Raw genomic sequence first — 53470 nt, 5'->3', positions numbered from 1 at the left:
TAATTGAAAACTTTAAAATTTTATTATTTTTACTTTGTGTTCTCATAAAAATCTGCTCCTAAATACATATTATTACAATTTTATTCTATCAAAAAAATATAGCTATTACAATTTAGCCTTCACCTCAATACACAACTGTAATTAATAATTTTTTTATTTACAGATAATTAAAATAATCCCATATTATTTTCTTTTAATACATAAAAGGAACGTTTTCTTTTTTAAAAAAATAAAGATATACTTTTCCTAAAGAATTAATTAATATCAAAAAATTAAAAAAAGGAACGTTCCACCAATATTATGATTAAAAAAATCATTACTGGTAAATCGCTCCTTATAATATTTATTAGATATCAAATGAATTTTTATAAATTATACTCTGAGACTAATTTAAATTATTTTTTTATGTTAATCTAAGCTTTTTTATCTTCTTAACAGTTTAAATTAACTCTTTTTATCTTACCTCTAGAAATTTCTTAATTACAATAAGTAAAATAATATTTCAACATTTAGACCTCTACTAAATTATATTATTTTACAATATCGATTCCTGAACTTGTTCCTAATCTTTCTGCTCCAAGATTAATATATTTTTGCGCAGTTTCTTTATCTCTAACTCCACCACTTGCTTTAACTTTTGCATTGTCACCTACTACAGACTTCATTAACTTTACATCTTCATATGTTGCTCCATCAGTCCCAAAACCAGTTGAAGTTTTTACAAAATCTGCCTTAGCAGCAAGTGATAACTCACAAGCTTTAACTTTTTCTTCATCAGTTAAATAACAAGTTTCGATAATAACTTTCAAAACATTATCTCCAATGGCCTCTTTTATTTGACGGATTTCATTTTCAACATATTCAAACTCTCCATCTTTCAATTTAGCAACATTGATAACCATATCTATTTCGCTCGCACCATTTTCTACCGCCTCTTTAGCTTCAAAAACTTTCGCAGCAGTAGTCATTGCACCTAATGGAAAACCTACAACAGCGGCAATTTTAACATCTGTTCCTTGTAAAAGATGTTTTGCATCTGCAACATAACAACCATTAACACAAACACTATAAAATTCATGTTCAATTGCTTCCTCGCAAAGTTTTTGAACATCAGTACCACTTGCTGTCGCCTTTAAAATTGTATGATCGATATATTTATTTAATCCCATTTTTTTACCTCTATTCTATTACTTCTAATATATTTTTAATATTTTCTATTTTTTCTTTTCCTATTACATAAGCATCTAAAACCATCGCTTTACTTGATTGAACATTTTTTTCATCATTATAATAAATTTCAGCGATGACATCACCTTTTTCTACCTTATCTCCGACTTTTTTCTTAAGTTCGATTCCTACTGCATGATCAACCTCATCTTCTTTTGTAGCTCGACCAGCACCAATAACCATCGCTGCTTTACCAATTTCTTCAGCTTTAATTTTTGTTACAAAACCTTCTTCTTCTGAGAATACCTCTAGAACTGATTTTGGCGTTGGTAACAGTTCATAATTATTTACTACTTCGCCATCTCCACCACTTAATTCAATAAACTGTCTTAATAACTCTAAAGCACGCCCATTAGCAATAACTTCATCTATTTTTTTAGCAGCTTCTTCGTATGTCTTAACTTCACCTTTGTATTTTAACGCTAGATAAACAATTTCATAAACTACTTCTTTAAGATCATCAGACCAGTTTCCTTTTAAGGCTTCTATTCCTTCGATAATTTCATTAGCATTTCCAATATTATATCCTAGTGGTTCTTCCATATTAGTCAGTACTGCTATGGTTTTTCTACCTACACTATTTCCAATTTCAACCATTCTACGAGATAATTCTCTCGCATCTTCAATAGTTTTCATGAAAGCACCATCACCGACTTTTACATCTAAAATAATTAAATCAGATTGAATTGCCAATTTCTTACTCATAATACTACTTGCTATTAAAGGAATACTGTCTACTGTTGCAGTCACATCACGTAATGCATATATTTTTTTATCTAACGGAACAATATTGTCACTGTAACCCATTAGCCCCACTCCAGTTTTACTAGCTACTTCTACTAATTCTTCTTTTGTAGTACTAAATTTAAAGTTTCTTATTGCTTCAAATTTATCAATCGTTCCTCCAGTGTGCCCTAAACCTTTACCCGATAACTTTGTTGTAGCCATTCCTACGGCTGATAAAATCGGCCCTAGAACTACTGTAACCTTGTCACCTACTCCACCTGTTGAATGTTTATCAACAAGATAATGATCTAGATTATCAAAGTAGATTGTATCACCTGAATCTTTCATAGTTAAAGTGAAGTTTGTAAGCTCATCTTTTGTCATATTATTAAAATATACCGACATTAAAAATGAACTCATCTGATAATCAGGTACCGTTCCTTTAAGGTATCCTTCTAGTAAAAATTCAATTTCAGCTTTTGTAAGTTCTTTATTTTTTTTCTTTTTATCTATGATATCAACAACTCTCATAGGTTATTCTCCTTAAATATTCTTCATTGAAAGATAAACTAATATATCTTTTTAAAAATCTTTACAATAAAAATTAGTCATTCTATATTTTTCATTTTCAATATAAATATTATTAGATACTTCTATTATCTGCAAATTCTTCTTATCTTTTAATATTTTATATATCTCTTCTTGACTTTTCTTACTATATACTATTTTATCACGAATTATATATATTTTGTAGCCTAATAATATTAACATATAGTTTTTATATTTAAGTAAAATCATATATAACATATAGAATAGGACTAATATTATAACTATTTTCCATAAAAATTGAAGTTTTTGATTTATAATCAAACATGTAATAATTACCATCAAAATTAAGTAATAATAATCAATACCGCTTTTCCTAGTAATTTCTTTTTTACTACAAACAAATATATTTGTAGGCTTACTACCATTTTGAATTATTAAAGAAAAAATAGATATTATCGTTAGTATTGTAGTTAATAAAAGCGCATCTAAATCTTGTTTTACAAAAGTATAAATAAGTAAAACAAAATAAAGAGGCATAAATGAATAAATACAATAACTAATATAGTTAAATGATTTTTTCATCTCATACCTCCTATTTATTATCTTTTACTTTTTGGTTTAGACAAAATCTCCGAAAAAATTATATCATTCACAATTCTTTCTTTGTCAAAAGTTAAAGAATTTGAAAATATTTCTTTTTCCTTATCTACTATAACACGTGGTTTCCTTTCAAAAAATTGTTGCTGTGAAGACTCATGTTTTGGAATATGATTATCCCTTTGATTATATCCTTTATAAACTTGTTTAGGGATTTTCTTCTTCTGTTTAACTTTCTTAACAGTTTCTTTATTATTTTTTTTATTATCCTTCGCTTTATCAATAATAAGTGAAACTATTAGAAAAATTATAGGAATCGCTAAACTACTCATCTTCCCCTCCTAGAGTCTCTGTTTAGATACTCATTTGCAATCAATCCACGAACAAAATTTTCTTGAGAAAATTCTAATTTTTTTGTATTATTTTTAGCATTACTAGGTTGGTCAAAATTTCTTTGTATCGAAAACTTATTACGACCTTTGTTGTAATTCTGACTATAATACTGTTGATATTTGTTCATAGTAGAGTTATCAACTTGTTGTTCATATATATCTTCTTTATAAACTTGTTGATCAGATAAAGAACTTTGTCTATTTCTAAATTCATTAGAATCCTTATTGGCAGCTTCTTTGATTCTTTTCATCTCTTCAACTGCCTTCAGTGCTTGAGCTCGAGCATTATCTAGCTCCATTTGTTTGGAATTATCTAAATTTTTTCTGTATCTTTTACTGTCAGAAGCAAAAACCATTACGAAAATAGCAAAAATTATGATAAATATTATTGGTGCTGCGAAAATTAAAAATGACATTTCACATCCTCCTTTTTATCTAATTATTTACCTGCTCCTGTTTCAGGTTGTGACATACGTTTAATTGAATCTCTCATACCTGTATCAGCTTCTAAATTCTTATAATTCATATAATCCATAATACCAAGATTACCTTGTTGGAAAGCTTTTGCCATAGCTAATGGTAATTCTGCTTCAGCTTCTACAACTTTCGCACGCATCTCTTGAATTCTAGCTTTCATCTCTTGTTCAGCCGCAACCGCCATTGCACGACGTTGTTCAGCTTTCGCTTGAGCGATATTTTTATCTGCGATAGCTTGCTCTGTTTGTAAATTCGCACCAATGTTTTGACCGATGTCGACATCTAGAATGTCAATCGATAAGATTTCAAATGCAGTACCTGCATCTAATCCCTTATCTAAAATTGTTTTAGAAATTCTATCTGGATTTTCTAGAACAACTGTGTGTGATTCAGAAGAACCGATTGTTGAAACGATACCTTCACCTACACGGGCGATAACTGTTTCTTCTCCAGCTCCCCCTACAAGTCGTTCAATGTTTGCACGAACTGTAATTCTTGCTTTTGCTTTTACTTCAATACCGTTAATTGCAACCCCTGCAATATACGGTGTTTCAATAACTTTAGGGTTAACACTCATTTGAACTGCTTGAAGTACATCACGTCCCGCTAAGTCAATTGCAGCACAACGTTCAAATGTTAAACTTACTATATTAGCTCTGTGAGCTGCAATAAGAGCATTGATTACTCTATCAACATTACCTCCTGCTAAATAGTGACTTTCCAATTGATTAATAGTAACAGCTAAACCAGCTTTATGTGCTTTAATCATCGGATTAATTACTCTACTTGGAATAACACGTCTTAGTCGCATACCAACAAGTGTAAAGATACTTACCTTAACTCCTGCAGCAATGGCACTAATCCAAAGACCAAGAGGGAAGAAAGTAAAGAATATCGATAGCACAATCAATACAACTACTACGATAATACCTGAAAATATTAATTCTGGCATAATACTACCTCCTTAAAATTTTTATATTTTTTTAACTACTATACGCATTCCTTCTACACGTATAATCTCTATCTCATTACCCTTTTCTATAAAATCTCCATCAGTTACTACATCCAACTTTTCATTTCCTAAAACAGCCACTCCTGCTGGACGTAAATCTGTATATGCTTGAAGTTTTTTTCCTATTAATTCTAATCTACTTTCACTCGCCACATATCCATCCTCTGTTGAAATAGAATCGTTAAGAACAAGTCTATTTAATAACATTAACCTTTTATGAAAAACATTTCTATTAACATAAAATTGTATCGTTGCAAGTATTAAAGAAATAACTAAAATAAATGCAATATGATATGTTGACTTATTAATGTAGATTATTGCATAAATCACGGTAATGATCCCTACTGATCCAACTATTCCACCAGGAATAAACATCTCTAGTCCTATTAGAGACATACCTCCAATAAATAATAATAGAACAAAAATACTAAGTCCTGTAGAATAAGAATGTAGAGCTATATATGTCGCTAAACTAAGTACTGACAAAATCCCCAAAAAATTAAGTTTTTTTGAAAACAATTGCTGACAGAAAGTTAATGACATAGTAATTAAAAGAATCCAATCGAGAGACATCATTAAATTCATATATAATCACCTCATTTTTGCATATTCTTTTTCTAGATAGTCTAATAATTCCTCCCTCGTGAAAATATTCCCATGACCGGGAACAGCATGTTCAAAGTCAAGAATCGATATTCTATCTATATAATCACGAAGCTTTTGTTTATTATATGCCATCGGTTTTGTATAATAATTTTTAGCGTGACTATCACCTAAAAACAATACTTTTTCTTCTGGTATATAAATTAAAAATGCATCATTAGAATGTGAGTTATCATTGTAAATACAATTAATTTTAACTCCTCCAAGATTCAAATTAAAATCAGCCATTTTAGGCATATCTGGAATTCTAATTTTTATCTCATGATTTTCATATACTCTCTTTATAACATCCGCACTGTATTTTATCTCCGTTCCATCCTTGACTCTTTGATACAGACTCTCATCATCCCATTCTAGTTGAGATAATTCTATTAAAGAGTCTCTAGCTCTATCAGTAGCAATTACTGGAATATCTAAATACGTTGCTCCAAAACTATGGTCCCAGTGATGGTGTGTTAATATCACATAACTTGGCATTGGTAAGTCATTTTCTTTTAATTCTTTTAGAAATGTTTCGACTTGTGCAGGTCCATTTCCTGAATCTAACATTACAGAGAAGTATTCTCCTTTTACATACCCCAGCGTTGGCTCTAAATACATATATCGTTGTTTTGTATAATAAAATCTATCTGAAAATTTAATTAGCATCCTTTTTACTTCCTTTTGATTATAGGTATATTATATCATATATCCTCTAAATTTGAAATATAACGAATTATAACGAAAGTATAAAAGGTCTATCTATCAATATATTAGAATATGTTTGGTGTATTTTAAAACATAACAGAAGTATTCGGAAATATAATAAATTTTAACAAGTATTTAGATACTTTTCCCCTAAATCCCCTCCACAATAAAGCCCCTTATTTTGGTGCTTAATCTTTCATTTCTTAAACAGTCAAGAGTGAACCTATCTCCATCTAACACTGCTTTGTATTCACTAATGTAAAATTGATATAATCTTTCTCCATCGTTTTCAAAATCTGCTTGAAATACTAATTTTTCGTATTCATCTTCTTCCATATATCCTAGATACGCTTTTTATTCATCAACTAAATGACAACAAGTACAGTCGTTTTAATTTTCTTCTATCCAGTATCTTACTGTTGAACTTTCTTATAATACTAATCCATTAATAACAACCATCATTTGTCATTTTTTAATTCCTCCGAATATCTAATTAATTTCTTTGCTACTTTAAAACTCATATTTTCTAACTCATACTTACCACTGCGGTAATTTTGAATAACGCTCAGTGTCAATCCAGTATCTTTTGAAATTCTATAATCAGTTAAATTACTATTAAATAATTCTTCTATTTGTTTAATCGCTTGTTCTATCATTGTAAAACCTCCTAAATAAGTTTTAATATAATTGAAATTATCACGGCGAATATACCTAATACTATAATCATAGTTTGTATTTTTTCTTTTTTCATGATATAATGTGGGGAAGTATTTAGGTACTAGGAGCTTTTTTAAGCTCCGTTCCCTAATAGGTTATTTGCAGACTTTTTCAAAGATTTCAAGAATTGTGTTTACTATTTCTAAGATAGCTAACACAGATGCTAGTACCAACATCTTGTCTTTGTGAGAGTCTGTTTTTTTATTTCTTCTGTTACTCACTACATCCGCTACATTACATCATCAATTGTGCCTTCTAAAAGGTGCAGAGTCAAGTGATATTTAAAAACTTTTTAAGTAAATGAATGAAAAATTAGCCCCTATTTATTAAGTAAGGGCCAAAATATTATATCATACAAAAATTGTAAAGTATATTATTATATTTGAACATTTATATACTTAGATTTTCCTAATAAAAAAAGAAAGAAAGCAATACCAAAAAGGTTTACTTTCTTTAAATTCTATATGGAGATGGCGGGATTTGAACCCGCGTCCAAAAATGCCTCCCCTTAGCTTCTACATGTTTAGTTTACCTATTAAATTTAATTCTCCACTTAAGCCGATAAACAGGCAATGAAAAACGAGTTTGATTTATCTCTTATTTTTTTCTACAAACGGAAGAAAAAAATCGTAGACTGCTAAGAATGAACCGATTAGCTTTGTCACAGTCAAACAAAGTAATCAGCCTTTAGCTTATTAAGCTGCTAAAGCGTAATTTGTTTTTTCGCCAGTTATATTTAACTGATGTGTTGTTAAAGGAGACAACCCTCCTACATGCCACCAAGAAGACTAGCATCCCTGTCGAATCCTAAACATCCCCTAATTGTGATTATTATATTTTATCATAAAATTCAAATTATGTAAAATTTTATTATCTCTACAATATTCTATGATTTAAATTCAACTCTTACCTACATTAATCATTCTTATGATATAATAAATTGTATATAATAAAACTAAAGGAGGAACCATGGAAACACTTATTAATAAATTACGTCCAAGTAGAATCGATGATATTATCAGTCAACATCATTTAATTGGTGATGGAAAAGTTCTTACTAAAATAGTAGAAAGCAAAAAAATGTTCTCATTTATTCTATATGGTCCCCCTGGAACTGGAAAAACTTCAATCGCTAATGCATTAGCTAATGAACTAGACTATAAATTTAAAATACTGAATGCTGTAAATTGTACAAAAAAAGATTTAACTGCTGTAATAGAGGAGTCAAAAAGATTTAAAAAAGTTATTCTACTACTCGATGAGTTTCACAGACTAACTAAACCTATGCAAGATATTCTACTTCCTGAAATCGAGTTTGACAATATATACGTTATTGGTTGCACAACGAACAATCCTTATCATACTGTTAATCCTGCAATTAGATCACGTTTAATAATTTTTGAATTACAACAAGTTTCAAACGATGACATTTATGAATATCTTAAAAAAATATCAAATAATAAAGAAATATTCCCTAAGGATTTAAAAATAGAAGATGATGTTTTTAAAACAATTGCCCTAAACTCTTCTGGTGATTTGAGATTCTCATTAAATACTTTTGAAATTTTATATAATTTATCAAACGAAGGTGAAATCGTTACAAAAGATAAACTATTAAATTTATCTCTAGGAAAATTTAAAGCTTATGACAAAGATGGAGATGCTTTTTATGATATTATTAGTGCTTTCCAAAAATCTATTCGTGGCAGCGATGTAGATGCATCGCTATACTACTTAGCATTATTAATTGATAGTGGCGATTTAGACACTATATATAGAAGAATGAGTGTTATAGCTTACGAAGATATCGGTCTAGCAAATCCAAATATCGGGCCTTTTGTCCATGCTGCTATTGAAAGTGCGAAGATGCTTGGATTACCCGAAGCAAGAATACCATTAGCCAACGCTGTTATTCAACTAGCACTTTCCTTAAAATCTAATAGTGCTTATATGGCGATTGACAATGCACTGCACGAAACTAAAACAAATCCAAAATTCATAATTCCTGATCACTTGAGAGATGCACATTATTACGGCGCTGATAAACTGAATCGAGGAGTTGGATATCAATATCCACACAGCCATCCAACAGGGTATATTAAGCAGCAATATCTTCCTGATAACTTAGTAGGAAGAACATTCTACACACCAAAAACAAATAATAAAAATGAACAAAATCTAGCGCAATATAAAAAATTTATAGATAATGTGAAATAGAAAAAGGGCTAATCCAGCCCTGAAATTTAACAAAGTTCTATGTAAACTCATAGACGCAGTGGTTTATTGATATCTAAATGCGCTTTAGAAAAGCTTTTTAGATATCTAATAAACTGTGCGAGGGTGACTCGACAAAATCGATTTCTCCGAAATCACGATTTTTGAGTCACTCCTTTTTATTCTCCTAAAATTTTAACTTCACACTCAAGTTCAACCCCTGAGTCTTCTAGTACTTTTTTCTGCACTTCTTTTATTAAATTTTTATAATCTTCACAAGTTGCAGAATTTATATTAACCATAAATCCTGCATGTTTTTTAGACACTTGAGCGCCACCTACAGTCAAGCCTTGTAGTCCGGCATCTTGGATTAATTTTCCTGCGAAGTATCCTTCTGGTCGTTTAAATACAGAACCACATGAAGGGTATTCTAAAGGTTGCTTATCAGAGCGCATTTTATTCAATTCTTCTACTTTAGAGACAATTTCTTCTTTGTTTCCTTTTTTCATTTGGAAATAAACTTTAGAAATAATTTCCTTAGTTTCCTGAATTACTGAATGTCTATATGAAAATTCCATTTGTTCATTAGTATATATTTTCTTTTCACCGTTTTTAGTGAAAACTTCAACCTTTTGAACTACTTCTTTCATTTCACCACCGTATGCTCCAGCATTCATGAAGATTGCTCCACCAACACTACCTGGAATCCCACATGAGAATTCAAGATTAGTTAGGCTATTTTCAATACAAAAATCAGTAAGCTCTTTTAATGTTAACCCGGCATAACAAGAAATAACATCACCTTCTAGTAACTCTATATCATTCATATCACTAGTTAAAGCTACTATTCCTTGAATTCCACTATCAGAAATTAATACATTTGAACCATTACCTAGTATAGTCAATTCAATATTATTTTTATTGCTATATGCTATTACATTTTGTAAATCTTTTTCATTATTTATTTTCACTAAAATCTCAGCATTACCACCTGTTTTTGTAAAACTATAATTTCTTAAAGGTTCGTTATATAATACTTCACTACTTTGAAGAATATCTTCAATATTTTTTATTTTAATCATTAGTTTCAATCCTTTTTAAAATTTCATTTATAAATATTAATTTTTGTGCTAAATAATCTTTAAATGAAAGTTCTTTGTTCATATTTTTGAATGAATTATAGTCATCTTTTAGCTTATCATTACTAAAAACAGCTCTAGCTTTTATAAAATCTTTGTGTACTGCTGTATCACGTTGAACAACATTTAGGACTACATCGTAACTCACTGTTAGATAATCAGTTATTCTTGCGTACTTAATTACCCCTTTTATTCCATTATGAGCAATTCTGTGATATCCTATATTGTTTAATCTTTTTTCATCAAATGTAGTTATTTCATGTAAATTCTCAACAACAACAAGAATATCTACAATTTTTTCTCCCAACACCTGTGTAGTACTAGTGGCTCCAATATGTAAAAACTCACATTTCGGCATTTTTGGGATTTCTTGTATTTTTTTTATTTCTTCTAAAAATATGCTTACAAAGACCTCATTGTCTTTTATTTCTTCAATTTTAACAATTCTCTTATCCATTTATAAAATCCAATCTTGTAATTAAATATCCTAATCTATTATAGACGTTATTTTATTTAAAGTAAAGCTATATCTGGATTTCATCTATGAGCTAAGTAAATAAACTTATGATATTAACTACATTATTTATTTACTAACAGCATTCTTCATAACAAAAACATCCCTTTTCATGATCATTTATCATTCCAATCGCTTGTAAATAGCTATAGATAATAGTACCACCTACAAAATTAAATCCTCTTTTTTTCAAATCTTTACTAATTTTTATAGAAAGCTCAGATTCACTTAGTGCATCTTTATAGCTTGTTAATTTATTATTAATTTTTTTATAGTTTATAAAACTCCAGATATATTTATCAAAACTTCCAAACTCTTTTTGTACTTTGATAAATGCAATAGCATTTTTTCTAACAGAATAGATTTTCAATTTATTTCTTATTATACTTTCATCTTCTCTTAATGATTCTAAATATTCATCTGTATAATTTGCACAAATATTATAATCAAAATTATTAAAAACTCGTTTAAAATTCTCGCGTTTTTTTAATACTAGTGACCAACTTAACCCAGCTTGCATACCTTCTAATACTAAGTACTCGAATAACGTTTGATCGTCATGAGTTTCTCTTCCCCACTCATTATCATGATATTCAATTTCTAAGGGATCTTTTGCCCACGGACATCTATGTTTATTCATACGTAGCCTCCAAATTACTATTTACTAAAGTAAGCATTTCTCTAATACGTCTAATAGTATATCTTTCTTTTTTATCAATTTCTAAGAAAAATCCATCCTTTGCAATAATACGTGTATCTTTATGAGGAGTTAATGCAGTAAATAATTCTTTTCCTTTTAGGTTATTCATAATTTCTTTATCGAATGTTATAACAACTTTATTGGCTAATTCTTTTATACTAGTAACCATAGTATTTTTCGCTATAACTTTTAAATAACAAATATCTATTAGATTATTTACTTCTTCTCCAAAATCAGAGAATCTATCTATTAAATCTTCCACGATACTTTCTATTTCTTCATCACTAACAACATTATTCAATCTCTTATAGAAGTCTATTTTATCTGCATCATTAGAGATATATTCTTTTGGAATAAAGGCATCTACATTAAGTTTAATCTCTAGGTCATCTGTTTCAACTTCAAAAATATCTTTTTTAATTTTCGGAGCAGCTTCTTTGATTATATTTTCATAATAACTCACATCTTGAGTTCTATCCTGCTCTAATAACGGTTCTAAAATACCTTTTTTAGCTTGAATTTCTTGTTCTAACATTTGAGAATATAACGTATAACCAACTGAGTCGATAAATCCATGTTGTCTTCCACCTAGAACATCACCTGCTCCTCGAATAGATAAGTCCTGCATGGCAATCTTGAATCCACTTCCTAGAGAAGTAAAATTCTTAATCGCTGATAATCTTTTCTCCGAGTTTTCAGTTAGCGACTTAAACGGTTCGTACATTAAGTAAGCATAAGCTTCTCTACTACTACGTCCAACTCGTCCACGAAGTTGATACAACTGACTTAGTCCAAAACGATCAGCATCCTCTACTATTAGTGTATTTACATTTGAAATATCAATACCAGTTTCTATAATAGTAGTCGAAATTAACATATCATATTTTCTATCTATAACATCTGTCATAATATTCTCAAGTTCCCTTTGACTCATGCGACCATGTGCATACGCTATGTTAATATCAGGTAATAATCTTTTTAGCTCTAAATACTTCTCATCGATTGTCTCTACTCTATTATAAACATAGAAAACTTGTCCTCCGCGATTTACCTCATTCATAACCGCTTCTTTAATAACCATTTTATTCTGAGCTGTTACGAATGTCTGGATAGGTTGACGTTCTCTTGGTGGTGTCTCTATTACAGATAAATCCCTAATTCCAATTAAACTCATATGAAGTGTTCTTGGAATTGGTGTGGCACTAAGAGTTAATACATCAACAGTATTTTTAAGATGTTTAATTTTTTCTTTGTGTTTAACTCCAAAACGTTGCTCTTCATCTATTATCAATAAGCCTAAATCTTTATATTTAAATTTATCATTTAGTAGTTTATGCGTTCCAACGATAATATCTATTTTTCCTTCTTCTAGCTTTTTACAAATCTCAGTAATATCTTTTGCAGATTTAAATCTGCTTACTACCTCTATATTAATAGGGAAATTCGCAAATCTACTTATAAAGTTATCATAGTGTTGTTCAGCAAGTAGTGTTGTTGGTACTAAAACAGCTACTTGTTTATTATCAGTAACAGCTTTAAATGCAACCCTCATCGCTACTTCTGTCTTACCAAATCCAACGTCCCCACATAACAATCTATCCATCGGGCGTTCTTTTTCCATATCTCTCTTAATCTCTTCAGTAGCTTTTACCTGATCTTCAGTAGGAGCAAATGAAAAATCTGCTTCAAATTCAGCTTGCAAGCTTCCATCAATACTGTACGCATAACCTGAACTCAATTCACGTTTAATATATAACTTAATAAGATCTTCAGATATATCCTCAATTTCTTTACGAACTCTGCTCTTAGTCTTCTGCCAATTTTTAGTACCAAGTTTATTTAATGCGGGTTTTCTATTATCAGTAGAAGCGGTATATTTTTGAATATAGTTCATATTATTTATATCTACATAAATAATATCCCCACCATCATAAACAATTTTTAAAAAGTCTTTAAATACTCCCCCTACTTCTACATTCTCAATACCTTCATATAAGCCAATTCCGTGACTAACATGAACAATATAATCCCCAATATTCAGTTCTTGATAGTTTCTTATTTTTTCTGAATTTGTATACTTGAACTTTACACGTCTTTTTTTTCTTTCTTCTTCTGTAAATAGTTCACGTGGCGTTAATAAGAATATTTTATTTTTTCTATCCTCTAATCCCTTAAGGTGATATTTATTTACATCAATAAAAATTTTCCCTTCTTTAACACCGTAATAAATATCATCATAAAAATAATTATCAAATAACACTTTCTCAACATAATCTTTTTGTTTCTGTGTGTTTAATGAGATAATTACTTTGTAATTATCTGTAATCTTCTCTCTAATTTCTTTAGCTAAATACTCTTCACTTGAATAATAAGCCAAGTCGATTATATCTAAGTTATAGTTTTTCTCTATAATCTTGTCATTTAGCTTTAAAGTAGATAAGTAGTATTTTCTAATATCTAAATTTTGAATTTTTTCAAATGCTATATTATCTATTACATCTTGATAAATATAACTTCTATTTATCTCCTGTAAACTTGTTAAAAAATACTCTCTTAATCCTTCTATTTTTTCTAATATTTTATGATAATTATCATAGAATACTATAGTATCATCGTTTAAATAATCAGCAATACTATACGTATTTTCATAAATTAAATTCGAGAAACTCTCTAAGTCACTGAAATCTCCTGTTGCTTTATAGATTTCTACTTTTTCCTTAAGATAAGTGCTAATCTCTTGATAATTCTCATCTTTTTGTATTTTTTTATCATCCAACTTAGCAAGTACTCTTTCTACAACTATATCTTTTTCTTCAGAAGTAAGGAAAAAATCACTTGTCGGATAAATAACTGCACTATCAATTCTATCTAGAGATCGTTGAGTAATTTCATCAAAAATCCTCATACTATCAAGCTCATCATCAAAGAAATCTAATCGTATCGGCTTTTCACTTAGAGGACTAAAAATATCAACTATACTACCTCTTTTAGAAAATTCTCCAACTACATCAACACTTTCAACTCTTCTATACCCCATATTTACAAGTTTTCTTTGTAATTCATCAAAACTTATAACAGTATCCTCATTAATTTCAAAACTATTATTTTTGAAATCACTAGGATTTTTTACCGTTCTATATATAGCTTCTATTGGAATAATAATTATGCTTTGTATATTATGAACTAAGTTTTCAAGTACTTTTATCGAATTTTGGACTAGATCATTACTTTTAGATGTATGTCGTTTTAGTATATCGATTTCTGGATAAATATAAGTTTCTTCCTCGAAATCACTTAAAATTGCAAATAACTCTTCAGCCTCAGCTTTACTTTGCGATAACACAACAATAGTCTTATCACTTTGTTTATACTCATTATATATCTCTAAAGCACGTGTTGTTATATTTTGTCCGTAAATTCCTATATTTTTATGTTTTTTTTCAAATTGTAAATCAACTATTTCTAACAGACTATTTTTTATCATATACGCTCCTTTCCACGATAAATAGCAGCAAAGGAAACTATCTTTCTCTAATGCTGCATTTATTCTTCTAATTATATTTATTCATCAAATCTACAAAATTCATTTTAGAAAAATCTTCAATACAGTTTATACTTTTCGAATAAATCTTTTCAATTTCAATCATTTCATCTTTTGAAAATCTTCCTAATACATAATCAACTACCTTCATTGGTGGAGTTGGTCTATCAATACCAATTTTTAATCGATTAAATTTTTCTGTTCCAAGGTGACTTATTATACTCTTAATACCATTATGTCCACCGCTACTTCCTTTAGCTTTAAGTTTAAAGTTTGAAGTTTTTGTATCTAAGTCATCATAGATTATCAAAATATCTTCTATATCAATTTCAAAATAATCATAAAACTTCCCTACTGCTTCTCCAGATAAATTCATATATGTCGTAGGTTTAATTAATAAATATTTAATTCCGTTGTGATATGTCATAGCATATTCTGCATTGAACTTTGTTTTATCAAAACTTACATTCCAAGATTTTGCTAGTTCATCTAGAACCATAAAACCAATATTATGCCTTGTATTTTCATATTGTTTTCCTGGATTTCCTAATCCAACTATTAATTTCATAGATTATCCTCTCTTTATTTTATTTACTATCGAAAATATGACTTAAAGAAGGCAACGGACTCCGCTGCCTTCTCTAAGTTTAATTTAATTAATTATTATTCAAAAAGAACACTTACAGGCTCGTTATTGTGGATTTTGTAAATAGCTTTAGCTATTAAATCACCTACACATAACGGTACCATTTTATCTAATTTTTTCTCTTCTGGTATATCTATTGTGTTAGCATATACTAATTCTTTAATTGGAGAATTTTCAATTCTATCTAATGCTTGTCCACTTAACACAGCATGTGAGCAACTTGCATAAACTTCTTTTGCTCCTCTATCTTTAAGTGCTTGCGCTCCTAAAGTAATAGTTCCTGCTGTATCGATAATATCATCTATAAGGATACATGTTTTTCCTTCAATGTTACCTACAATATTCATAACTTCAGCAACATTTGGTTTTGGTCTTCTCTTATCGATAATTGCGATTGGTGTATTTAATGCATCTGCTAGTTTTCTAGCACGTGTTACACCACCGTGGTCAGGTGATACAACAACCACTTCTTCCATATCTGGAAGTTTTTCTTTAAAATATTTCGCAATAATTGGTACACACATAAGGTGATCAACTGGAATGTCAAAGAAACCTTGAATTTGAAGAGCGTGAAGATCTAATGCAATTATACGATTTGCTCCTGCTACTTCTAATAAGTTAGCTACTAGTTTAGCAGTAATTGGTTCACGACTTCTTGCTTTCCTATCTTGACGTGCATATCCATAATATGGAATTACAACGTTAATAGTGTCCACTGAAGCACGTTTAAGTGCATCTATCATAATTAATAAAGTCATCAAGTTGTCATTTACAGGTCCACTAGTTGATTGTAATACGAATACTTCGCTACCACGTACACTTTCCTCTATATTAATTGAAACCTCTCCGTCACTGAATTTTTTTACACTACATTTACTTAACTCTACTCCTAGTGACTTCGCTACTTGTTGTGCTAATGGAATATTAGCATTTAATGAAAACAGCTTTAATGGTTTATCTACAAGCATATTAAATTTTTCTCCTTAAAATTTGGTTCGATAGTAATACAGATGTATTCCATTGATTATTATAGCATAAATATTAAACAATTTCTACTAATTCAAGTATAGACCAATTAAAATCCATTAATTTTTTTACTATTTGTATTTATATTTTTAATTAAAATTTATTACTTAGCATTATATTAATATTTTTTACATTAATATTAGAAATTCTATCTCGTTAACTTATTACAATCGATATTTAATAATTTGAATTTTAATATTCGGTTTTCACATCTAGTTTTCTATATTTTTAAATAATTTTGAATATTCCCATCATTTTTTAGTTTATTTATTATTCATATTATGCTATTATTATAAGACATAGAATAAAAGAAATTTTGCAAAGATTTAACTATTAAAAAAAGCATATTTTTCTTAATAGTTAACATAGTTTTAAATTTAACTATTAGTTCTTACTTTTATGGAACTTTACTTTTCTTTATTCTAAATACATATAATTGAAGGAGTACCATTATGGATAAAATTTTTGAACTTATTGAAAAAGAACAACATAGACAAGACACAAACATTGAACTTATTGCAAGTGAAAACTTTGTTTCTAAAGATATTCTAAAAGCCACAGGAAGTATTTTAACAAATAAATATGCTGAAGGATATCCTGGAAAAAGATACTATGATGGTTGTGAAGTAATTGATGAAATAGAATCTCTTGCAATAGATAGATTAAAAGAACTTTATGATGCAAAATTTGCAAACGTGCAAGCACACTCAGGATCAAGTGCAAACATCGCAGTTTACTTATCTTTATTAACACCTGGTGATACTGTTTTAGGGATGAGTATGGATGCAGGTGGTCACCTAACTCACGGTAGCAAAGTTAACTTCTCAGGAAAACTATTTAATGCTGTTTCTTATGGAGTGACAAAAGATACGCATCTTATAGATTACGATGAAGTCCTTCGTATTGCTAAAGAGCATAAACCAAAAATGATTATTGCCGGATCAAGTGCATACTCTCGTATAATTGATTTTGCTAAATTTAGAGAAATTGCTGATGAAGTAGGTGCTTACCTAATGGTTGATATGGCTCATATCGCTGGTTTAGTAGCTGCCGGCTTACATCCAAACCCAGTACCTTATGCTGATGTAGTTACATCTACTACACATAAAACTTTAAGAGGTCCACGTGGTGGTATTATCCTTACTAACAATGAGGAAATCGCAGTTAAAATTAATAAAATGATTTTCCCTGGTGCACAAGGTGGGCCATTAGAACATGTTGTTGCCGCGAAAGCGATTTGTTTCGCTGAAGCTCTTAAACCTGAATTCAAAGTATATCAACAACAAGTAGTAAAAAATATGAAAGCAATGGTAGAAGCATTTAAGGCTAACAATATTCCAGTGGTATCAAATGGTAGTGATAACCACCTATGTCTTATCGACACGTATTCTACTTACAATGTTACTGGACATGAAGCTAGTGACCTATTAAGTAAAGCTAAAATCACATGTAATAAGAATGGTATCCCATTCGATACATTACCACCAATGAAAACTAGTGGATTACGTATAGGAGCTGCTGCTATGACTTCTAAAGGTTATGTAGAAGAAGATTTTGTAGAAATTACAAATATCATTTGTAATTTATTAAAACAAGGTGAAAACTATCTAGAAAAAGCTCAAGAAAGAGTAGCCACTTTAGTAGCAAAAGAAAGAAAAGAATTTAGATAAAAATATAATTATTAATATTTCAAACGACGAGGAAAATGTTCTTCGTCGTTTTTGCGAACTTTATACTTTTTAAAACCACTTAAATGTTCGTCTTTAGAAAAGTATTTTTTAAGTTTTATATTTTTATGTTGACAATGTTCGTTTTTCATGTTATATTTATAAAAATTCTTTAGGAGAAATAAAAATATGAAAACCGAAAAAATTATTAAGGCATCTTTTTTCCATAGTCCAAAGTATGGCGAAATTGAATTTCTAGAACATACTGTACTTTTAGTTTCTGATAATGGAATTATTTCTAAAATTATTAGAAAAGAAGATGAAAATTATCAACAAATATTAGATAAATACTCAAAAGACAATAACTTTATTGATTTTAAAGATAAAATTCTTTTACCCGGTTTTATCGATTTGCACATACACGCTCCACAATGGCCACAAGCCGGACTTCCCTTAGACGATGAATTAAGCCACTGGCTAAATAATTTCACCTTCCCTTTAGAATCAAAATATGAAGATATCAACTACGCTCGAAAAGTCTATAGTGACCTAGTAAAAACATTATTAGCTAATGGTACTACATCTGCAATGTACTTTGGAACTATCCATAATGAAGCTACACTAGAATTAGCGAAAATTTGTGCTAATTTGGGGCAAAGAGGTTTTGTCGGTAAAGTTGTAATGGATGATAAGACTATGAATCCTGATTTTTACCGAGATAATAGTACAAAAGAAGCTATTGAAAATACTGAGAAGTTTATTAATGATGTGCAGAAGCTTTCAAAAGATGTTCCTCAAGGTGTATATGCAGTTATTACTCCTCGTTTTGTTCCAAGCTGTACAGACGGTGCTCTTTTAGAGTTAGGAAAATTAGCAAAGAAATATAACTGCTATGTACAAAGTCATTGTAGCGAAAGTGATTGGGAGCATAATTTCGTTCTTGAACGATTTGGAAAAAGAGATACTGAAGTCCTAAATCAATTCGGATTATTAACAGACAAATCGATAATGGCTCATGGCAATTTTATAAATTCTGAAGATGCTGATATCTTCAAAAAGAACAAATCTTCAGTTTGCCACTGCCCTATTTCTAACTCATATTTTGCCAATGCAGTCTTACCTGTTAACAAACTCAAAAAACAAGGTTTAAATATTTGTTTAGGTACCGATATCTCGGGAGGTTTCTCCCCCAGCCTATATGACAATATAAAACATACAGTCATGATTAGTAGGATGTTAAATGACGGAGTTGACAATAGACTAGAAGCTAATTGCCGTGGTAATCATGATTCTAAAGTGAGTGTGTTTGAAGCATTTTATCTTGCAACTACCGGTGGTGGTGAAGCTTTAAAATTACCTCTTGGACTTTTTAAAGAAGGATATATTTGCGATTTCCAAGTCATCGATATCAATACACCAACAAACAAACTTCCAAATTATTTAGATAATGAAGAAGACAAGCACCTTCTTCAAAAAATATTATACCTTTCTACTTCCGAAAATATTCGTGAAGTCTGGGTTCAAGGTAAACAAATTCTAAAAAAAGATTAATAACATAAAAATAAAAAGGAGATTACGTTTTTTATGACGAAACAAAATAAACATTTAACTATAGGTGTTGAAGAAAATATTCCATTTTCACAATCCTTAATCCTAGGTTTACAACACGTCCTTGCAATGGATGTCTACGTACCACCATTTATCTTAGCAACAGCTATTGCATTATCACCTGGCGATGCTACTGGTTTAATTCAATCTACTTTTCTTGGTGCTGGTATCGCATCATTAATTCAGGTATTATTCTACCTAAGATTACCGGTCTGCCAAGGTCCATCATTTATTCCTCTTGGTGCTATTATTGGTATTTATATGGGAACTAAAAATCTTGGTACTGTTCTTGGTGCAAGTATAGTTGGTGCAATATTAGTAATCTTACTTGGATATTCTGGTATTTATAAATATATAGTAAAAAACTACATACCTTCTATCGTCAGTGGAACGATAATTATGATTGTAGGATTAACTTTACTTCCTTCAGCATTTGTTAGTAATATCTACATCGAAGGAAACGGTCTGACAATGAAGCAAAATGTATTATTAGCATTTATTACAGCAGCTTCTCTAATTCTATTTTCTACTTTAGGGAATTACGTTAACAAGTTCAAAAGAATTTTCCAAATTTCTTCAGTAATAATCGCTTTAGCTATTGGAACATTTTCTGCATACTTAATGGGTGGTTTTAATACTCAAGGAATTAAGGATGCCAGCTTTTTCTCAATGCCAAAACTATTATTCTTAGATTATAGTATACATTTTGAAATCTCTGCTATTATCACAATGATTATTATTTACATGGTACTTTTAGCTGAGACTACAGGAACTTGGTATGCAGTAAGCTCAGTTATTGACCAACCTTTAAGCGACACTCAAGTTAACAAAGGTGTTATCGGAGAAGGTATCGGATGTTTAGCTGCCGCTCTAGTCGGAGCAACTCCTGTTACTGGTTACTCTACAAATGCTGGAATTATCTCTATTACTGGGGTAGCTAGTAGAAAAGTTTTTGTTATGGCTTCATTCTGGTTTATCGGATTATCATTCTTAGGTAAACTTTCTGCCATTATTAATTCAATTCCTTCTGCAGTAATCGGTGGGGTATTCTCAGTGGTATGTATTATCATCCTACTAAACGGATTTAGAGTTGTTAAAAATCTAGACTTCTCTGAAAGAGAATTATACATTATCGGAGTACCTTTAATGTTTACAATTGGATTATTATTTATTCCAGCAGAATTAAAAGCTAGCGCTCCACAATTGCTTCAATACTTAATAGGTTCTCCTATTGCAGTTGGGGCAATTGTAGCCATAATAATGAATAAACTTATCCCGTTGGAAAAATAATTCTAAAACTTTAAAACTGATGTTCAGACGAGCATCAGTTTTTATTCTTATTAATTTTATATTTTCCAAAAATATAGTATAATTATAACTGCTAATTAAATTACAGAAATGGAGATATATAGATGACAGAAAAGAAAATGAATGTTGAAAGTTTCAACCTAGATCACACTAAAGTTGTTGCACCATATATTAGATTAGTTGGTGTATATTCTGGGGATAATGGCGACAAAATATATAAATATGATATTAGATTTTGCCAACCAAATAAAGAACACTTAGAAATGCCGAACCTTCACTCTTTAGAGCATTTAATTGCTGAACTTATTAGAAATCACCTTGATAATGTACTAGATTTTGGTCCAATGGGATGCCAAACAGGTTTCTACTTATCAGTAATTAACAATGATAGTTACGAAGAAGTTGAAGAAGCACTTGCAAAAACTCTAGAAGATGTCCTTGTAGCTACTGAAGTACCTGCATGTAATGAAGTACAATGCGGTTGGGCAGCATCTCACTCTTTAGAGGGTGCTCAAATGGAAGCTAAAAAATTCTTAGAAAAACGCTCTGAATGGAAAAACGTTTTTAGTAAATAAAAAATAAAGAATCAAGAGATTAACCTTTTGGATTAATCTCTTATTTTTAATTTATTCATTTATCAAAGTATAAATAAAATTTTAAAGTAAGATTTTTTATACACCCATAAAAATCTATATAACTATTTTACAAAAATTCTTTTTTAGACCTACACATAATTTATAAATTATTCGAATAACCTATATACAGAAAATATTAATATCATCAAACTACTATATATATTATATTTCATAACTATTAAAATACTTTTTATAATTTATACTTGTTCTAATTCTTAAGTATTTAGCAAAAATTTTCAAAAAAATAAGCAGATTACTAATATAATCTGCTTAAACATTTATTATTTTGCAACTAAGCTACGAATAGAATTTCTGTCTAATTCAATTTCTACTTTTGGTGCAATTCTTACTTTTACTGTTACTGTCCCTACTTCTACGATATCTCCGTAAATTCCTGCGAAAGTTACAATTCTATCTCCTTCTTTTAATGAATCTTGAAGAAGTTTTAATTCTTTATTTCTTTTAGATTGCGGTCTAATAATCATGAAATACATGAATGCAAAAAGAACTACAATCATAATAATATTAATATATGAATATTGCATATTTTACCTCCGGTTGATTTATATATATTTATTCTACTATATACTCAGTAAAAAATAAACCTTTTATATTCTTTTTTTACTAAATTATTAGAAATTCTTTGGATTTTCTTGGTTTAATCCATATTTTTCAAAGAATTCTTCTTTAAAGTCTAATAGCCTATCTTCTCTTATAGCTTGACGAATATCTTTCATCATATTGATTAAGAAATGTATATTGTGAGTTGTCGCTAATCTTGCTCCAAAGATTTCATCAGCTTTGAATAAATGGCGAAGATATGCTCTCGTATAATTCTTACAACAATAACAAGAACACTCTGGATCAAGTGGTGTAAAGTCTTCAGCATATTTAGCATTTTTAACCACTACACGCCCTTCAGAAGTCATACATGTTCCATTACGTGCAATACGTGTCGGTAACACACAGTCAAACATGTCAACTCCTCTTAAAACTCCTTCAAATAGTGCATCAGGAGATCCTACTCCCATTAAATATCTCGCTTTATTGGCTGGCAATAAAGGTGTTACATGTTCTAAAACTCTATACATCTCATGTTTAGGTTCTCCTACAGATAAACCACCAATAGCATATCCCGGAAAATCCATACTCACTAAGTCTTTAGCACTTTGTTCACGAAGATCATTAAATCCAGCACCTTGAACTATACCGAAGATACTTTGTGTCTTAGGGTTTTTATGTGCTTCTAGACAACTTTCAGCCCAACGGCTTGTTCTTTCAACAGATTGACGAATGTATTTATAGTCATGATTATAGTCAGGACATTCATCAAAAGCCATCATAATATCTGATCCTAAAGCATTTTGTATATGCATAGCTTTTTCTGGTGATAAGAATAATTTTTCTCCAGATAAATGATTTTTAAAATGAACTCCTTCTTCCTCTATTTTTCTCATCTCACTTAGAGAAAATACTTGGAATCCTCCTGAGTCCGTTAGGATGCTTCCATCCCAATTCATAAATTTGTGAAGTCCACCAGCTCTTTCAACAATCTCCTCACCAGGACGTAACCAAAGGTGATAAGTATTAGATAAAATAATATCTGCACCCATTCCTTTTACTTCTTCTGGTGACATTGCTTTTACAGTAGCTTGCGTCCCAACTGGCATAAATACAGGTGTTTCGAAGCTACCATGTGGTGTGTGAACAATACCTAATCTTGCACCTGATTGCTTACAAGTTTTTATATGTTCGTACCATACTGCATTTTCTTTTACATCTCTCATATAAATATTTCCTTTCTTAAACTAAATTATTATCATCGCATCTCCAAAACTGAAGAAACGGTATTTATTCTCAACTGCTATATTGTATAATTCAATGACTTTTTCTCTATCATAAAATGCACTTACAAGCATTATTAATGATGATTTTGGTAAGTGGAAGTTTGTAATCAGTCCATCAACACATTTAAATTCAAATCCTGGATAAATAAAAATATTTGTCCATCCTGAAGCCGCAACAATTTTCCCATTATTATCACGTGCAATTGTTTCTAATGTTCTTGTTGAAGTAGTACCTACAGAAAATACTCTTCCTCCATTTTCTTTTGTATTATTAATTATTTTGGCTGTATTTTCATCTAAAGTATAATACTCTGAATGCATATCATGTTCTTCAATATTTTCTACAGCAACAGGTCTAAATGTTCCAAGACCTACATGAAGGGTTAAATACGCTATATTTATACCTTTTTCTTTTATCTTTTCTAATAACTCTTTCGTAAAGTGTAATCCTGCTGTTGGAGCAGCTGAACTTCCTACTTCTTTTGAATAAACGGTCTGATATCTTTCTTTATCAGTTAGTCTTTCTTTTATATACGGAGGCAATGGCATAGTCCCAAGTTCATCTAATCTTTCTTGGAAAATTCCCTCATATATAAATTCAAAATGTCTAAATCCATCATCTAATACTTTTGTACAGACTGCTTCCATTATACCGTCACCAAAAGATACTATGCTACCTTCTTTTATTCTTTTAGCAGGTTTAACAAGACACTCCCAGTCATTATGACCAAGATTTTTTAATAAAAGTACCTCTATTGCAGCACCTGTATCCTTTTTAGCACCATATAAGCGTGCCGGCATTACTCGAGTATTATTAAGTACTAAAGTATCACCAGGATTAAAATAATCTATAATATCTGAAAAAACTTTATGTTCATGTGAATTATTTTTTCTATCTACACAAAGTAATTTACTAGTATCTCTTTTTAAAAGAGGTGTTTGTGCTATTAGCTCCTCTGGTAAATAAAAATCAAATTGTTCTAATTTCATCTAAAATCTCCTTTAAAAGTTACCTTTACTATTATAGCTTGATTATCTAAAGTTAGCAAGCCTCACCATTAGAAATTATAAATTTTTCTATTTTATGATCTAAATAATATAAAAAAAGATTTGGATCAATATTATTAATCCAAATTCTTATTTATTTTTTTCTATTACTACGTAAATATTTTACATGAGATAAAATATTAGTAGCTATGCCTAATCCTATACTTAATATTAAGATAGAGCTACCACCATTACTAATAAATGGCAATGGCACTCCAGTCATCGGTATAGAAGCAGTAACTCCTCCGATGTTAACAACTCCTTGGACAACTAGTAAACTGGCAAATCCTAAAGAGTACATTGCTGAAAATGTATTTCTTGATTTTGTACCAGAAAAAATTACTTTTCCGATTAATATTAATAGTAAGCTTACTACAAACACTACTCCTAAGAATCCTAACTCTTCTGCTATTATTGCAAGAATGAAGTCTGTGTGAGCCTCAGGTAAATACCCTAACTTCTGGATAGAATTTCCTAAACCTCTACCAAATAAACCACCATTACCAAAAGCAACATATGAATTGATGACTTGATCTGCTGCTGCTGCTAAATCCTCTGAAAATGGATTTAAAAATACTTTTAAACGATTCGTTCTATAAGATGTACCATTATTAAATAGTGCACCTTTCAACATAAATAATAGGACGACCGCTATACCCGCTATTAACGCAAGAGATAAAATTTTCTTCACATTTTGAGAATGCATATTAGAGCATAAAGTCATTATCCCAATTACTGATAATGTAATAAGCATCATCCCAGTATCGTTTTGCATTGCTATTAACGTTACAAGAGCAAGAGGAATACCAAAAATCTTTAATAATTCTGAACTAGTACATATCTGGCGCAATTTTTCTTTTCTTGTTTCTAGTATAAATGCCATATATATTATAATAAATAACTGTGCTAATGTTGATGGCTGAAAACTAAATCCACCTATTCTTATCCAAGATTTAGCACCATTTATCGCTGGCATAAGTTGTGGAATAATAAGTAAGATTACCATTATTATAAAACCAGTTTTTAACAATTGTTTATTTTTAAAAACTTCAAATGGTATAACAACAGAAAAAGTTAAAAATGCAATATATGCAAGTATTGCCCATGAAGCTTGTCTTTGTAGGAAATATGTTTCCCCTACAGGGATACCTGAGGTAAATGTTCCATATTTATTTCCTATCATACTTGCACTATAGACCATCATACAACTCAAAATCAGTAAAACTAATAATGTTAATGCAACCATCCAATCTAATCGAACATGTCTTTTTTCATGTTTTATAGATCTATGTAATCTTTTTAAAAATTTCATGTTAGTTTGCTTTACTCTCTGCTATTACACTGGCGTACATTTCACTTGCCTTATCCTCTAAATCGGCTAAGATAATTCGTCCTGCTTCTTCCGATATACATCCAATTTCTACTGCAATATTAATCTCTTTTGAAAGACCATAAATTTGAGTATCTATTACATCTTGATATAATGGACATTTTCTCTGACCCTTAACAGATACACATGCATTTATCATCTCTTCAATCTTCATAACATCTTCTTCTATTCTCTTTCGTACCTTAATAAAAATAAGGTTGTTTTCCATTATTCTCACCTATCCTTTTGATAATTCATGATTAACTTCATGTTTTATAATTGCAATTGCTCTAATAAAATCTTCTTTTGAAATTAATTCTAAACGTCTTAACTCTCTTACCTCATATTCTACCATACTTAAAGTATGTCTTCTATCTTTCATGTATATTATTATACCAAAAGATTTTAAAAATTGTTGCAAATCGTAAAAATTTATCATTTACATCACCTTAAAATTTACTTAATTCGTCTACTAGGTTTTTATTTTTTTCTCTACCATCTAATTCATAGGCTCGGTTCGCATACTCCTTAGCTTTTTCATAATTACCTTCCTGACGTTCAATAACAGCTAAATCATAGTATATTGGAGCAAAAGAATCATCAAAACTTATTCCTTCTAAGAAGACTTTTTTAGCATCTTGTTTACTTGATGACGTCATCTTCACCATACCTAACTCATAATAAGTAAGTACAGATTTATTTTTTGAAGCCAATTCTTTTTCTAAATTAAATATATCTTCATCAGAATATGATTTTACCAACCTATTCTCTACTCTACCTGCTCTATAGCTATTTATAACACTCTTAGTATTAACACCAGCTAATACTAATACCTCTCCTAAAACACTAAAGATTAGTATTGAAACAAGTGTAATATATATATTTCTTCTTTTCATCAAGAAAAGTTCTAAAAATACTCCCAAGATAAAAGAAAAGATATAAAGTACTATAGATGTTTCAAATACCAGTGTTGCTACCGTTAAATAAACTATTGAAATTGCTCCTGAATGCATGAACTTCAGGTTATCATTTTTCTTACTAAGCTGTTCCATAAAAATTGAACCTAGTAAGGCTATATTAGAAACTAACGCTATATCAAGCGTTCCAGAGTAACCAAATATTAATAATAAATTAAATATAAATGATACTACTAGTAATACTCCAATACTCTTTAATATTTTTAATGATTTATTAAACAATATTGAAGTAGAAAAAATAGAAAGTAACACAAATAATAATTTCATCGAACTATCTGTAGTGAAGACACTCGTAAACATCCTATAAAATTGCCCACTTATTATTTTTTGGTAACTATATTCTAAATAATAGAATAACGAATAATTGTTATTCGTAAAATATATCACAATAAAATTCACCAAAAATAATAATAAATAAATTCCAGACAAAATATTATACTTTATATTAAATACAATTCTATCTAATGTCTGGCGTTTATATAATTCAACAACCCTATTTTTATATCTTAAAGTATCTGGTGTTCCTTCAATAAATCTAGAATCATTTTCTTTTAAGAAAAGTTTACTATTTTTTTCATTATAAAGTATACGTTCTATGATTAAACTATTCGAAATTCTATATTTTTTGTAGTCGTTTATAACTTCATCAAAGTCAGGAGAAACATAAAGGATTTTCATTTTTAAACTACTCAGTTTAAACATTTTTTTTAGTCTAACTTCATTTCTAATGACATTAGAAACTATACTATCTATTTCTGTTGATTTAAAACTATCTCCATATATAAATCTTATTAATTCATTATCTTCGTTAATAAGCCAGACATCTTTTTTTTCTGGTCGATAATATAATATACTATAATTATATTTTGTTATATACAGATATATAATCTTCCAAAATTTCTTATCATTCATAATTTCGCCACTAACAGTAAAACTTAAATAGACCTTAGTCTATTTAAGTTTCACTTTTGCTACTTCTTGTGAGAAATCAACAGATTCATTTAATTTTAATACTTCAATGTTAACTACTGAATCCATGTTTGTAACCACACAAGGAGTAATAATATCTTTAGCTTTTTCTTTTACAAATTCTAAATCATAAGTTAATAAAGTTTGACCTACTTCAACTCTATCACCAGCAGACACAGCTACATCAAATCCATCACCTTTCATAGCAACTGTTTCTAACCCTACGTGAATAAGAAGTTCAACTTCTCCTGATTTAATACCAAAAGCGTGTTTTGTTGGAAATACTTGGATAATTTCTCCAGCTACTGGAGATACTAATTTTCCTTCTTCAGGAATAATTGCAAATCCATCTCCCATCATTTTTTGAGCAAATACTGGATCGGGTACTTCAGTAATATCTACCACTTTACCTTTCATGTATGAGTTTAATACTAACTCTTGTACTTGTTCTTCTTTTTTTCCGAATAATTTAGATAAAAATCCCATTATAATCCTCCATATATTATTGCCTTCTTAATATATCTATTATATACTTTTATTGCTTTTTTTTCAATTAATTTTGATAAATAATTCCAATTTAATATTAAAATATTTTCATCGATTTACTATAGCAATTTGATTTTAAAAATTGTTGATTTGTATAATAAAAAAATATCCATTTTACATTGTTATAAAAACATGTAAAATGAATATTTCCAACTATTATTTTTTATTCTTCTGCTTGTTCTTCTTTTTGTTCAGTATTTTCTTGATAGAATAACCCATAAATATATTGTTCAGGATCGAATACTTCTAAATCATCAATATTTTCTCCTAATCCAACAAGTTTAACTGGGATTCCTAATTCTTTCTTAATAGCTATAACAATACCACCTTTAGCAGTTCCATCAAGTTTAGTAAGAATTACACCTGTAACATCACTAACTTCTTTGAATGTTTTAGCTTGAAGAATTCCGTTTTGGCCAGTTGTTGCATCGATTGTTAATAACACTTCATGAGGTCCTTCTGGAACTTCCTTCTTAATTACACGAACAATTTTTTCAAGTTCTTTCATTAAATGATCTTTATTTTGTAAACGACCAGCCGTATCACATAATAATACATCGTAGCCTTTTGCTTTGGCAGATTGAATCGCATCAAAGATTATCGCTGCTGAATCAGCTCCTTCATGTGATTTAACTATATCTGCACCACTACGTTTAGCCCATACATCAAGCTGATCAATTGCACCTGCTCTGAATGTATCTCCAGCAGCTATCAGTACTTTTTTTCCTTCTTTTTTAAGATTATGAGCTAGTTTACCAATAGAAGTAGTCTTACCAACTCCATTAACCCCTACAAATAGAAATACTGAAAGTTCTTTTTCTGGCGCATAGTTTAATTCAGATTTTACAGTACCTTCCATGTAAACATCGACAAGTTTTTCAATAATCATACTTTGTAGTTCACTTGGTTCTTTTAAATTTTGTCTTTGTGATTCAACTTTTAAGTAATCAACTAATTCTAGTACAGTGTTATAACTAACATCCGATTGAATTAACAGTTCTTCTAAATCCTCGAAAAACTCCTCGTTAATTTCTCTATATGAGCTAATTAAATTATTAAGTGCATTAGAGAAATTATCACGTGATTTCTTAAGACCTTTTTTAAATTTTTCAGTTACAAACTGACTCTCGACGAATTCTTCATATTCATCAAGTGAAATCAGTTCTTCATTTAATTCTTCCTTAGCAGAAAATTTTTCTTTTAATTTATCAAAAAAGCTTGCCATTGGATACTCCTTATATATCTTATTTATATACAAAAAGGGAGACTAAACTCCCTTTAATTTTCTATTAAAGCTTCCTAAATTTTAGGGAGATTTAATTTTTATAAATATTTTCCCTTTTTTCAATAAGCGGATGTTTTTATATCACCGTCTACAAACCTTTATATATCAACGTTTTCTTATTTATGTTTCATATATGGGAATAATAATACGTCACGGATTGAAGCTGAGTTAGTTAATAACATAACTAATCTATCAATTCCAATTCCTAATCCACCTGTTGGAGGCATACCATATTCTAATGCTTCTACGAAGTCTTCGTCCATTTCATAAACTTCTTCGTTACCAGCATCTTTTTCATCCATTTGAGATAAGAATCTTTCTTTTTGATCGATTGGGTCATTTAACTCACTGAATGCATTCGCATGTTCACGTCTAACAATAAATAGCTCAAAACGGTCTGTGAATCTTGTATCTTCAGCATTAGTTTTAGCTAATGGAGATACTTCTACAGGGTGACCATAAACAAATGTTGGTTGAACTAATGTTTCTTCTACGAATGTTTCGAAGAATTCATTAATAATGTGTCCAACTTTCATATCTTTTCTAACAGGAACATTGTGCTCTTTAGCTAATGCATGAGCTTGTTCATCTGTCATTTCTGGCCAGAAGTCAACACCAGTAACTTCTTTTATAGCATCTACCATATGAACACGACGCCATTTTGGTGTTAAATTAATTTCATCTTCACCATACATAATTTTAGTAGTACCGTGAATTTCATTACAGATGTATGCAATCATAGACTCAGTTAAGTCCATAATGTCATTATAATCAGCATATGCTTCATATAACTCGATCATTGTGAACTCAGGGTTGTGTCGTGTTGATACACCTTCGTTACGGAATGCACGACCAATTTCATATACTTTTTCTAAACCACCAACGATTAAACGTTTTAATGGTAATTCAAGTGCGATACGCATGAATAATTGCATATCAAGAGCATTGTGGTGAGTTACGAAAGGACGCGCTGCTGCTCCACCAGCAACAGAGTGCATCATTGGAGTTTCAACTTCTAGGTATCCACGTTCATTTAAGTAACTACGCATAATTTGAATAATTTTTGAACGTAAAATAAATGTTTCTTTACTGTCTTCATTCATAATCAAGTCTACGTATCTTCTTCTGTAACGCTCTTCAACGTCTTTAAGTCCGTGGAATTTATCTGGTAGTGGGCGTAATGCTTTTGTTAAAATTTCAAATTTATCAGCTTTAACAGATAATTCACCTACGTTAGTTTTGAATAATACACCTGTTACTCCTACGATATCACCAAGGTCAAGAGTCTTAAAGTATTCATAAGAATCTCCTACTCTATCTTGACGAACGTAAATTTGAACTTGACCACCTAGATCTTGAACGTGAGCAAATCCTGCTTTACCTTTACCACGTTTTGTCATAATACGTCCTGCAATTGTTACAGAGATATTCTTCTCTTCTAATTCTTCTTTACTATATTTATCATATTCTGCTACGATTTCATTTGAAAGGTGAGTTCTTTCGAATTTAGTTCCAAATGGATCTAAACCACTTTCTCTCATAGCTTCCATTTTTTCACGACGAACAAGCATTTGATCATTTAAATCTTGTACATCTACTTTAATTTCTTCTGTCATGTTAAATTCCTTTCTAGTATAATCTAGTAATTTTATTCAGATACTCCCTATTATAACATATTTTCAATGAAATTGTTAAATCTTTAACAATAATTTTATTAAAATTTCCTACTATAAATTATAATTATTTACTAATACTTTAAATAACTTATGGGAGCGAATCGACAAAGTCCTGATTTTAAAGAGACAAGATCTTGTCGAATCACCTCCGCATAGTTTATTAGATATCTAAAAAGCTTTTATAAATCAATTTTAGATATCAATAACCCACTACATATATGAATTCTCATATGAACCTTGTTAAATCTTAGGACTGTTGGGGCATACCCTTCTCCTTTTATTGATATTTACATTTATTTTTGATAGAATATAATTATAACTTCTTTCTGTTTTGTTTAGAAGGTTGAAGTTATCCCCCTAGCCCTGTGCTACGGATAACTTCGATATTTTTTTATCTAAATCACAGTTATTGTAGTGGTAAGGAGGAAACTTTATCTTGAATTTTATTTTAAAAAAAGAGACTATTCTAACGTCTTTTTACACAATTTCATTGTCTTTATTAATAAGTAAATTCTCAGTAGATTATTCATTTTCAGATAAGTCAATATACGTTTTTTTTCACTTTATACTACTTTTTATTATTTTCTTTAATAGTTGGCTGTTGGAAGTTGTTCATCTAAATAGATACGGAAAAGATAGTTTTATAAATTACTTCTTTTTAATTTCACAAATACTTATTATATTGAATTTACTAGTGAGAAATTCTTTAAATATTAAATATATACTTGCAACATTAATCCTACTATCCGTAATACTAAGTATTCAACACATAACAGAATATATTCTTACTGATAAAAAAGACCTTATGATAAAAAAATTAACTGAACCATTTTGTTATATTCACACAGGTCGTACACTTTCTTTATTATTAGGTTTAATACTTATAGATTATAGTTACTGGTTTATACTTCTTACTTTTATAATAAGTCAATTATTTCCAAGTTTTATATCGAGAAGTGTTCATGTAAGAGATATTAATTTTTATCACTTAACTGGTCATTTATTTATAATTACTAACACCATAGCTATTAGTTTGTGGTTAAGTGATTTAAAAATAAATATTACTACAAAGATAATTTTGTTAATTAGTATAGTATACATTCTTTTATTAACTATCTATCGAAGAATATTTAAAACAATAGATAGAACTTTAACAAAACAATCAGGTAATACATATATAATTGGTGTGTATTTTACAATATTAGAGTTAATATTTATCAATTTATTTTTTGTTTTAGAATACGACTGGAAATACTTCCTACCGTGTTACGCTTGTGTCATCATAAGTACTCGATGTTTTAACCAGTATAAAAAATAGAAAGGTAGTAAACTCTCTAAGTTAGAAAGTTTACTACCTTTTTATTTATCTTGCTTCTTCGTAATCTAATATTTCTGATACTTTACTAGCGATATATTTCGCTAATTTTTCATGATTTTTATCATCTAGGTGAATGCAATCCACTAATGATGTTTCTGCTACACGTCCAGCATTTAAAAAGTCAACTTCATATTTATCGCTAACTTCTTTAAATGTTTGTGCTAAGAATTTTGATTGTTTTAAACTATTTTCATCAAAATTACCAAATAGACTTTGTCTTTCTACTATTTCATCACGAAGTGGAACTGGTGAAACAACTAAAATCTTCGGAATTTTATACCCAGTTATTAGATTAGGATTCTTAATATATTTTATATATTCCTCAATACCACTAGAAATATGTTTTGCACTTGGATTAAATTGTTTTTTCAAATCATTTGTACCTAACATTATAATCACCAAATCAACGGGTACATGACTAAGCATTAAAACCGGCAGTGTGTCAATACCGCATCTAACAGGAAGAATAGTATCCCTTGCTGTTACTGTTCTTCCGCAAAGACCTTCTTCTATTATAGTGTCATTAGAACGGAACTCCGCTAATAAATTAGTCCATCTTTTTTCAGTTCTTACTCCATCTTCTCCAGGGACATATCCCCAAGTATTACTATCCCCAATACATAAAATACGCATAATTTTCTCCACCTTTATCCTTTTAAATTCTTCTTAATTTTAGCAAACTAACACCAAAAAATCAATAGACCTTAATGATAAAAATACTAATAATTGTTATCAGTGCTGTATTTTTGTAATGTTACTAAACATAGGTTATAATAACAATATTCTATAAAAAAGGAGAAATAAATGATACAAACAAATTTTCATCATAAAAAACATTATAAAATTCAAGCATATTCAAAAAAAATACTTTATATAACATTAATTTTAACAATAAGTTTTGCATTACTAGAATACATTGGAGGGCTGCTTTCTAATTCATTAGCACTTTTAGGAGATTCTTTCCACATGTTTTCTGATGTTATTGCATTAGGATTTAGTCTAATAGCCTTACTATTCAGCTCTAAAAAACCTAATAAAAAATATACTTTTGGTTTTGTCAGATTAGAAGTACTAGCAGCCTTTATCAATGGGCTAATGCTAATCGGTATTTCAATTTACTTAATTTTTGAAGGATTTATGAGATTCTTCAATCCAAAAGATATTGATTTCAAATCAATGCTTATAATTTCTACAATCGGATTAATCTTCAATATTGTAGTAACTATAATTTTAACAAAGAGTTTAAAAGAAGAGGATAACTTAAATATTCAAAGTGCACTATGGCATTTCCTTGGTGATTTAATCAGTTCTATCGGAATCATAATTTCATCAACTATAATTTACTTTACAAATTATCAAATCGTCGATGTTATTATGAGTATTATCATCAGTATAATTCTTTTCAAAGGTGGTTATAAAATTACTAAATCATCATTTGTTATTTTAATGGAAGCTACTACTTTAGATACAGAAGAAATTTACAATAAAATTAAAGAAGTAGAAGGAATTGCTGATATTCATGAATTTCATATTTGGCATACTGATACAAATGAAATCAATGCTGCAATGCATATTTTACTAGATGAATATGAAACAAGCCATGATTATAAAATTGTAGAAAATGTTAAAATAGTACTTAAAGAAGAATATAATATAGAACATTGCTTCATCGCATTAGAAAATATTAAATACAACGATCACAGTCTATAAAAGAAAATGTCTAAGTTGATATATTATCAACCTAGACATTTTTTATAATTCCAATAAATCTATCGTCTTTTCAATTTTATACGTAGGAACAATCTCTGGATTAGAAATTTTATGAATATCTACTAAACAACTATCTATTCCTGCATTATTAGCACCCAGTATATCGGATGTAAAAGTATCTCCTATCATTAAAACTTCTTTCTTATTTTTAACACAAATTTCTTTAAATATAATTTCAAAAAATTCTCTATCTGGTTTCTTGCTACCAATTTCTTCCGAAATAAAAATTTTCTCAAAATACTTATTAAGATTATTATTTTTTAGTCTTGTATGTTGAGTGATTCCAATACCATTAGATGCTATGTATAATTTATGAGTTAAACTTAATTTTTCTAACATCTCTATAATCCCATCAAAAAGTTGATTCCCCTCGGCAAGATAACCTCTATATCTATTATCTACTTCACTACCATCGATTTTTCTATCAAACAATGAAAAAAATCTTATAAATCTTTCACTTGTAACTTCTTTATTCGATATTTCCCCACGTTCAAAACTTCTCCATAAAGATTTATTTATTGTTTCATATTTTTCAAATAGCTCATCATTATACTCAATATTCTCATCTTCTAATAATTTTTTAAAAGCTAATACCTGTGCCTTACCAAAATCCAATAAGGTATCATCTAAATCAAATAATAAATATTTATACTTATCTAATATCATCGTTTCACTCCATATGTTTATTATCTACTCATTATAACATAGAGATCAATTATTTAGAAAAAATATATTTATTTGATTTATAAATTTAAATTTTATTTTTTAGATTTAAAATATTCTCGAACTCGTGGAGCTACTTCTTCGCCAAATAACCTTATAGCTTTCATTATATCTTCATGTGGCATAGATCCAAGTGGAAGATGCAACATAAATCTATCCAATCCTAATGTTTCTATCATATCAATAAGTTTATTCGCTACAGTCTCAGGACTTCCTACTAACATAGATCCGTCTAGACCTACACTATTTAAATATTGTTCAAAAGCAAGTGGTCTCCAAAATGGTCTATCTTTTGAGATTGCATCTACTACTTGTTTTGTTGGATGGAAATATTTTTTAATAGCTTCCTCATCAGTTTCAGCTATGAAGCCCCATGAATGTGAAGCAACTTTTAAACGACTTTCATCAAACCCAGAATGCTTCCCAATAGCTCTATAATAATCTGTTAATCCCTTGAAAGCTTTGTATTGTCCACCAATTATTGCATATGCTATTGGTAATCCTTTTTGTGCTATTTTAATGGTTGATTCTGTATTCCCACCTGTTGCTACCCAGATTGGAAAATCTTTTTGAACACTTCTTGGATATACTCCCTTATTTTCTACCTTTTGTGTATGCTTTCCTTTCCATGTTAATTTTTCATTAGCCTTTATTTTCTCCAACATCTCTAATTTTTCATCAAACAATTCCTCATAGTCTGCTAAATCATAACCAAATAATGGGAATGATTCTGTAAAAGAACCTCGACCTACCATGACTTCTGCTCTACCATTAGAAATAGCATCAATAGTTGCATACTGTTGATAAACTCTTACAGGGTCCGAAGATGAAAGTACTGTTACCGCAGAACTTAATCTTATATTCTTCGTAACAGCTGCTCCTGCTGCTAACAATATCTCAGGTGCTGAAACAGCAAAATCTTCTCTATGATGTTCCCCTATAGCATAAAGATCTAATCCAACTTCATCAGCAAGTTTCATCTCTTCTATCATATTTCTAATACGTTCATCATGCGTTGGTGTTATACCAGTTCCTTCTATTTCAGTTGTTTCACCAAATGTACTAATTCCTAATTCTATCATTTTTTTATCCTCCTAAATTATCTCAATTTCAAGATATTATTTTATAATAAAAGAAAACAATTTTTAATTAATTTTCTTTAGTATTTCTTTCAATGTATCTAATTCTTCTTCAGTTAAATCATCGAAAATCTTTTTTGTATTTATTTTATGGATAGGGAAAATATCATCCATTAAATTTTCTCCTATTTTAGTTAACTTAACATAAGTTACTCTTTTATCCTTTTGACTAACCTTTCTATTAACATATCCTTTTTTTTCAAGGTTATCGACTACGTATGTAGCACTTCCACTAGCAAGTAATATTCTATCACGTATTTCTTGAATACTCTTCTCACCTTTACTATGTAAAAATTCCATAACAGAAAATTCAGTCGCATTTATTGGATAATTCTTTAAAGTTTTCTTTAAATCATCTACCAATAGATTACTTGCTCTCATAATTCCTATAACGACTTTAAACTCATTATTCATAAGAATTCTCCTATCTTATTTACATCTATCCTCAGCATAATTATCTCGAATATGAGATAATTATATTATATTAACTTTACATTGTCAAAGAAATAATATTAAAAGACATCTAGAGAGATATCTCTAAATGCCTTTACTTTTATTCTGCAAATTGACTTTGATATAATTCCGAATAGAAACCTTTTTGTTCTAATAATTCATCATGGTTACCTTGTTCAATAATATCTCCATCTTTTAATACTAATATTTTATCTGCATTTCTAATTGTTGATAAACGATGAGCAATAACGAATGTAGTACGACCTTCCATAAGTTTATTCATAGCTTTTTGGATTAATACTTCTGTACGTGTATCTACACTCGAAGTTGCCTCGTCAAGAATTAATATAGGTTTATCAGCAAGAATTGCACGAGCTATAGTTAAAAGTTGCTTTTGACCTTGTGAAATATTTGAAGCATCTTCATTTAATTCCATATTGTAGCCACCCGGTAAAGTTTTAATAAAGTGGTGAATATGAGCTGCCTTAGCCGCTTCTATTACTTCTTCATCTGTAGCATCTAATCGACCATAACGAAGATTCTCCATTATCGTTCCTTTAAATAACCAAGTATCTTGTAGTACCATTGTGAAGTAAGAACGCAATTCGGATCTGTCAAGTTTAGAAATATCTTTTCCATCAATATAGATACTTCCTCCATTAATATCATAGAATCTCATAAGAAGTTTAATCATCGTTGTTTTACCTGCACCTGTAGGACCAACGATAGCAACCATCTCTCCTTTTTTAACATCACTAGTAAAGTTTTTAATAATTATTTGATCTTCTACATATCCAAATTTTACTTTATCGAATACTACATTACCTTCTTTACTTGTAACTGTTTCTAGTACTTCTGCATCTTGTTCGTCTTTAGCATCTAAGAACTCAAATACTCTTTCACCTGCAGCTGCCATTTTTTGAATTTCTGACATAGACTGAGCTATTTGACCTATTGGTTGAGTAAAGTTTCTAATATATTGGATAAAAGCTTGAATATCCCCTACACCAATAGTTCCTTTAGAAACTAATAATCCACCTGAGAATACAATACCTACATAACCAAGGTTTCCTACAAAGTTAATCACTGGGAACATTAGCCCTGAGAAGAAATTTGCTTTCCATGATGATGTATATAATTGTTTATTTTTATCATTGAATTCTTTTACACTTTTTTCTTTATAGTTGAATGCTGCGATAATATTTTGACCTGAGAAACTCTCTTCAACCTGTCCATTTACATCAGAAAGCATATCTTGTTGACTTTTGAAATATTTTTGACTCCATTTTGTTATAGCACCTAGTAGTATTCCCGAAACAGGAATTAAAGCTAACGCAATTAGAGTCATTAGAGGACTTATCGTAAACATCATTACCAATACCCCTAATACCATTGCTGTATTTGAAATTATCTGAGTAAAACTTTGATTTAATGATTGACCTAATGTATCTACATCATTAGTAACACGAGATAAAGTTTCACCTACTGTACGTTGTTCAAAATAGCCAACAGGTAAAGTATTTATTTTTTTACTTATATCTTTACGAATATCGTATGTCATTTTTTGAGAAACATTACTCATCAGCCATCCTTGAATAAACATAAACAGTGATGACAGTATGTATAAACCTAATACAGTAAGTAAAATTCCTGCTATTTTTTCAAAATTTATACTACCTTCATTACTAATTTTAGCAACTAACCCTTCGAATAATTCTGTAGTTGCCTGTCCCATAATTTTAGGACCTACTATACCGAATACTGTACTTGCTAATGCAAAGAATACTATCAAAATACTTGAAACTTTATACTGTGTAAACATCAATTTGATGATTCTTTTTAATGTTCCAGAAAAATTATTAGCTTTTTCTATTTTTTGATCTTTAGCCATGATGTTTACCTCCTTTTTGTAATTCTTCTTCACTAAGTTGACTTTCTGCAATTTCTAAATATGTCGGGCAAGTTTCTAAAAGTTCTTGATGTTTTCCAACTCCCACTATCTTACCTTCATTCATTACGATAATTTTATCTGCATTTAAAATTGTTGCTATACGCTGAGCAACTATAATAGTAGTCACTCCAGACATTTCTTCTCTTAAAGTTTTTCTTAATTTCACGTCTGTTTTGTAATCTAATGCTGAGAAACTATCGTCAAAAAGAAGTATCTTAGGATTTTTTGCCAGTGCACGAGCAATTGAAAGACGTTGTTTTTGTCCTCCAGAAACGTTAGATCCACCTTGTGAAATTTCACTATTAAATTTATCTTCTTTTTCATTAATAAACTCTAGTGCTTGCGCAATTTCAGCGGCTTTTTTCATCTGTTCATCAGTAATATTTTCATCTGCAAATTTAATATTTGATTCAATATTACCACTGAATAATACTCCTTTTTGAGGGACAAATCCTAAAATGTCTCTTAATTTATTTAAGCTTATATCTCTAATATTAACTCCATCAATTAAGATTTCACCTTCACTAGCATCGAAGTATCTTGGAATTAAGTGAAGTAATGTAGATTTTCCACTACCTGTACTTCCTATGATTGCAGTAGTTTTTCCTGCTTCTGCTTCAAAACTAATGTTACTAAGCACTGGACTATCAGCTCCATTAAATGTAAAGCTAACATTATCAAATTTTAATGTACCCTTCACGTCTTGAAGCTTACTATCATCAATATGTTTACTATCCACTACAGTAACCTCTGTTTCCAGTACTTCATTAATACGACCAGCTGCAACTTCAGCACGAGGTAGTTGCATCATTAAAAATGTAAAGAATAAGAATGACATTACTATCTGCATTGTATATGTTATAAACGCCATCATATCACCAACCTGAATACTACCAGCATCTATATTTTTTCCACCAACCCAGATTATTAATAATGCAATACCATTCATAATTAGTATAATCATCGGCATAAGCGCTGATAAAGTTCTATTGATAAAAAGTTGTTCATTTTTTAAAACTGTATTTTCTTTATCGAATCTTTCCTCTTCATATTTTTTACGACCAAAAACACGAATTACAGAAATACCAGTTAATGCTTCACGAGTTACCAAGTTTACTCTATCAATTAGCTTTTGCATAATTTTAAATTTCGGCATTACTAAGAATGAAATTATTCCTAATGTTAAACCTAAGATACCTACACCTAATGCAATTATCCAAGTCATTCCAGTATCAGTTTGCGTAACTTTATAAACCCCATAAACTGCCATCATCGGCGCATAGATTGCGATAAATAACATCATATTTAAAGCGTTTTGAATTTGTTGAATATCATTTGTACTTCTTGTAATTAGTGAAGCTGTAGAAAATTTATCAATATCTTGTTTAGAAAATGATAGTACTTTATTATAAAGTTTTTCTCGTAAATTATAAGCTATTTTCGAAGAGATTCTACTAGCTATAAAGTTTGAGATAACACTACCTATACCTGAAATAAATGTTACGATTATCATCATTATTCCAACTTCTTTTAGATAATTTTTTCTAATCTCATTAGTATCAATTCCTACATTATTTCTATACTCTTCTTTAACATAACGAACTCCAGCTTGTTTAGTTATCATATCAGCCGAACTTCCTAAGTCACTAATTGATTTATTTTTTTGTTCTATTAAACTATCTTTCTTAACTAGTCCTAGTTTGACACCTTCTGCAACCTTATCTAAATCTAAGTTTTCAGATTTTGTACCAGATACTACAGTCATAGCATTTTTAAATATATCATTTAGTTCGCTACGTTCTTGTTCACTTATACTATCAAGTTTATATACATCACCATCTTTAGTGTATTTAGCAGTGACTTTTTTAATCTCATCATCAGTCATAAACAATTGTAACTCTTTAAATGATTTTTCACTTATTTTTTCCGGTACAGCATCTTGGATACCACTTTGTTGAATACCTTTATCGACAATATTACTTGTATATGTCGGAAGTGCTAGCTCTGCTACAACACGAACGCCTAATATCGCAACTAAAAATATCATCGGTACCAAGAAACCTTTTAAATATTTAATTAGTTTCATTATTTTCCTCCTTATCAGATAATTCTTCTCTAAAAATCTCATTTACTCGAGATAATAATATATCAAACGCTTCTTTTTCCCTTACATCAAATTTATTCCAGATAGATTGGAACCATTCTTCATAAGCTTTTCTATGTGATTCTATGCATTCGACTCCTTTTTCAGATAAACTAAGATATTTTTTTCTTTTATCTTTTTCATCTGTACTTTGAACAACAAAATCTTTTTCTAGTAATTCACTTACAAGTGCTGTAACTCTAGGTTTTGTCACGTGTAGTTCTTCACCTAATTCCTGCATCGTAATTTTTTCTTTACAAGACAAAAATAACATTGCTTGGAATTCAGGTTTTCTATACGGTGCATCACTTTTCTTATGAAATCTTTTCATTATCAACCTAAAATCTTCCATCATATCCATTGCTTTATGATATGAAATTTCATCTACACTCATTTTCTACCTCCTTTATTACTTATCAAATAGTTAATACCATTAACTAATTAGTTAATAACGTTAACTATTATATTGCATTTTAATCTTTAAGTCAATAGATAATTTAATTATTGCAATAAAAAAGATTAACCTAGAATTTTTCTAGATTAATCTTTTTTTCTATTTACTAAATATCCAAGCTTGAGCAAGGTTATTTTTTATGTCATTTTCTGTAAAACCATTATAACTTGTAAGTTTAACATCATCGTCATTCGGATCATTTATATAGAATTTATCATCTTCAAAACCACGAATAACTTTATAAGTTACTCTATCACCGAATACTCCAGATTTTAACCTGACAAGTATAGGTTTATTATCTCTCAGAGCATCTTCTAAGTTTTCTACTAGTTTATCAGTTTCAATTCGTTCAACTTTTAGATTATACTTTTCAGCAAAAGCCGTAATAATCGTAGGTTGAGTTCCTTGGTTTCTGATGTAGTACTTATTACCTGCCCAAGAAGCAAGTTCTTCTACAGTTGCTTCATCTTTACCAATATATTTTGCGATCATAGCAAGAGAAATAATTGCATCACCATTTTCTTCAATTGTTTTCTTTCCATCTAATCCATATGCTATATTTTTATATGCATCTTGTTTCATATAATACATAGGTACAGAAAGTCCTTTTTGAGGTAAATTAAGTAATTGTTCTTTTCGTTTTGCATTATAATTGTCAATATTTATTAGATAATATAGATAACCTTCGATACCATCTCTTAGAGATTCAATAAATTGCTTATTTGCTATCTCATTATTTAATAAATCTACATCTATTTTATTCCCAATATTAGCTGTAATCAATTTCACCTGTGGTAATTTATCACTCAATTGTGAGAAGTTAGCTTGTTTCTCAGATGAAGAAATCTTTGAAATATAGTGTTCAGAAAGATTTTTCTCGATACTTCTTGCTACAATTGAAGACTCCTGTGTTCCGTAATAAACTTTCACTCCAAATACATCTTTATTACTATCATTAGTAGTATCAATATCAACTAGCATTTCTACAGCATTCTCTGCAGCAATTTTTGTGATTTCTTCTTTTGAAGGATAAGTTTCATCATTATCCCTCGTTAAAATTGCTTTTATACCATCTTTTTCTAATATCTCTTTTAATTGTTTAGCTATTTTTAAATTATAAGACTTAGAAGATACTCCTTTATAATCAGAACTATCATCTTGTTTGCTAATTGGATTTAATAATATTGAATAAGAAGATAATTTTTCTTTATTTTGGTCCTCTGGACTTTTTAGCCCCGTACCTAAAATACTCCATCCTGGTATCCAACCAACAAAACTATCTTTTGTTTTCACTTCATACCAAGAATCAGCTTTGCTTAGCATTTCTACGTTATCTCCTGCAGTCACTTTTTTTAAAGTTGGATAGGTATCGTCAGGTCCAGTTCTAAGCTCAATTTCTTTCGAAATGGTAATGTTGTTCTCAGAATTAGATGCTAAATTCATCTTCTCCCCTATATAAGTAACTACTCCTCCAATAATTAGCACTAATAACAGTATAGATATTAGAAATAATACTCCATTCTTGTTTCTTCTTTTTATTCTCATTTTATTTTCCTGTTGTTAGTTTTTCGTAAACAATAGTTACAGGACCATCATTAACAATATTTACTTCCATCATGGTCTGAAAAATTCCTGTTTCTACCGTTACTCCTTCTTCTCTTAAAAATTTATTAAATTTTTCATATAATTCATTTGCTTTTTCTGCTCCTGCAGCGCTTGTAAAACTAGGTCTATTACCTTTTTTTGTATCAGCGTATAAAGTAAATTGTGAAACTGATAAGATACTTCCTCCAACATCTTTAAGACTTAGGTTTAGTTTATCATTTTCATCTTCAAATAAGCGCGCTTGTGCTACTTTTTTTGCTAAGTATTTCGCATCTTCCTCTATAGATTCTTTATGAACCCCTACTAAAAGACAGTATCCTTTATCAATACTCCCCACGACCTTATTGTTAACACTTACACTAGCTTTTTTAACTTTTTGTAATATAATTTTCATATATCCACCTATTTAACTATTCTTTCTACGCTATAAACGTCTTGGATTTGTCGTAATTTTTTAATCATGTAATCACATTCACTAACATTTTTAACATATATTCCAATTGTGATGACACATGTTTTATCAGCTTTAGATTCAGAATTAAGTTTTTTAATCTCGACTCTACTTTCACTTAATGTCAATAGAACATTTTGTAATAACAATTCTCTATCGAACGCATGGATTTGCAATGTTACACTATAACGACGTGCATTTAAGCTTTCTACCCATTCAACATCCAATAATCTTGCATGATCTTCTTCACTTAAGTTTGGACAATTATGTCTATGAACTGTAACTCCTCGACCTTTTGTAATAAAGCCTACTATTTCGTCTCCAGGGATTGGTTGACAACATTTAGATAATCTTACAAGAATATTGTCTACTCCCTTTACATAAACCCCTGTTTCAGTAACAATTTTTTTAGTTTCTTCTGCATTGAAAAGTTTCTCAATTTTTGCTTGAGTCATCTTTTCTTTTCTAATTTTTTCTGTTAATCTTGCAAAAACTTTATTCGCTGTAATTCCACCATATCCTATGGCAACATACATTTCTTCAAAATTAGCAAATTTATATTTATTTAAAGCAATAGCAATATTTTCTTCTGTAAGAACTTCATCAATATCAAAGTTATTAGCTTTAATCTCATCTTTTAACAAGATTTCACCTTTAACTAGATTTTCTTCACGCGCTGCTTTTTTGAAGAATGCTTTAATTTTTGATTTAGTTTGGGATGATGTAGCTATCTCTAGCCATGAACGTTTTGGCCCTGTAGAGTTTTTACTGGTACGAATATCGCAGATTTCACCAGTTGATAACACATAATCGAATGGCTCAATTTTATCATTAACAGTAGCTCCTACCATCTTATTACCAACTTCTGAGTGAATCGCATATGCAAAGTCAACAATACATGAACCTTTTGGTAATTCTATAATATCACTATTTGGTGTAAACACATAGATTTTATCACTCAATAGGTCTACTTTCAATGATTCCATAAAGCTTTCGGCAGTCGCTTCAGTTTCATCATTTTCTGCAATTTTTTGGAACCAATTTAATTTTTCATAGAAGTTATTATTTCTATTAACCTTCTTACCTTCTTTATAAGCCCAGTGAGCAGCAATCCCTTTTTCGGCAATCTCATGCATTTCATAAGTTCTAATTTGAACTTCTAAAGTTTGCCCATCTGGTGCAATTACCGTTGTATGCAGTGATTGATACATGTTCGGTTTTGGCATTGCGATGTAGTCTTTAATTCTTCCTGGAATTGGAACCCAAAGATTATTTACAAGTCCTAAAGTTGCATAACAATCAGCTACACTATCTACTAAAACACGCACAGCTAACAAATCATAAATCTGGTCAAAAGTTTTATTTTGCTTAACCATTTTTTTATAAATACTATAAATATGTTTTGGTCTACCCGTTACCTGTGCTTTAATATTATTATCAGCTAAAATTGATGTTATACTTGAGCATGCATCTTTTATACTCTCTTCTCTTGCACTTCTTTTTTGTTTCATCATTCCTACTATTGAGAAATATTGAGATGGATGTAAATATCTAAGCGATGTATCTTCCAGTTCCCATTTAACAGAACTTATCCCCAATCTATGAGCTAAAGGCGCATAAATTTCAAGTGTTTCACTCGAAATCTCACGTTGTTTCTCCTCACGCATATACTTCATAGTTCTCATATTATGTAGTCTATCTGCAAGTTTAACGAAAATAACACGTAAGTCCTTCGCTATAGATACAAAAAGTTTTCTATGATTTTCTGCTTGTGATTGCTTTTTAGAACGGAATTTTACTTTATCTAATTTTGTAACTCCATCAACTATAACTGCTATATCTTCACCGAAAGTTTCTTTAATATCATCAAATGTATATTTAGTATCTTCTACAACATCATGCAAGAAACCAGCACAAATCGTTGCATAATCTAATTTAAGCTCAGTTAAAATTCCTGCAACTTGAACTGGGTGTAATATATATGGTTCCCCTGATTTTCTAAATTGTCCTTCGTGAGCAATTTTTGCAAATTCATAAGCTTTTCTTATTATTTCTATTTGCTCTTCTGGTAAATATTTACTCGCCATATCTTCAACATTTTCATAATTATATGGGTATTCAAGATTCACAGAAATTCCTCCTCTTTCGTAATTTAATCTACCTTTTATAATACCACAAAAACAAGAAAATTTCCCGTAATTTACCAAAATAATTATATTTTCCAACTATTTTCACAGCATATACATTCATAATATACATAATATTTAGTTGAATATTATTATAACTAAAAAAATCCCAGTTCATTTCGAACTAGGATTTAATTTAATTATTTAACTTCTACGTCTTGAGATAAATCAACTTTATCTAAAGGTATTAGTTTTGTTTTATATCTAATTTTGTGATATAGATAGAAGAATAGGAAAATAGGAACTCCCATGTAAGTAGTTAACATTCCACTCCAGTTAACTACACCTTTAGTAATAAGTTCAGTATCTTGACCGATAATAACGATGATACATAATACTAAAGCGATAATTGGCCCTACAGGGAACCATTTTGCTCTATATTTAAGATCATTTAAGTCTTTACCTTGAGCAATAAATGCTCTTCTAAATCTATAGTGACTTAATGCAATACCTAACCATGCGATAAATCCAGTTAATCCACTTGCTGCTACGATATAAGTATAAGCGTTAGCACTTGTAAGTTGGATTAAGAAGATTAAGAATACTACTACAGCTGTTGCAATCAATGAGATTACAGGAGTACCATATTTAGTAACACGACCAAAAATTGGATATGCAAGTTTTTCTTTACTCATCGCATAAAGCATTCTTGTTGATGCATACATACCTGAGTTACCAGCTGATAGGATTGATGTTAAGATTACTGCATTCATTACACTTGCAGCTAATGCAAAACCTGCATTTTTGAAGACAATTGTAAATGGTGATTTAGCAATTTCTTCAGCACTTGCAGCACCTAATAAATCTGGTGAAGTATAAGGAATTAATAATCCGATTACTAAGATAGCTAGTACGTAGAAGATTAAAATTCTCCAGAATACTTGTTTTACAGCTTTTGGAATACTTTTCTCTGGGTTTTCACTTTCACCAGCAGTAATACCGATTAACTCAGTACCTTGGAATGAATATCCTGCGATTAAGAATACTCCAAGTGTAGCAAGGATTTGTCCAGATAATGAAGAATCTTCACCAACGAATGGTGCATCACCGATTGTTAAGTTTTTGAATCCAATATATTCACCACCTAAAATACCGAAGATAGTTAAACATCCAACTACTAAGAAGATGATTACTACTACTACTTTAATAAGTGCAAACCAATATTCACTTTCACCATATACTTTAACACTAAGTGAGTTTAAAGCGATAATTATAACTAGGAATAATAAGCTCCAAGCCCAGTGAGGAAGTACTCGCATAGGCTCCCAATAACTGATTGCTAATGCAGATAACTCTACGTCAGCAGCTACTGTAATTACCCAGTTAAACCAATAGTTCCATCCTAAAGCAAATCCTAATGAAGGATCCACATAACGTGTAGCATATGTACTAAATGACCCTGATGTAGGGAGATATGTTGCCATTTCCCCTAAAGATGTCATTAAGAAATATACCATAAGCCCGATACATAGGTAAGCTACGATAGCTCCCCCAGGCCCCGCACTTTGAATTGCTTGACCACTTGTCATGAATAATCCACTACCGATACATCCTCCGATAGCAATCATACTAATATGACGTGATCGTAAATTTCTTTTTACTTCTGTTGCATTATTGTTATTGCTGTTGTTTGTCATAATAAAAACCTCCTTGATAAAAATAAAAAAGCATAACCTTCTACCATATTTGCACGGAGTTATACTTCACATTATCTCTCCAAAACAAGATATTAGTAGCGCAACATAGCCTCACGACTATGACAGTCCTATACTTAGTTCAGTATAGACCCAACAATATTAACATAGGATTAATATTATTTCGGCGACGTTTCCTTTCAAGTAATATCATCAAGCCCTACACTTTCAATTACCCTACTGATAAAAATCGCAACCTCTACCTCACTTACTTTGTGAGGTACATATTCAATTAACTGCTTATTAGTATAATATACTTTTTCAGGATTGTCAATAAGAATTTTAATTTTTCTAAAAATCCTCTTGAAATTGTATATAATGTACTATACTCAACTTTTACAAGAATAATATTCTTTATTTCAATACTTTGTATAAAAAAAGAAGGAGCTTGAACCTCCTCCTTTTTTTGATACTTACAAGCATCTTTTTATATCTATCATCTTGATAAACAAATGACTAATTAATCATTCTTTTCTTTTTTTCTTTTTTTTAATATTTTATAGTTTCTAATTATCCCTAATATCATTAAAATTTCTAATATACTTAATAAAATTCTCATCATATCTCCCCCTTAAATACAAAGTAACTAAGAATATCAATCTATATTATCTAATATCTTTCACAAATTGCCCCTTGTCGATATTCTTCTAATAAAATTTTTAATAATTCAATTTGTTTTTTTATCCTTGCACCGCTATCTGTGTCAGCTACTTTTTTTCGACATAATTTATCTACAACTCTCTTAGTTGAAATAATATCCGTCTCATTTTTTATTGATTCTTCTTTACTTTGGAAAATATCATGACTCATTATCTGTAACCCATAAGAATTGTAAGTTAATGTATAACCACCATGACCTGTTGTTTTATGATAAGCCCTAGACATCCCACCATCAATAACAATCGTTCTACCATTAGCTTTAATCGGATTTTCTCCTTTTGTTTCCTTAACAGGAGTATGCCCATTTATAATGTGACCTTCACTAGTTAACCCAAACTCATTTAATAACTTAATGCAAAACTCTTCATCATCTCTAAGTTTATAATACGCATTTTTTACTTCTTCATGAGTAGATTTATCCTCTATAAAATATCTTTCGAACGTCGTCATATCACATTTACCAAATAATGGAGAGTATCGACCTTGCCATAAGTAAAAGAACAGCCCATTATCTTCTCTACAACCACAATAAAATATGCTACGAATTTTTTTATCAAAAAAGTCTAGTAGATTCTTACCTGAGTATTTCTTTCCTCCATAAGAAAATTCCTGGAAGTTTCCATTCTCATCTACCGGCATGCAACCGTGAAGAAGTAGATTCCCATTATAGCAACAATACATAGCACCTTTATTGATAAATAATTCAACATGTTTTTTTAATTTTTCACTTGCTATAAATGATTCTTTTAGTCTATTAATAATCTTTTCTTCTTCATCTGTTAATAAATATGGATTTTCTTTATCAACTGTTGGGAAGTTACATGACGTTAATGGATATTCTTTACCATAGATTTTTACAGTTTCTTTTTCAAAGTCAATTTTGTCTAGTAACGCACGTGATTCCAAATCAAACTCAGGATGTTTATCAATAATTTGTTTTTCTAATTTGAATTGAATTATTGCCATAGCTTTATGCATTCTAGCTATTTGCATAATTTCATGCTCACTATATTTCAACTCATCATCCTTAGATATTTTTGGTAAAAACTCTTTACAGTGATCATCCTTGTAGTACTTTTCACTAAAGTTTAATAAATTCCTAATAGGAATTCCATATCTATCTTCTATAATGTCTAAATTATCATATCTTGCACATATTCTGATTACATTTGCTAATGATATTCTGTCTCCAAGATAAGCTCCTATCCATAACATATCGTGATTTCCCCATTGAATATCAACAGAATGGTAGTCTAATAATCTATCCATTATTTTATCAGGAAAAGGTCCTCTATCATAGATATCTCCTACAATATGTAAATGGTCGATTGTTAACTTGTGGATACTTAATGATAATTCTATAATAAACTTTTCTCCAGCACCTAATTCAATAATATTCTCAAGTATTTTATCATAGTAATCATTCTTATCACTACTTTGCATTTTATAAAGTAATTCATCAATAATATACTTGAAATCTTTTGGCAAAATTTTTCTTACTTTCGATCTAGTATACTTCCTAGCTGCTACTTGTGTTACTTCTAATAATCGAAGAAGCGTAATTTTTTGAAACTCTTTATAATCACATACATCATATTCTTTTCTTATAAGATTTAATTTTTCTTCTGGATAATAAATAATAGTAGCTAAAAGATTTAAATCTTTTCTAGGTAGTCTATTACCAAATACTTCTTTAAGTTTTTCTTTAATAATACCCGAACCATTTCTTAAAATGTGATCAAAGGCTTCATATTCTCCATGAATATCACTTAAAAAATGCTCTGTTCCTTTAGGAAGTGTTAATATAGCCTCTAAATTAATTATTTCCTTAGTTGTTTCATCAATGCTTTGAAAGTTTTCTGCTAATAGTTCTAAATGTTCCTTAGATATTTTCATGCCATTCTCCTTTTTATTATTTTCAATTAAATCTTAACACACTTCCTACTTTAATTCAAGAAATGTTACACGCTATCAAGGTATATTTAACAGGTTATTACACATTATTTATCCTGAGATAAAAATAAAAGAAATATTACACTAACTGTAAAACATTAGTATTATATTTCTTTTATAAAATTATTTTAATTTCCCTACAAATCTTTCCATCTCTTTCATCTCTTCAAGAGTGTCAGCAACAAGAACATACATTGTATTTCCTTGTAATTCAGCGAAAGCTTCAGGCATTCTTAATACAGCTTTTAATTTATCTTGATATTTATTTCTGATATCTTCATCTGAATGTACATAATCTTTATAATCACGACGCGTTGAAGCTAATCCATATTTTTCATCAACATTTAGCCCATTGAATGTTCCATTAACAACTTCAGCATACACTCTAAAATAATCTGTTGAATGCGCAAAGTTATACACGTCTACTGCAAATGCTCCTGCTGGACGGTTATTATACTCAATTGCGATATAATCATCTTTAGTTTTGAAAAATTCAATATGGAAAAATCTCTCTTTCATACCAAATGCTTTTACAGCATTTTTACCATATTCTACTAATTTCGGATCTAAATCCTTATCAATATAATAAACCCAATCAAGAGTATTATTATTTAATAAATCTAATGGAGTATGGTAATAAACGATACTAGTGTAGAAAACAATATTTCCTTTAGCATCTACTAATCCATCAAAAGTTACGATGTCAGAGTTATCTACAAAAGGCTCTAAGAAATAATGAGTAGTTCCATCCCATTCTTTTTTGAAATTTTCTACGTCTTTCTTATCTTTAAGCTTATAAGTTGCTGATGCTCCTACTCCATTATCAGGTTTAGCAATTAGTGGAAGTTTTAATTTCTTCACACCTTTTTCGATGTCACCTTCTTTTTTCACTAAGAAACCTGGCACTACAGGTACACCTGCTTTTTCAAAGTATTTTTTCATCTCTGATTTATGCTTTGTTTTTTTAAGGTCATGCTCTTTTAAACCAAACACATTAAATTGTGTACGAATTGCAGCATCTAATTCCATCCAGTGCTCATTTTGTGATTCTATTCTATCAATGTGCCCATGTTTGTGATATAAGAATGCAACAGCACGTTTCACTTCATCAACATCATCAAGACTATTAACTCTAAAATACTCAGTTAAAGCTTCTTTAAGTCTTTGATCAAGTTGTTCATATGGTTCTTCTCCAATTCCAAGTACATTAATCCCTTGATTTTTTAACTCAATAGAAAATTTTTGAAAATTGTGTGGGTAATATGGTGATATAACTATGTAATTCATAAATCTTTGTCTCCTCTTAACTTTATTATAAATTTAACTTATCTAAAAAGTATGGCATTTGAATTCTCCACCAAGGCCAGTCATGAGCAACATCTTCGCCCCATACATCAAACCATGCTGGAATATTCTTTTCTTCAAATGCTCTTTTCAAACTATAAAATGATGGTAATCCATCTTGTTCCCATGGACCTAACCCTGTACATACAATAATATCAGCGTTTCTATAGTGATCAATGAACCATCCATCATTTTGATTCCAAATATTATCACTAGGTGAATTTCTATATATTAACTCATCATTTCCATATTCACCTACGAAAAATCTAGCATCATAAACTCCACTAAGTGAAATTACTTTTCCAAATACATCTGGATGTTGTAGGAAAATATTAAATGAGTGATATCCTCCCATGCTACATCCAGTAGCCATCATTTGTCCGAACCAACCTGTTTTATGTTTAATAAACGGAATGGCTTCTTCAATGACATATTTTTCATACTGTGTATGAGCCAATGCTCTGTCATGACCATTTTTCCAGTCGCATAACCATGATTCACTATCAACACTCGATAATGTGAAAAATTGTACTTTTCCTTCATTTATAAAACTTTCACAAGCATGAATCATACCAAAATCATAATACTCATTGTGTGTTCCACCTGATGACGGAAACACAACAATCGGTAATCCTGCATGGCCATACCTATTAAGAACCATTTCTCTTCCTAAATTTCCACTATAATGACTTAAATTCTCTATATTCAATACTAAAACCTCCATTTTCTAAAAAATTCTATTACCAGTTTTCACTTATAAATCTCAAACATTCTGGTAAATATTTAGCCCAACACTCTTCACTGTGTTCTCCATTAGCTACAACATTTAATTTCAACTCACTTGTAGATAAACCAGCATCAATTAGCTGACGATAATAATCTAAACTTGCATCAATATATAATTGTTTTAAGTTACCGTTTGCTAATTGCTTATCCGTATCATCACCTTCATTTGTTCCAACTTCAATATACACTCTTTGATCTGAAACTTTATGTTTCGAAATAAATCTATCAAATTCTGGTTTATTTAACCAATTTGCAGATGAGAATACTCCAAGACACCCTACGACATCTTTATGTTCTAAACCAATATATTGTGATATATTAGCACCTAAAGAACTACCAATCATCGCTGTATATTCTCGTTGTGGTTTAGTACGATATGTACTATCTATGAATGGTTTAACTACATTTACAAAGAAATCAGCATACTCAGAACCTAATCCTCCTAATGTCAAACCAAAATTTAATATTGGTAAACTTGAAAACTTCCAAGGTGCATATTCATTCATTCTTCCCTCATTATCATTATCAATCCCAACTATTATCATTTTTGGCATATCAGGATTTCTTTTTATTGCTGGTATCACTTTCCAAGAATGTCCACTAAATGATTCACCACTATAAAAAACATTTTGTCCATCATTCATATACACTACAGGATAGTGTTTATGTTCATCTTGAGCATAGCCTTTTGGTAAAAGAACTCTAATGCGACGATTTTTTCCCGTGTACGGCACTTTTAACTCATGCTCTTTCATTTCTAAATAAAAATACGCATCTCTATTCATTAATATTTTCCTTTTAATTTATTATTATAGCTATAATTCTACCTTATTTCTCTTATAAAATCAATTAATTGAGTGTAATTTTTCATAATTTTTCTGAAAATTAATTATTATTGATTATTTATATACTAGTGTAATGTCCATAATCAAATGATATACAAAAAAAAACGAATTACCATATGGTAATCCGTTCCCCTATACTAAAATGGCTCATCAAAAAATCGGACTGATAGAAAA

General features: G+C 29.8%; 48 protein-coding genes, 1 other RNA gene and 1 riboswitch. Of the genes, 6 read left to right on the top strand and 43 right to left on the bottom strand.

The features are described from left to right. Positions 1-530 precede the first annotated feature (530 nt). The 12 genes from deoC to ssrA form a co-directional block, all read right to left on the bottom strand. On the bottom strand, positions 531-1169 hold the full coding sequence (deoC, locus tag HMPREF3186_RS02680) for a deoxyribose-phosphate aldolase (protein ID WP_060913824.1): 639 nt from the start codon (positions 1167-1169) through the stop codon (positions 531-533). A 10-nt stretch (positions 1170-1179) separates the two neighbouring features. Beyond that, positions 1180-2484 (bottom strand): thymidine phosphorylase, encoded by a 1305-nt coding sequence (locus tag HMPREF3186_RS02675; RefSeq protein WP_060913823.1) that lies wholly within the window; start codon positions 2482-2484, stop codon positions 1180-1182. 51 nt (positions 2485-2535) lie between these two features. Then, positions 2536-3084 carry a hypothetical protein gene (locus HMPREF3186_RS02670; protein WP_060913822.1) on the bottom strand — a complete coding sequence of 183 codons (549 nt, stop codon included), beginning with the start codon at positions 3082-3084 and terminating at the stop codon, positions 2536-2538. A gap of 17 nt (positions 3085-3101) precedes the next feature. After that, positions 3102-3431 carry a hypothetical protein gene (locus tag HMPREF3186_RS02665; RefSeq protein WP_060913821.1) on the bottom strand — a complete coding sequence of 110 codons (330 nt, stop codon included), beginning with the start codon at positions 3429-3431 and terminating at the stop codon, positions 3102-3104. Beyond that, on the bottom strand, positions 3428-3907 hold the full coding sequence (locus tag HMPREF3186_RS02660; RefSeq protein WP_060913820.1) for a hypothetical protein: 480 nt from the start codon (positions 3905-3907) through the stop codon (positions 3428-3430). Before HMPREF3186_RS02660 ends, HMPREF3186_RS02665 begins: the two co-directional genes overlap by 4 nt. 23 nt (positions 3908-3930) lie before the next feature. Continuing rightward, positions 3931-4920, bottom strand: a complete 990-nt coding sequence (gene floA / locus HMPREF3186_RS02655; protein ID WP_003145096.1) for a flotillin-like protein FloA — start codon at positions 4918-4920, stop codon at positions 3931-3933. 21 nt (positions 4921-4941) lie between these two features. After that, positions 4942-5565, bottom strand: a complete 624-nt coding sequence (locus HMPREF3186_RS02650) for an NfeD family protein (RefSeq protein WP_060913819.1) — start codon at positions 5563-5565, stop codon at positions 4942-4944. A 6-nt stretch (positions 5566-5571) separates the two neighbouring features. After that, positions 5572-6291, bottom strand: a complete 720-nt coding sequence (locus HMPREF3186_RS02645) for an MBL fold metallo-hydrolase (protein ID WP_060913818.1) — start codon at positions 6289-6291, stop codon at positions 5572-5574. A 189-nt stretch (positions 6292-6480) separates the two neighbouring features. Beyond that, on the bottom strand, positions 6481-6666 hold the full coding sequence (locus HMPREF3186_RS02640; protein WP_060913817.1) for a hypothetical protein: 186 nt from the start codon (positions 6664-6666) through the stop codon (positions 6481-6483). Between the two features lie 122 nt (positions 6667-6788). Continuing rightward, complete coding sequence (locus tag HMPREF3186_RS02635) at positions 6789-6986, bottom strand: hypothetical protein (RefSeq protein WP_060913816.1); 198 nt, start codon at positions 6984-6986, stop codon at positions 6789-6791. A gap of 156 nt (positions 6987-7142) precedes the next feature. Next, positions 7143-7268, bottom strand: a complete 126-nt coding sequence (locus HMPREF3186_RS09505) for a hypothetical protein (protein ID WP_269446627.1) — start codon at positions 7266-7268, stop codon at positions 7143-7145. A gap of 241 nt (positions 7269-7509) precedes the next feature. Continuing rightward, positions 7510-7866: a transfer-messenger RNA gene (gene ssrA, locus HMPREF3186_RS02630) on the bottom strand. A gap of 150 nt (positions 7867-8016) precedes the next feature. Here ssrA and HMPREF3186_RS02625 point away from each other — a divergent pair. Next, positions 8017-9264, top strand: coding sequence for a replication-associated recombination protein A (locus tag HMPREF3186_RS02625; protein ID WP_060913815.1), 1248 nt, complete (start codon positions 8017-8019; stop codon positions 9262-9264). A 176-nt stretch (positions 9265-9440) separates the two neighbouring features. On the opposite strand, the gene murB is transcribed toward HMPREF3186_RS02625, so the two are convergent. From murB to HMPREF3186_RS02595, 6 genes are all read right to left on the bottom strand, one after another. Further along, positions 9441-10343 (bottom strand): UDP-N-acetylmuramate dehydrogenase, encoded by a 903-nt coding sequence (murB, locus tag HMPREF3186_RS02620; protein WP_060913814.1) that lies wholly within the window; start codon positions 10341-10343, stop codon positions 9441-9443. After that, complete coding sequence (locus HMPREF3186_RS02615; RefSeq protein WP_060913813.1) at positions 10336-10857, bottom strand: GrpB family protein; 522 nt, start codon at positions 10855-10857, stop codon at positions 10336-10338. Before HMPREF3186_RS02615 ends, murB begins: the two co-directional genes overlap by 8 nt. A 133-nt stretch (positions 10858-10990) precedes the next feature. Further along, positions 10991-11554: a DNA-3-methyladenine glycosylase I gene (locus HMPREF3186_RS02610; protein ID WP_060913812.1), complete on the bottom strand. Its 564-nt coding sequence runs from the start codon at positions 11552-11554 to the stop codon at positions 10991-10993. After that, positions 11547-15098, bottom strand: coding sequence for a transcription-repair coupling factor (gene mfd / locus HMPREF3186_RS02605; protein WP_060913811.1), 3552 nt, complete (start codon positions 15096-15098; stop codon positions 11547-11549). Before mfd ends, HMPREF3186_RS02610 begins: the two co-directional genes overlap by 8 nt. 67 nt (positions 15099-15165) lie before the next feature. Beyond that, complete coding sequence (gene pth, locus HMPREF3186_RS02600; protein ID WP_060913810.1) at positions 15166-15723, bottom strand: aminoacyl-tRNA hydrolase; 558 nt, start codon at positions 15721-15723, stop codon at positions 15166-15168. Between the two features lie 95 nt (positions 15724-15818). After that, positions 15819-16769 carry a ribose-phosphate diphosphokinase gene (locus tag HMPREF3186_RS02595; protein ID WP_060913809.1) on the bottom strand — a complete coding sequence of 317 codons (951 nt, stop codon included), beginning with the start codon at positions 16767-16769 and terminating at the stop codon, positions 15819-15821. 510 nt (positions 16770-17279) lie between these two features. On the opposite strand from HMPREF3186_RS02595, the gene glyA reads away from it, so the two are divergent. From glyA to HMPREF3186_RS02575, 4 genes are all read left to right on the top strand, one after another. Next, the gene (gene glyA, locus HMPREF3186_RS02590) at positions 17280-18497 is read left to right on the top strand and encodes a serine hydroxymethyltransferase (RefSeq protein ID WP_060913808.1); all 1218 of its coding nucleotides are present in this window, start codon (positions 17280-17282) and stop codon (positions 18495-18497) included. Positions 18498-18683: 186 nt separating this feature from the next. Then, positions 18684-20045 carry a guanine deaminase gene (guaD, locus tag HMPREF3186_RS02585; protein WP_060913807.1) on the top strand — a complete coding sequence of 454 codons (1362 nt, stop codon included), beginning with the start codon at positions 18684-18686 and terminating at the stop codon, positions 20043-20045. A gap of 33 nt (positions 20046-20078) precedes the next feature. Beyond that, complete coding sequence (locus tag HMPREF3186_RS02580; RefSeq protein WP_060913806.1) at positions 20079-21392, top strand: uracil-xanthine permease family protein; 1314 nt, start codon at positions 20079-20081, stop codon at positions 21390-21392. Between the two features lie 122 nt (positions 21393-21514). Further along, a complete protein-coding gene (locus HMPREF3186_RS02575; protein WP_048802077.1) occupies positions 21515-21985 on the top strand; it encodes an S-ribosylhomocysteine lyase in 471 nt (156 codons plus the stop codon). A gap of 341 nt (positions 21986-22326) precedes the next feature. On the opposite strand, the gene yajC is transcribed toward HMPREF3186_RS02575, so the two are convergent. The 11 genes from yajC to HMPREF3186_RS02515 form a co-directional block, all read right to left on the bottom strand. Continuing rightward, positions 22327-22590, bottom strand: a complete 264-nt coding sequence (yajC, locus tag HMPREF3186_RS02570) for a preprotein translocase subunit YajC (protein ID WP_060913805.1) — start codon at positions 22588-22590, stop codon at positions 22327-22329. Positions 22591-22677: 87 nt separating this feature from the next. Next, positions 22678-23832 carry a tRNA guanosine(34) transglycosylase Tgt gene (gene tgt, locus HMPREF3186_RS02565; protein WP_060913804.1) on the bottom strand — a complete coding sequence of 385 codons (1155 nt, stop codon included), beginning with the start codon at positions 23830-23832 and terminating at the stop codon, positions 22678-22680. A gap of 21 nt (positions 23833-23853) precedes the next feature. Further along, the gene (queA, locus tag HMPREF3186_RS02560; protein ID WP_060913803.1) at positions 23854-24882 is read right to left on the bottom strand and encodes a tRNA preQ1(34) S-adenosylmethionine ribosyltransferase-isomerase QueA; all 1029 of its coding nucleotides are present in this window, start codon (positions 24880-24882) and stop codon (positions 23854-23856) included. 151 nt (positions 24883-25033) lie between these two features. After that, positions 25034-26251 carry an FtsW/RodA/SpoVE family cell cycle protein gene (locus tag HMPREF3186_RS02555; RefSeq protein WP_060913802.1) on the bottom strand — a complete coding sequence of 406 codons (1218 nt, stop codon included), beginning with the start codon at positions 26249-26251 and terminating at the stop codon, positions 25034-25036. A 1-nt stretch (position 26252) separates the two neighbouring features. Continuing rightward, positions 26253-26537 (bottom strand): DUF1507 family protein, encoded by a 285-nt coding sequence (locus HMPREF3186_RS02550; RefSeq protein WP_060913801.1) that lies wholly within the window; start codon positions 26535-26537, stop codon positions 26253-26255. A 9-nt stretch (positions 26538-26546) separates the two neighbouring features. After that, entirely contained in the window at positions 26547-26747 is a 201-nt protein-coding gene (locus HMPREF3186_RS02545) for a YqgQ family protein (protein WP_060913800.1), read from the bottom strand. Between the two features lie 10 nt (positions 26748-26757). Beyond that, positions 26758-28197, bottom strand: a complete 1440-nt coding sequence (locus HMPREF3186_RS02540) for a tetratricopeptide repeat protein (protein WP_060913799.1) — start codon at positions 28195-28197, stop codon at positions 26758-26760. A 39-nt stretch (positions 28198-28236) separates the two neighbouring features. Beyond that, complete coding sequence (locus tag HMPREF3186_RS02535) at positions 28237-28740, bottom strand: PTS sugar transporter subunit IIA (RefSeq protein ID WP_060913798.1); 504 nt, start codon at positions 28738-28740, stop codon at positions 28237-28239. 223 nt (positions 28741-28963) lie between these two features. Continuing rightward, the gene (ftsY, locus tag HMPREF3186_RS02530; protein WP_084812638.1) at positions 28964-30025 is read right to left on the bottom strand and encodes a signal recognition particle-docking protein FtsY; all 1062 of its coding nucleotides are present in this window, start codon (positions 30023-30025) and stop codon (positions 28964-28966) included. Between the two features lie 176 nt (positions 30026-30201). Further along, positions 30202-31701 carry a lysine--tRNA ligase gene (gene lysS / locus HMPREF3186_RS02525; protein WP_060913797.1) on the bottom strand — a complete coding sequence of 500 codons (1500 nt, stop codon included), beginning with the start codon at positions 31699-31701 and terminating at the stop codon, positions 30202-30204. Positions 31702-33124: 1423 nt separating this feature from the next. Continuing rightward, entirely contained in the window at positions 33125-33772 is a 648-nt protein-coding gene (locus tag HMPREF3186_RS02515) for an SGNH/GDSL hydrolase family protein (protein ID WP_060913795.1), read from the bottom strand. Between the two features lie 171 nt (positions 33773-33943). On the opposite strand from HMPREF3186_RS02515, the gene HMPREF3186_RS02510 reads away from it, so the two are divergent. Then, entirely contained in the window at positions 33944-34849 is a 906-nt protein-coding gene (locus HMPREF3186_RS02510; RefSeq protein WP_060913794.1) for a cation diffusion facilitator family transporter, read from the top strand. 42 nt (positions 34850-34891) lie between these two features. Here HMPREF3186_RS02510 and HMPREF3186_RS02505 read toward each other — a convergent pair whose 3' ends face one another. The 14 genes from HMPREF3186_RS02505 to HMPREF3186_RS02440 form a co-directional block, all read right to left on the bottom strand. After that, on the bottom strand, positions 34892-35575 hold the full coding sequence (locus tag HMPREF3186_RS02505) for a YjjG family noncanonical pyrimidine nucleotidase (protein WP_060913793.1): 684 nt from the start codon (positions 35573-35575) through the stop codon (positions 34892-34894). A 92-nt stretch (positions 35576-35667) separates the two neighbouring features. Next, a complete protein-coding gene (locus HMPREF3186_RS02500; protein WP_060913792.1) occupies positions 35668-36714 on the bottom strand; it encodes an LLM class flavin-dependent oxidoreductase in 1047 nt (348 codons plus the stop codon). A gap of 63 nt (positions 36715-36777) precedes the next feature. Beyond that, positions 36778-37185: a MarR family winged helix-turn-helix transcriptional regulator gene (locus HMPREF3186_RS02495; protein WP_060913791.1), complete on the bottom strand. Its 408-nt coding sequence runs from the start codon at positions 37183-37185 to the stop codon at positions 36778-36780. A gap of 139 nt (positions 37186-37324) precedes the next feature. Next, positions 37325-39115 (bottom strand): ABC transporter ATP-binding protein, encoded by a 1791-nt coding sequence (locus tag HMPREF3186_RS02490; protein WP_060913790.1) that lies wholly within the window; start codon positions 39113-39115, stop codon positions 37325-37327. After that, positions 39108-41261 carry an ABC transporter ATP-binding protein gene (locus HMPREF3186_RS02485; RefSeq protein ID WP_084812637.1) on the bottom strand — a complete coding sequence of 718 codons (2154 nt, stop codon included), beginning with the start codon at positions 41259-41261 and terminating at the stop codon, positions 39108-39110. The genes HMPREF3186_RS02490 and HMPREF3186_RS02485 overlap by 8 nt, the downstream gene beginning before the upstream one ends. After that, complete coding sequence (locus HMPREF3186_RS02480) at positions 41248-41712, bottom strand: MarR family winged helix-turn-helix transcriptional regulator (protein WP_060913789.1); 465 nt, start codon at positions 41710-41712, stop codon at positions 41248-41250. The genes HMPREF3186_RS02485 and HMPREF3186_RS02480 overlap by 14 nt, the downstream gene beginning before the upstream one ends. 159 nt (positions 41713-41871) lie before the next feature. Continuing rightward, positions 41872-43317 carry an N-acetylmuramoyl-L-alanine amidase gene (locus tag HMPREF3186_RS02475; protein WP_060913788.1) on the bottom strand — a complete coding sequence of 482 codons (1446 nt, stop codon included), beginning with the start codon at positions 43315-43317 and terminating at the stop codon, positions 41872-41874. A 1-nt stretch (position 43318) separates the two neighbouring features. Beyond that, the gene (gene dtd, locus HMPREF3186_RS02470) at positions 43319-43771 is read right to left on the bottom strand and encodes a D-aminoacyl-tRNA deacylase (RefSeq protein ID WP_060913787.1); all 453 of its coding nucleotides are present in this window, start codon (positions 43769-43771) and stop codon (positions 43319-43321) included. A gap of 8 nt (positions 43772-43779) precedes the next feature. Then, positions 43780-45957 (bottom strand): RelA/SpoT family protein, encoded by a 2178-nt coding sequence (locus HMPREF3186_RS02465; RefSeq protein WP_060913786.1) that lies wholly within the window; start codon positions 45955-45957, stop codon positions 43780-43782. A 197-nt stretch (positions 45958-46154) separates the two neighbouring features. Beyond that, complete coding sequence (locus HMPREF3186_RS02460) at positions 46155-47651, bottom strand: amino acid permease (protein ID WP_060913785.1); 1497 nt, start codon at positions 47649-47651, stop codon at positions 46155-46157. 88 nt (positions 47652-47739) lie between these two features. Continuing rightward, positions 47740-47918: riboswitch (Lysine riboswitch) on the bottom strand. 399 nt (positions 47919-48317) lie between these two features. After that, positions 48318-50264: a fructose-bisphosphatase class III gene (locus HMPREF3186_RS02455; protein WP_060913784.1), complete on the bottom strand. Its 1947-nt coding sequence runs from the start codon at positions 50262-50264 to the stop codon at positions 48318-48320. A 180-nt stretch (positions 50265-50444) separates the two neighbouring features. Then, on the bottom strand, positions 50445-51608 hold the full coding sequence (locus tag HMPREF3186_RS02450; protein ID WP_060913783.1) for an ATP-grasp domain-containing protein: 1164 nt from the start codon (positions 51606-51608) through the stop codon (positions 50445-50447). Between the two features lie 25 nt (positions 51609-51633). Continuing rightward, on the bottom strand, positions 51634-52374 hold the full coding sequence (locus tag HMPREF3186_RS02445; RefSeq protein WP_060913782.1) for an esterase family protein: 741 nt from the start codon (positions 52372-52374) through the stop codon (positions 51634-51636). Between the two features lie 31 nt (positions 52375-52405). Beyond that, positions 52406-53236, bottom strand: coding sequence for an alpha/beta hydrolase (locus HMPREF3186_RS02440; protein WP_060913781.1), 831 nt, complete (start codon positions 53234-53236; stop codon positions 52406-52408). Positions 53237-53470: the final 234 nt, after the last annotated feature.

Origin of the sequence: Gemella haemolysans, from assembly GCF_001553035.1 — a bacterium.
Lineage (GTDB): Bacteria > Bacillota > Bacilli > Staphylococcales > Gemellaceae > Gemella > Gemella haemolysans_B.
This window is presented reverse-complemented; position numbering and strand designations above follow the sequence as displayed.

Bases quoted from the DNA above. Each gene is read 5' to 3' on its own strand.
- deoC (WP_060913824.1), bottom strand. From the start codon at position 1,169: ATGGGATTAAATAAATATATCGATCATACAATTTTAAAGGCGACAGCA.
- HMPREF3186_RS02675 (WP_060913823.1), bottom strand. From the start codon at position 2,484: ATGAGAGTTGTTGATATCATAGATAAAAAGAAAAAAAATAAAGAACTT.
- HMPREF3186_RS02670 (WP_060913822.1), bottom strand. From the start codon at position 3,084: ATGAAAAAATCATTTAACTATATTAGTTATTGTATTTATTCATTTATG.
- HMPREF3186_RS02665 (WP_060913821.1), bottom strand. From the start codon at position 3,431: ATGAGTAGTTTAGCGATTCCTATAATTTTTCTAATAGTTTCACTTATT.
- HMPREF3186_RS02660 (WP_060913820.1), bottom strand. From the start codon at position 3,907: ATGTCATTTTTAATTTTCGCAGCACCAATAATATTTATCATAATTTTT.
- floA (WP_003145096.1), bottom strand. From the start codon at position 4,920: ATGCCAGAATTAATATTTTCAGGTATTATCGTAGTAGTTGTATTGATT.
- HMPREF3186_RS02650 (WP_060913819.1), bottom strand. From the start codon at position 5,565: ATGAATTTAATGATGTCTCTCGATTGGATTCTTTTAATTACTATGTCA.
- HMPREF3186_RS02645 (WP_060913818.1), bottom strand. From the start codon at position 6,291: ATGCTAATTAAATTTTCAGATAGATTTTATTATACAAAACAACGATAT.
- HMPREF3186_RS02640 (WP_060913817.1), bottom strand. From the start codon at position 6,666: ATGGAAGAAGATGAATACGAAAAATTAGTATTTCAAGCAGATTTTGAA.
- HMPREF3186_RS02635 (WP_060913816.1), bottom strand. From the start codon at position 6,986: ATGATAGAACAAGCGATTAAACAAATAGAAGAATTATTTAATAGTAAT.
- HMPREF3186_RS02625 (WP_060913815.1), top strand. From the start codon at position 8,017: ATGGAAACACTTATTAATAAATTACGTCCAAGTAGAATCGATGATATT.
- murB (WP_060913814.1), bottom strand. From the start codon at position 10,343: ATGATTAAAATAAAAAATATTGAAGATATTCTTCAAAGTAGTGAAGTA.
- HMPREF3186_RS02615 (WP_060913813.1), bottom strand. From the start codon at position 10,857: ATGGATAAGAGAATTGTTAAAATTGAAGAAATAAAAGACAATGAGGTC.
- HMPREF3186_RS02610 (WP_060913812.1), bottom strand. From the start codon at position 11,554: ATGAATAAACATAGATGTCCGTGGGCAAAAGATCCCTTAGAAATTGAA.
- mfd (WP_060913811.1), bottom strand. From the start codon at position 15,098: ATGATAAAAAATAGTCTGTTAGAAATAGTTGATTTACAATTTGAAAAA.
- pth (WP_060913810.1), bottom strand. From the start codon at position 15,723: ATGAAATTAATAGTTGGATTAGGAAATCCAGGAAAACAATATGAAAAT.
- HMPREF3186_RS02595 (WP_060913809.1), bottom strand. From the start codon at position 16,769: ATGCTTGTAGATAAACCATTAAAGCTGTTTTCATTAAATGCTAATATT.
- glyA (WP_060913808.1), top strand. From the start codon at position 17,280: ATGGATAAAATTTTTGAACTTATTGAAAAAGAACAACATAGACAAGAC.
- guaD (WP_060913807.1), top strand. From the start codon at position 18,684: ATGAAAACCGAAAAAATTATTAAGGCATCTTTTTTCCATAGTCCAAAG.
- HMPREF3186_RS02580 (WP_060913806.1), top strand. From the start codon at position 20,079: ATGACGAAACAAAATAAACATTTAACTATAGGTGTTGAAGAAAATATT.
- HMPREF3186_RS02575 (WP_048802077.1), top strand. From the start codon at position 21,515: ATGACAGAAAAGAAAATGAATGTTGAAAGTTTCAACCTAGATCACACT.
- yajC (WP_060913805.1), bottom strand. From the start codon at position 22,590: ATGCAATATTCATATATTAATATTATTATGATTGTAGTTCTTTTTGCA.
- tgt (WP_060913804.1), bottom strand. From the start codon at position 23,832: ATGAGAGATGTAAAAGAAAATGCAGTATGGTACGAACATATAAAAACT.
- queA (WP_060913803.1), bottom strand. From the start codon at position 24,882: ATGAAATTAGAACAATTTGATTTTTATTTACCAGAGGAGCTAATAGCA.
- HMPREF3186_RS02555 (WP_060913802.1), bottom strand. From the start codon at position 26,251: ATGAAATTTTTAAAAAGATTACATAGATCTATAAAACATGAAAAAAGA.
- HMPREF3186_RS02550 (WP_060913801.1), bottom strand. From the start codon at position 26,537: ATGGAAAACAACCTTATTTTTATTAAGGTACGAAAGAGAATAGAAGAA.
- HMPREF3186_RS02545 (WP_060913800.1), bottom strand. From the start codon at position 26,747: ATGATAAATTTTTACGATTTGCAACAATTTTTAAAATCTTTTGGTATA.
- HMPREF3186_RS02540 (WP_060913799.1), bottom strand. From the start codon at position 28,197: ATGAATGATAAGAAATTTTGGAAGATTATATATCTGTATATAACAAAA.
- HMPREF3186_RS02535 (WP_060913798.1), bottom strand. From the start codon at position 28,740: ATGGGATTTTTATCTAAATTATTCGGAAAAAAAGAAGAACAAGTACAA.
- ftsY (WP_084812638.1), bottom strand. From the start codon at position 30,025: ATGGCAAGCTTTTTTGATAAATTAAAAGAAAAATTTTCTGCTAAGGAA.
- lysS (WP_060913797.1), bottom strand. From the start codon at position 31,701: ATGACAGAAGAAATTAAAGTAGATGTACAAGATTTAAATGATCAAATG.
- HMPREF3186_RS02515 (WP_060913795.1), bottom strand. From the start codon at position 33,772: ATGCGTATTTTATGTATTGGGGATAGTAATACTTGGGGATATGTCCCT.
- HMPREF3186_RS02510 (WP_060913794.1), top strand. From the start codon at position 33,944: ATGATACAAACAAATTTTCATCATAAAAAACATTATAAAATTCAAGCA.
- HMPREF3186_RS02505 (WP_060913793.1), bottom strand. From the start codon at position 35,575: ATGATATTAGATAAGTATAAATATTTATTATTTGATTTAGATGATACC.
- HMPREF3186_RS02500 (WP_060913792.1), bottom strand. From the start codon at position 36,714: ATGATAGAATTAGGAATTAGTACATTTGGTGAAACAACTGAAATAGAA.
- HMPREF3186_RS02495 (WP_060913791.1), bottom strand. From the start codon at position 37,185: ATGAATAATGAGTTTAAAGTCGTTATAGGAATTATGAGAGCAAGTAAT.
- HMPREF3186_RS02490 (WP_060913790.1), bottom strand. From the start codon at position 39,115: ATGGCTAAAGATCAAAAAATAGAAAAAGCTAATAATTTTTCTGGAACA.
- HMPREF3186_RS02485 (WP_084812637.1), bottom strand. From the start codon at position 41,261: ATGAAACTAATTAAATATTTAAAAGGTTTCTTGGTACCGATGATATTT.
- HMPREF3186_RS02480 (WP_060913789.1), bottom strand. From the start codon at position 41,712: ATGAGTGTAGATGAAATTTCATATCATAAAGCAATGGATATGATGGAA.
- HMPREF3186_RS02475 (WP_060913788.1), bottom strand. From the start codon at position 43,317: ATGAGAATAAAAAGAAGAAACAAGAATGGAGTATTATTTCTAATATCT.
- dtd (WP_060913787.1), bottom strand. From the start codon at position 43,771: ATGAAAATTATATTACAAAAAGTTAAAAAAGCTAGTGTAAGTGTTAAC.
- HMPREF3186_RS02460 (WP_060913785.1), bottom strand. From the start codon at position 47,651: ATGACAAACAACAGCAATAACAATAATGCAACAGAAGTAAAAAGAAAT.
- HMPREF3186_RS02455 (WP_060913784.1), bottom strand. From the start codon at position 50,264: ATGAAAATATCTAAGGAACATTTAGAACTATTAGCAGAAAACTTTCAA.
- HMPREF3186_RS02450 (WP_060913783.1), bottom strand. From the start codon at position 51,608: ATGAATTACATAGTTATATCACCATATTACCCACACAATTTTCAAAAA.
- HMPREF3186_RS02440 (WP_060913781.1), bottom strand. From the start codon at position 53,236: ATGAATAGAGATGCGTATTTTTATTTAGAAATGAAAGAGCATGAGTTA.